The 57,202-nt window shown below is 63.2% G+C and carries 51 protein-coding genes, 1 tRNA gene and 1 riboswitch (1 of these 53 only partly in view); of the genes, 26 read left to right on the top strand and 26 right to left on the bottom strand.

The window, feature by feature from the left end; all coding sequences use genetic code 11:
• Together O7B34_RS02390 and O7B34_RS02385 are read right to left on the bottom strand one after the other, a co-directional pair.
• Nucleotides 1-27, bottom strand: the start of a protein-coding gene (locus tag O7B34_RS02390; RefSeq protein WP_027141986.1) for a sulfite exporter TauE/SafE family protein. The gene continues 897 nt to the left of window position 1, outside the view; 27 of the gene's 924 nt are visible here — the first part of the coding sequence; it begins with the start codon at nt 25-27; its stop codon lies beyond the left edge, outside the window.
• A 193-nt stretch (nt 28-220) separates the two neighbouring features.
• Entirely contained in the window at nt 221-4,300 is a 4,080-nt protein-coding gene (locus O7B34_RS02385; RefSeq protein ID WP_337144723.1) for a peptidoglycan-binding protein, read from the bottom strand.
• 454 nt (nt 4,301-4,754) lie between these two features.
• On the opposite strand from O7B34_RS02385, the gene O7B34_RS02380 reads away from it, so the two are divergent.
• From O7B34_RS02380 to O7B34_RS02355, 6 genes are all read left to right on the top strand, one after another.
• Nucleotides 4,755-5,216, top strand: a complete 462-nt coding sequence (locus O7B34_RS02380; protein ID WP_084636389.1) for a MerR family transcriptional regulator — start codon at nt 4,755-4,757, stop codon at nt 5,214-5,216.
• Nucleotides 5,217-5,479: 263 nt separating this feature from the next.
• The gene (locus O7B34_RS02375; protein ID WP_337144722.1) at nt 5,480-7,270 is read left to right on the top strand and encodes an acyl-CoA dehydrogenase; all 1,791 of its coding nucleotides are present in this window, start codon (nt 5,480-5,482) and stop codon (nt 7,268-7,270) included.
• A gap of 46 nt (nt 7,271-7,316) precedes the next feature.
• The gene (locus O7B34_RS02370) at nt 7,317-8,489 is read left to right on the top strand and encodes an acyl-CoA dehydrogenase family protein (protein ID WP_337144721.1); all 1,173 of its coding nucleotides are present in this window, start codon (nt 7,317-7,319) and stop codon (nt 8,487-8,489) included.
• 34 nt (nt 8,490-8,523) lie between these two features.
• A complete protein-coding gene (locus O7B34_RS02365) occupies nt 8,524-9,732 on the top strand; it encodes an acetyl-CoA C-acetyltransferase (RefSeq protein ID WP_337144720.1) in 1,209 nt (402 codons plus the stop codon).
• 13 nt (nt 9,733-9,745) lie between these two features.
• Nucleotides 9,746-11,965 carry a 3-hydroxyacyl-CoA dehydrogenase NAD-binding domain-containing protein gene (locus O7B34_RS02360; RefSeq protein ID WP_337144719.1) on the top strand — a complete coding sequence of 740 codons (2,220 nt, stop codon included), beginning with the start codon at nt 9,746-9,748 and terminating at the stop codon, nt 11,963-11,965.
• 9 nt (nt 11,966-11,974) lie between these two features.
• Nucleotides 11,975-12,517, top strand: coding sequence for a thioesterase family protein (locus O7B34_RS02355; RefSeq protein ID WP_337144718.1), 543 nt, complete (start codon nt 11,975-11,977; stop codon nt 12,515-12,517).
• Nucleotides 12,518-12,541: 24 nt separating this feature from the next.
• On the opposite strand, the gene O7B34_RS02350 is transcribed toward O7B34_RS02355, so the two are convergent.
• Together O7B34_RS02350 and O7B34_RS02345 are read right to left on the bottom strand one after the other, a co-directional pair.
• Nucleotides 12,542-13,828: an ankyrin repeat domain-containing protein gene (locus tag O7B34_RS02350; RefSeq protein ID WP_337144717.1), complete on the bottom strand. Its 1,287-nt coding sequence runs from the start codon at nt 13,826-13,828 to the stop codon at nt 12,542-12,544.
• A 54-nt stretch (nt 13,829-13,882) separates the two neighbouring features.
• The gene (locus tag O7B34_RS02345; protein ID WP_337144716.1) at nt 13,883-14,188 is read right to left on the bottom strand and encodes a hypothetical protein; all 306 of its coding nucleotides are present in this window, start codon (nt 14,186-14,188) and stop codon (nt 13,883-13,885) included.
• A 282-nt stretch (nt 14,189-14,470) separates the two neighbouring features.
• Between O7B34_RS02345 and O7B34_RS02340 the strand changes: the two genes are divergently transcribed.
• Complete coding sequence (locus O7B34_RS02340; RefSeq protein WP_023772997.1) at nt 14,471-15,106, top strand: S24 family peptidase; 636 nt, start codon at nt 14,471-14,473, stop codon at nt 15,104-15,106.
• A 9-nt stretch (nt 15,107-15,115) separates the two neighbouring features.
• A complete protein-coding gene (locus O7B34_RS02335; protein ID WP_442920933.1) occupies nt 15,116-15,967 on the top strand; it encodes a thermonuclease family protein in 852 nt (283 codons plus the stop codon).
• On the opposite strand, the gene O7B34_RS02330 is transcribed toward O7B34_RS02335, so the two are convergent.
• Nucleotides 15,933-17,579, bottom strand: a complete 1,647-nt coding sequence (locus O7B34_RS02330; RefSeq protein WP_337131835.1) for a lysine--tRNA ligase — start codon at nt 17,577-17,579, stop codon at nt 15,933-15,935. The two genes, O7B34_RS02335 and O7B34_RS02330, sit on opposite strands and share 35 nt — an antisense overlap.
• A 159-nt stretch (nt 17,580-17,738) precedes the next feature.
• On the opposite strand from O7B34_RS02330, the gene O7B34_RS02325 reads away from it, so the two are divergent.
• On the top strand, nt 17,739-18,152 hold the full coding sequence (locus O7B34_RS02325; RefSeq protein ID WP_027141975.1) for a tellurite resistance TerB family protein: 414 nt from the start codon (nt 17,739-17,741) through the stop codon (nt 18,150-18,152).
• Between the two features lie 124 nt (nt 18,153-18,276).
• Here O7B34_RS02325 and O7B34_RS02320 read toward each other — a convergent pair whose 3' ends face one another.
• Entirely contained in the window at nt 18,277-19,128 is an 852-nt protein-coding gene (locus tag O7B34_RS02320; RefSeq protein ID WP_442920932.1) for a transporter substrate-binding domain-containing protein, read from the bottom strand.
• Between the two features lie 258 nt (nt 19,129-19,386).
• Here O7B34_RS02320 and O7B34_RS02315 point away from each other — a divergent pair, with 258 nt between their 5' ends.
• From O7B34_RS02315 to O7B34_RS02305, 3 genes are all read left to right on the top strand, one after another.
• Nucleotides 19,387-20,118: a helix-turn-helix transcriptional regulator gene (locus O7B34_RS02315; RefSeq protein ID WP_027141973.1), complete on the top strand. Its 732-nt coding sequence runs from the start codon at nt 19,387-19,389 to the stop codon at nt 20,116-20,118.
• A gap of 98 nt (nt 20,119-20,216) precedes the next feature.
• Nucleotides 20,217-20,855 carry an acyl-homoserine-lactone synthase gene (locus O7B34_RS02310; RefSeq protein ID WP_337144715.1) on the top strand — a complete coding sequence of 213 codons (639 nt, stop codon included), beginning with the start codon at nt 20,217-20,219 and terminating at the stop codon, nt 20,853-20,855.
• The gene (locus tag O7B34_RS02305; protein WP_337144714.1) at nt 20,852-21,601 is read left to right on the top strand and encodes an enoyl-CoA hydratase-related protein; all 750 of its coding nucleotides are present in this window, start codon (nt 20,852-20,854) and stop codon (nt 21,599-21,601) included. Before O7B34_RS02310 ends, O7B34_RS02305 begins: the two co-directional genes overlap by 4 nt.
• A 167-nt stretch (nt 21,602-21,768) precedes the next feature.
• Here the strand turns inward: O7B34_RS02305 and ppk2 are convergent, their stop codons facing one another.
• On the bottom strand, nt 21,769-22,677 hold the full coding sequence (gene ppk2 / locus O7B34_RS02300; protein ID WP_337144713.1) for a polyphosphate kinase 2: 909 nt from the start codon (nt 22,675-22,677) through the stop codon (nt 21,769-21,771).
• A 156-nt stretch (nt 22,678-22,833) separates the two neighbouring features.
• Between ppk2 and O7B34_RS02295 the strand changes: the two genes are divergently transcribed.
• From O7B34_RS02295 to O7B34_RS02285, 3 genes are all read left to right on the top strand, one after another.
• Entirely contained in the window at nt 22,834-24,099 is a 1,266-nt protein-coding gene (locus O7B34_RS02295) for an ATP-binding protein (RefSeq protein WP_337144712.1), read from the top strand.
• Nucleotides 24,100-24,215: 116 nt separating this feature from the next.
• On the top strand, nt 24,216-24,941 hold the full coding sequence (gene phoU / locus O7B34_RS02290; RefSeq protein WP_337139349.1) for a phosphate signaling complex protein PhoU: 726 nt from the start codon (nt 24,216-24,218) through the stop codon (nt 24,939-24,941).
• 97 nt (nt 24,942-25,038) lie between these two features.
• On the top strand, nt 25,039-26,046 hold the full coding sequence (locus tag O7B34_RS02285) for a magnesium and cobalt transport protein CorA (protein ID WP_337144711.1): 1,008 nt from the start codon (nt 25,039-25,041) through the stop codon (nt 26,044-26,046).
• Nucleotides 26,047-26,164: 118 nt separating this feature from the next.
• On the opposite strand, the gene O7B34_RS02280 is transcribed toward O7B34_RS02285, so the two are convergent.
• On the bottom strand, nt 26,165-26,683 hold the full coding sequence (locus O7B34_RS02280) for a GcrA family cell cycle regulator (RefSeq protein ID WP_027141966.1): 519 nt from the start codon (nt 26,681-26,683) through the stop codon (nt 26,165-26,167).
• 356 nt (nt 26,684-27,039) lie between these two features.
• Between O7B34_RS02280 and O7B34_RS02275 the strand changes: the two genes are divergently transcribed.
• The 3 genes from O7B34_RS02275 to O7B34_RS02265 all read left to right on the top strand — a co-directional run bounded on the left by O7B34_RS02275 (nt 27,040) and on the right by O7B34_RS02265 (nt 30,363).
• Nucleotides 27,040-28,239: an aspartate aminotransferase family protein gene (locus O7B34_RS02275; RefSeq protein ID WP_337139351.1), complete on the top strand. Its 1,200-nt coding sequence runs from the start codon at nt 27,040-27,042 to the stop codon at nt 28,237-28,239.
• A gap of 16 nt (nt 28,240-28,255) precedes the next feature.
• Nucleotides 28,256-29,167 carry an ornithine carbamoyltransferase gene (gene argF / locus O7B34_RS02270; RefSeq protein ID WP_337106257.1) on the top strand — a complete coding sequence of 304 codons (912 nt, stop codon included), beginning with the start codon at nt 28,256-28,258 and terminating at the stop codon, nt 29,165-29,167.
• Nucleotides 29,168-29,331: 164 nt separating this feature from the next.
• Complete coding sequence (locus tag O7B34_RS02265) at nt 29,332-30,363, top strand: Hsp33 family molecular chaperone (protein WP_140746621.1); 1,032 nt, start codon at nt 29,332-29,334, stop codon at nt 30,361-30,363.
• A gap of 75 nt (nt 30,364-30,438) precedes the next feature.
• Here the strand turns inward: O7B34_RS02265 and apaG are convergent, their stop codons facing one another.
• Nucleotides 30,439-30,831, bottom strand: a complete 393-nt coding sequence (apaG, locus tag O7B34_RS02260) for a Co2+/Mg2+ efflux protein ApaG (RefSeq protein WP_027146773.1) — start codon at nt 30,829-30,831, stop codon at nt 30,439-30,441.
• A gap of 220 nt (nt 30,832-31,051) precedes the next feature.
• On the opposite strand from apaG, the gene O7B34_RS02255 reads away from it, so the two are divergent.
• The gene (locus O7B34_RS02255) at nt 31,052-32,203 is read left to right on the top strand and encodes a ceramide glucosyltransferase (protein ID WP_337144710.1); all 1,152 of its coding nucleotides are present in this window, start codon (nt 31,052-31,054) and stop codon (nt 32,201-32,203) included.
• A 27-nt stretch (nt 32,204-32,230) separates the two neighbouring features.
• On the opposite strand, the gene O7B34_RS02250 is transcribed toward O7B34_RS02255, so the two are convergent.
• On the bottom strand, nt 32,231-33,421 hold the full coding sequence (locus O7B34_RS02250) for an O-succinylhomoserine sulfhydrylase (RefSeq protein ID WP_337144709.1): 1,191 nt from the start codon (nt 33,419-33,421) through the stop codon (nt 32,231-32,233).
• Nucleotides 33,422-33,478: 57 nt separating this feature from the next.
• A riboswitch (SAM riboswitch) is annotated at nt 33,479-33,556 on the bottom strand.
• 140 nt (nt 33,557-33,696) lie between these two features.
• Here O7B34_RS02250 and O7B34_RS02245 point away from each other — a divergent pair.
• Nucleotides 33,697-34,788, top strand: a complete 1,092-nt coding sequence (locus tag O7B34_RS02245; protein WP_337139681.1) for a 2'-deoxycytidine 5'-triphosphate deaminase — start codon at nt 33,697-33,699, stop codon at nt 34,786-34,788.
• A gap of 77 nt (nt 34,789-34,865) precedes the next feature.
• On the opposite strand, the gene O7B34_RS02240 is transcribed toward O7B34_RS02245, so the two are convergent.
• The 5 genes from O7B34_RS02240 to chvE all read right to left on the bottom strand — a co-directional run bounded on the left by O7B34_RS02240 (nt 34,866) and on the right by chvE (nt 40,556).
• Nucleotides 34,866-35,135 carry a hypothetical protein gene (locus O7B34_RS02240; protein WP_337139355.1) on the bottom strand — a complete coding sequence of 90 codons (270 nt, stop codon included), beginning with the start codon at nt 35,133-35,135 and terminating at the stop codon, nt 34,866-34,868.
• A gap of 234 nt (nt 35,136-35,369) precedes the next feature.
• Nucleotides 35,370-36,362, bottom strand: a complete 993-nt coding sequence (gene araD1, locus O7B34_RS02235) for an AraD1 family protein (RefSeq protein ID WP_140507549.1) — start codon at nt 36,360-36,362, stop codon at nt 35,370-35,372.
• Between the two features lie 202 nt (nt 36,363-36,564).
• Complete coding sequence (gene mmsB, locus O7B34_RS02230; protein ID WP_337144708.1) at nt 36,565-37,857, bottom strand: multiple monosaccharide ABC transporter permease; 1,293 nt, start codon at nt 37,855-37,857, stop codon at nt 36,565-36,567.
• Nucleotides 37,854-39,386, bottom strand: coding sequence for a multiple monosaccharide ABC transporter ATP-binding protein (mmsA, locus tag O7B34_RS02225; RefSeq protein ID WP_027145662.1), 1,533 nt, complete (start codon nt 39,384-39,386; stop codon nt 37,854-37,856). Before mmsA ends, mmsB begins: the two co-directional genes overlap by 4 nt.
• A gap of 99 nt (nt 39,387-39,485) precedes the next feature.
• Complete coding sequence (gene chvE, locus O7B34_RS02220) at nt 39,486-40,556, bottom strand: multiple monosaccharide ABC transporter substrate-binding protein (RefSeq protein ID WP_140507547.1); 1,071 nt, start codon at nt 40,554-40,556, stop codon at nt 39,486-39,488.
• A 292-nt stretch (nt 40,557-40,848) separates the two neighbouring features.
• Here chvE and O7B34_RS02215 point away from each other — a divergent pair, with 292 nt between their 5' ends.
• From O7B34_RS02215 to O7B34_RS02205, 3 genes are all read left to right on the top strand, one after another.
• Nucleotides 40,849-41,838 (top strand): LysR family transcriptional regulator, encoded by a 990-nt coding sequence (locus tag O7B34_RS02215; protein WP_337145183.1) that lies wholly within the window; start codon nt 40,849-40,851, stop codon nt 41,836-41,838.
• Nucleotides 41,839-41,945: 107 nt separating this feature from the next.
• Nucleotides 41,946-42,296, top strand: a complete 351-nt coding sequence (locus O7B34_RS02210; RefSeq protein ID WP_337144707.1) for a protamine-2 (modular protein) — start codon at nt 41,946-41,948, stop codon at nt 42,294-42,296.
• A 553-nt stretch (nt 42,297-42,849) separates the two neighbouring features.
• A complete protein-coding gene (locus O7B34_RS02205; RefSeq protein WP_337144706.1) occupies nt 42,850-43,332 on the top strand; it encodes a Stf0 family sulfotransferase in 483 nt (160 codons plus the stop codon).
• A gap of 64 nt (nt 43,333-43,396) precedes the next feature.
• On the opposite strand, the gene O7B34_RS02200 is transcribed toward O7B34_RS02205, so the two are convergent.
• The 8 genes from O7B34_RS02200 to O7B34_RS02165 form a co-directional block, all read right to left on the bottom strand.
• Nucleotides 43,397-43,470, bottom strand: a tRNA-Gly gene (locus tag O7B34_RS02200).
• Nucleotides 43,471-43,522: 52 nt separating this feature from the next.
• A complete protein-coding gene (locus O7B34_RS02195) occupies nt 43,523-45,454 on the bottom strand; it encodes an acyltransferase family protein (RefSeq protein ID WP_337144705.1) in 1,932 nt (643 codons plus the stop codon).
• A gap of 210 nt (nt 45,455-45,664) precedes the next feature.
• Entirely contained in the window at nt 45,665-47,155 is a 1,491-nt protein-coding gene (locus O7B34_RS02190; protein WP_337144704.1) for a hypothetical protein, read from the bottom strand.
• Nucleotides 47,156-47,218: 63 nt separating this feature from the next.
• Nucleotides 47,219-48,247: a glycosyltransferase family 2 protein gene (locus tag O7B34_RS02185; protein ID WP_337144703.1), complete on the bottom strand. Its 1,029-nt coding sequence runs from the start codon at nt 48,245-48,247 to the stop codon at nt 47,219-47,221.
• A gap of 120 nt (nt 48,248-48,367) precedes the next feature.
• Nucleotides 48,368-49,798 (bottom strand): sensor histidine kinase, encoded by a 1,431-nt coding sequence (locus O7B34_RS02180; protein ID WP_337144702.1) that lies wholly within the window; start codon nt 49,796-49,798, stop codon nt 48,368-48,370.
• Nucleotides 49,795-50,469 (bottom strand): response regulator transcription factor, encoded by a 675-nt coding sequence (locus O7B34_RS02175; protein WP_337144701.1) that lies wholly within the window; start codon nt 50,467-50,469, stop codon nt 49,795-49,797. Before O7B34_RS02175 ends, O7B34_RS02180 begins: the two co-directional genes overlap by 4 nt.
• A gap of 46 nt (nt 50,470-50,515) precedes the next feature.
• The gene (locus O7B34_RS02170) at nt 50,516-50,902 is read right to left on the bottom strand and encodes a hypothetical protein (protein WP_337144700.1); all 387 of its coding nucleotides are present in this window, start codon (nt 50,900-50,902) and stop codon (nt 50,516-50,518) included.
• 189 nt (nt 50,903-51,091) lie between these two features.
• A complete protein-coding gene (locus O7B34_RS02165; RefSeq protein WP_337144699.1) occupies nt 51,092-51,709 on the bottom strand; it encodes an outer membrane protein in 618 nt (205 codons plus the stop codon).
• 471 nt (nt 51,710-52,180) lie between these two features.
• Between O7B34_RS02165 and O7B34_RS02160 the strand changes: the two genes are divergently transcribed.
• Complete coding sequence (locus tag O7B34_RS02160) at nt 52,181-52,444, top strand: DUF6460 domain-containing protein (protein ID WP_027145674.1); 264 nt, start codon at nt 52,181-52,183, stop codon at nt 52,442-52,444.
• A 3-nt stretch (nt 52,445-52,447) separates the two neighbouring features.
• Here O7B34_RS02160 and O7B34_RS02155 read toward each other — a convergent pair whose 3' ends face one another.
• Nucleotides 52,448-53,350, bottom strand: a complete 903-nt coding sequence (locus tag O7B34_RS02155) for a histone deacetylase family protein (RefSeq protein WP_337144698.1) — start codon at nt 53,348-53,350, stop codon at nt 52,448-52,450.
• 132 nt (nt 53,351-53,482) lie between these two features.
• Between O7B34_RS02155 and O7B34_RS02150 the strand changes: the two genes are divergently transcribed.
• On the top strand, nt 53,483-54,820 hold the full coding sequence (locus tag O7B34_RS02150) for an MATE family efflux transporter (protein WP_337144697.1): 1,338 nt from the start codon (nt 53,483-53,485) through the stop codon (nt 54,818-54,820).
• Nucleotides 54,821-54,942: 122 nt separating this feature from the next.
• Nucleotides 54,943-55,704, top strand: coding sequence for an isocitrate lyase/PEP mutase family protein (locus tag O7B34_RS02145; RefSeq protein ID WP_337144696.1), 762 nt, complete (start codon nt 54,943-54,945; stop codon nt 55,702-55,704).
• Between the two features lie 48 nt (nt 55,705-55,752).
• On the opposite strand, the gene O7B34_RS02140 is transcribed toward O7B34_RS02145, so the two are convergent.
• Together O7B34_RS02140 and O7B34_RS02135 are read right to left on the bottom strand one after the other, a co-directional pair.
• The gene (locus tag O7B34_RS02140) at nt 55,753-56,829 is read right to left on the bottom strand and encodes a quinone-dependent dihydroorotate dehydrogenase (RefSeq protein WP_337144695.1); all 1,077 of its coding nucleotides are present in this window, start codon (nt 56,827-56,829) and stop codon (nt 55,753-55,755) included.
• Nucleotides 56,826-57,176: a DUF952 domain-containing protein gene (locus tag O7B34_RS02135; RefSeq protein ID WP_337144694.1), complete on the bottom strand. Its 351-nt coding sequence runs from the start codon at nt 57,174-57,176 to the stop codon at nt 56,826-56,828. Before O7B34_RS02135 ends, O7B34_RS02140 begins: the two co-directional genes overlap by 4 nt.
• Nucleotides 57,177-57,202 lie beyond the last annotated feature (26 nt).

Genomic DNA, 57,202 nt, shown 5'->3' with positions numbered 1-57,202 from the left:
TTCCGCGATCGGGAGATAGATGCCCACCCGTCAGTCTCGATCAGTTTGCCTGTCGGCGAATAAAGCCGTTGCGGACAGTATCGCATCGAAAAGCCAATTTTCTCTTGCGACGACGCGGCAGCGGGGTCAAATCCCGCCACCGCGCCGAAACAAAAAGACAACTCAATCAGTTAACAGGCAAATATATGGCAAGGGCGTCGTGGAAACGACGCTTCTGCCGTTATTTGCGCGCCAGCAATGCCTTGACCAGTTTCTCGTCGACCGCGCCGGTCGCCGGCAGCTTGTTGGCGGTCTGGAAAGCGATGATCGCGTTCTTGGTCTTCCCGCCCATCACGCCGTCGGCACCGCCGGCGTCATAGCCGTTCTTGTTGAGGATGAGCTGGATGTTCTTGACCGCCTTCTTCATGTCGATGCCGGCGGTCGTCTGCGGCGTGCCTTCCTGCCAGGATTCAGGAATGTCCACCGAATTGGCCGCCGCGTTGAGCGGCTTGGCCTTCCACAATTCGGTCGCTGCGCGCGCCCGCTCGAGCTGCTCGGGCCGCAGCGCATTGGCGATCTCGTCGCGCTTGGCCGCGGCATCCTTGTCACCGGTCTTGGCGACCAGCGCGAACCATTTGTAGGATTCCTCCAGGTTCTGCTTCATGCCGACGCCCTTGGCGGCGAGGATGCCGAGATTGAACTGGCTGTCCTTGACGCCGAGGTCGGCGGCCTCCTGGAACCAGTGCGCTGCCGATTGATTGTCGGTCGCGCCATCGGCGGCCATGGCGAACAGCACCGCCAGATTGTGCATGGCGCTGGCGTTGCCCTGCGCGGCGGCGAGCTGGTACCAGGTCTTCGACTTCTTGATGTCGCGCGCGACGCCGATGCCCTTCTCGTAGAAATTGCCAATGCGGTATTCGGCCGGCGCGAAGCCGAGTTCCGCCGACTTCTCATACCATCTGGCGGCCACCGCCATGTCTTCCTTGACGCCGCGCGACTCGGCGTAGCGCGTGCCGACCTCGAACAATGCCTTGGCGTCGCCACCGGCGGCGGCGTCACGCAAAGCGGCCGGGCCGGCATCTGCCGGGATGTCGAACTTGGTCGCGGCTGTCGCCGCCTCCTTGTCCACGGGCGCAACGGTGCCAGTCGTGTCGTTGGCCGTTGCCTCGGTCGCGACTGGCGCGGCAGGGGCCGGTTGGGCATCGGCATCCGCCTGCGTACCGCCAGCGATGGCGGCCGGTGCCGGATCCGTCATGGTAGGAGCAGCGGTCATCGGGGCAACCGGCGCCGGCGCGGCCGAAGCCATCGCGTCGGGAGCGGCTGTGCTCGGGCCGGAAGCCACGGCCGGCGCAACCGGCGCCGGAGCGGGCCTGGCGGCGGATGCGGTATCCGGCATCGCGTCCGTATCGGACGGCATGGCCATGACGGTCTGAGCCGTCATGTCGTCCTTGCTTGCCGGCGCGGATTGTTCGGCCTGCCTGACGGCAGGGGCCGGCGCGATGTCTGTCGCCGCCGGCTGGACTTCGGTCTTCGGCTGGCTGGCGGCATCGACAGATGCCGTCTTCACCGGCTGCGAGGCGACGATAGGGGCCGTGTCGTTATTTGCCACCTGGGCGGGATCCGAAAGAAACGCCTTGCCGAGCTGCAGGCCGGCAAGCGCCAGCATGATCGCTGCCGCAGCCATCAGGATCGGCTTGCGCCGCGCCTTGAGCAGATCGCCTATCCTGAGCGCCTTGACCGGGCCTTTCATCGTCGACTGGCGCTTCAGGGCGTCGGCTTCGGCCGCGGCCGCCTGCGCCGCTCGCCGGGCAGCGGCGATGAAATCCGACTTCGCCGCGTCGCTGTCGCCGGGCTTTGCCGGTTGTCCGCGCTCGTCGCGCACGCGCTTCATGATGGCATTGAGGTCGGGCGCGCCGGAGCCGGGCTCCAGCGGGCGGTTGGCGACTCTCGGGTCGAGCGGCTCGTCGAGATCGACACTCGGGATATCGACGCTCGGCGCCGAGCCGGCCAGCGGCGGAACATCCGCCGCCTTCTTGCCCTTAAAGGCGCGCGCCAGCCCGCCGAACATCGACCTGCGGCCAGCAGGCTGGTCCTTTCCAGCGGTGGCGTCGGAACCGAGTGCGGCCATCGCGGCGGCGGCTGCTGCTTCCGCGGGTGAGCGCGCGCCCGGCCGGGCAGACAAGCCCGTTTCAACGTGCAGCGCCGGCTCGCCGGGCTCGGCGCGCAATATGGCCGCGGCATGCGCGTCCAGATCGGCCATGCCGGTCAGCGGCTGCGGCTCGTCCATGGTCATCGACGGCGCGTTCACGGCCATCTTGGGCCGCCGTGCGCCACGCCAGCCGCTCGGTTCGGTCGGAGCCGCGTCGAGGAGTTCGCTTACCGCTTCGGACGGGTCGCTGGTTTCCAGCGAACCCAGCCTGTCGACGATCTTGAGCAATGTATCGTGAATCGCCTCGAAGGTGCGCGAATTGCGCTCGTCGGAACGCCGCGTCAATGTCTCCAGCGTCTTCAGGTCCTGGGCGAGGCCAGATACCGCGGCTGTATTGGTGCTCGTTCCGGCCAGCGAGCGCACCGCGTTCTCAGCCGCCTCGCGTGCGGCGCCGAGGATGGAATCGCGGGTCCCGGCCAGCGCTTTTTCGATTTCGTTGAGGCGCGGGCTGATGTCCTCGAAATCCGGCAGCGGCGTGCTGGGCTTGGAAAGATGCGCCGACAGGCCGGCGACCTGCGCCTCCAGGCTGCGGATCAGCGCCGGATCGATGCCGGCGACTTGGGCCGCCGAAGCGTCCAGCCGGCTTGAAATATCCTCGAGCCGGCTTTCCAGCCCGCGGATCGCCGCCTCGCCGGCGGGATCGGGAGCGCGCGTTTCCATGCGCTTGGCCAGTGCGGTGAAGCGGGCGTCGATGGCGTCCATGATGCCGGCGCTGTCGACCTGCGCCATGCTGCGATGGTCCAGCCGGTCGGCAACCTCGTCCAGCCGGCGCTCGAGATCGCGAAACAGCATGTTGCCCTGTTCGATGGCGTCGCCCTGGCGACGCTCCATCATGCCGGACAGCACGTCGAAGCGCTGCTCAAGCCCGTGGAAGATGTAGTCGGCGTCGGGCATGGCCGGCGCCTGATCGATCTTGTCTGCGATCAGCGCGATCTGCTTGGCGAGCCGTTCCATCGCCTGCTCCGGCAGGTTGGCGCGGCCGGCGAGGTCATCGACCCGGCTCGACAGCGTGTTCAGCCGGTCGATCACGATATTGCCGGGACGGTCCTGCGCCACTTCCTCGATCTGCTGGGCGAGCGAGTCGATTCGCTTCTCGATGCGCTCGAAGGCTTCGTGGTCGATTGAATTGGCCTGTGCGGCGACTGTCGAGGCTACGATGGCGCGGGAAATCTCGTCCAGGCGCTCGTCGATCATGGCCAGCGTGCCGCCGCCGCGATTGTCCTGCTGGTTGGCGAAATGGTCGACCGCCCCAGCCAGTGTGCGGACCTTTTCCTCCAGCGAACGCAGCGACAGCGATTCCGGCAGGTTGTTGACGGCGTTGCTGATCTGCTCCAGCCGATCGGTCAGGGCCGCAAGGGCGGGATCGTCGGAGCGCTTGCGCTGGTCGGCGTCGACGCGGTCCTCGAAAGCCGTCCAGCGGCGATCGAAATCGTCCCAGCGGCGGTCGACCTTCTGCACGCTCTCCTCACGCGCCAGCGTCTCGAGCGCGGCCTTGACCTGCTCGAGCTCCAGTCGCAGCAGGTTGACGCTCCTGTCGTCACTCTTCTCCGACAGCGACTTGATGGCACCGGACAGCCGCTCGAATTCCACGCCGAGTTCGGCGCTGCCCTTGCCTGTCGCGCCGGGCTTGGCGTTCGCCTGGAAGGCGCGGTCGATGTCCTTGCGCAGCGCGTCGAATTCGCGCTGCAGGCCTGAAGTCACCTGGTGGCGCAGTTCCTCGCGCATGCCGCGCAGCTCGCCCGCGATCTTGCCGACCATCGCGACGCTGTCTTCCTGGCCGCGCACGCGGTCGATGTCGCGCGCGATTGCCTGGTAATTCTGGTCGAAGGCAGGCGAGGGCGCCGGGTTGTGCGCACGCGGTGCCGGCTGCGGATCCTCATACCAGCGCTGCTGGGCCGTCGGCTGCGCGGCGGGATAACGCGGTTCGGCGGCGGGGTAACGCGGGTCGGCGCCATATTGGCGAGGAACGGGCCGTGCCGTTGCGTCCTCACGCGTCTGCCCCAGGCGCTGTTCCAGGGTCTCCAGCGAGCGGTTCAGCTGCTCGAGCGTTGTCCGCGGCTTGCGCTGCCTGCCGGCATTGAGTGTATCGAGGTAGGACCGCTTGCTGTTCATCGGTGCGTCCGTCTTTCAGATTGGCCGGCTTGCGACCAGCTCCCCAAGTCCCTGCCGGAACGAGGCGACCGCGCTTCCATGCCACGGTGGAAGACAAGCTTCCCGGGTTTCACCCGCGCTCCGAAAAACCGTGAAAATTCGATACAGGATAACCACGGATAGCCGACACGCGCACATTTCGCCCAACGTGGTAAACAACGCGTTAACCAAGCTTAAGAAGTTGCAAGGAAGTTGGCTGTCGCGATTTCCGGTGCGGCATAAAGCACCGTTCTCAGAACGCCCTTGCGTCATGAGGCGGCTATCGGTATAGAATTGACGTAAACGTAAATGGCGCATCAACTGTGCTGTTTTGCGATTTGTTTGTTGAAACCACGGCTGGAAGCACGCCCCCGCTTCCAGTCAGGCGACGCATGGTCCGGGACCGCGACGCCACCAGACGGGGAAGCCAGTGACCATGAAACTTATCTCGGCCGGCGAGACCGCGGCCAATACCAATAATGCATCCGTCGAAGTCGGCGAGGATCTCTCCCGCATCGGCGAAATGGCCAAAAAGTACGGCGTGACGCTGCGCACGCTGCGCTTCTACGAAGACAAAGGCCTGCTCCACCCGCAGCGCGACGGTTCGACCCGTCTCTATACGCGCCGCGACAAGGCCAGGCTGAAGCTGATCCTGCTCGGCCGCAAGGTTGGGTTCTCGCTGCGCGACGTCAAGCAGATGATGGACCTCTACGATCCGAAAGGTTCCAACACCAAGCAGTTGCGGCTGGCGCTGGACAAGTCGGAGAAGCAGCTCGCTCGCCTGCAGAAGCAGCGGGCACTGATCGACGACGCCATCAATGAGCTCGGCGGCTCAATGTCGGCGGTGCGCCAGATGTTGGCCGAGCGTTCGACGCCGCAGGCGAGCGTCGCGAGCTAAGCCACTCTCCGACACTGTCGGACCTTCACCATCAAAGCCGCGTGGCCATGCCGCGCGGCTTTTCGCTGTCATGGCCTGCTGTTTCGCGCTGGCTTGCGCAATGCCGCAACGCTAGGCTCCGCGCGCGTGGCGGCGGAATCTTGTCGCATCGAAAATATTGACGTTTACGCAAACGTCAATATTTGCTATTGCCACTTCGACATTGGCCCGCTTGCCGCGCACGGCTTGATTTCAGGGCCTTTATCCGCATGGTGGAGGAAAGCATGCCGATCTACAGGGCCCCGGTCCAGGACACGCTGTTCGTGCTCAACGAAGTGCTGGGCTATCGGCGCTATTCGAACCTTCCCGGATTTGCCGACGCAACGCCCGACGTGCTGGAGGCAATTCTCGCCGAAGGGGCCAAGCTCGCCGAGAACGTCATGCATCCGCTCAACCGTGTCGGCGACATGGAAGGCTGCGTGCGCCACGACGACGGCTCGGTGACCACGCCCAAGGGCTTCAAGGAAGCGTTCTACCAGTATCGCGAAGGTGGCTGGATGGGTCTGGCGGCTCCGGTCGAGTTCGGCGGCCAGGGCCTGCCTTATGCCGTGCACACGGCGGTGGCCGAATACATGGTGTCGGCCAACATGTCGCTGATGATGTATCCCGGGCTTACCCAGGGTGCGATCGCGGCCATCATCACCCACGGCACCGACGAGCAGAAGGCGACCTGGCTGCCCAGGATGGTCGAGGGCACCTGGACCGGCACCATGAACCTGACCGAGCCGCATTGCGGCACTGATCTCGGCCTGCTGCGCACCAAGGCGGTGCCGAACGGCGATGGCACCTACAAGATTTCGGGCCAGAAGATTTTCATCTCGGCCGGTGAGCATGACATGTCGGACAACATCGTCCATCTGGTGCTGGCCCGTATCGAAGGTGCCCCGGAAGGCGTCAAGGGCATCTCGCTGTTCATCGTGCCGAAGCTCAAGCTCGACGCGTCGGGCAATCCGGGGACAAGGAACACCGTTTCCTGCGGTTCCATCGAGGAGAAGATGGGCATCCACGGCAATTCGACCTGCGTCATGAACTATGACGAGGCTGAAGGCACGCTGCTGGGCGAGGCCAATGGCGGCCTCAAGGCGATGTTCACGATGATGAACGAGGCGCGGCTCGGCGTCGGCCTGCAGGGCCTGTCGCTGTCGGAGATCGCCTACCAGAACGCCGTCGCCTACGCCAAGGACCGTTTGCAGGGCCGCTCGCTGTCGGGCCCTAAGGCGCCGGAGAAGAAGGCCGACCCGATCATCGTCCATCCCGACATCCGCCGCTCGCTGATGACCATGAAGGCTTTCAACGAGGCCGGCCGCGCGCTGGCGCTGTGGACGGCGATCAAGTCCGACATCGCGCACCGCTCCGCCGACGACAAGGACCGCCAGGCGGCCGACGACTACACCGGCCTGATGACGCCGGTGGTCAAGGGCGTGCTGACCGACAAGGGGTTCGACCACGCCGTGATGGCGCAGCAGGTGTTCGGCGGCCATGGCTACATCGAAGAGCACGGCATGAGCCAGTTCGTGCGCGATGCCCGCATTGCCATGATCTATGAGGGCGCCAACGGCATCCAGGCGCTCGACCTCGTCGGCCGCAAGCTCGGCTTGAACGGCGGCCGTGCCATACAGGCCTTCTTCAAGGAGGTCGGCGAATTCTGCGAGGAAAACCGCGCGGACGAAAAGATGGCGCCGTTCACCAAGGGTCTGAAGAAGGGCCTCAACGATTTGCAGGCGGCGACCATGTGGCTGCTGCAGAACGGCATGGCCAAGCCCGACAATGCCGGTGCGGCCTCGACCGACTACATGCATCTCTTCGGCCTCGTGGCGCTGGGCTACATGTGGGCGCAAATGGCCAAGGCGGCGCAGGGCAAGACCGGCGCCAACGGTTCCCAATCCTTTTATGACAACAAGGTCGTGACGGGGCGCTTCTTCATGGAACGGATCATGCCGGAAACCTCGGCGCACCTCGCCCGGATTTCAAGCGGCGCCGATACGCTGATGGCCCTGCCGGCGGAAGCGTTCTAAACTCGGTCTCGCTAGCCTTTCTGTCTGTCGATACGCGGAGGAAATCGTGGCGACAAATCCCGCCGAAGTGCTCTCTTTGCCGAAGCCAGCCTGGGCGGCCGACGAGGTCGGCATGCTCTACGACATGGCTATCCGTTTCATGTCGGAGGAGATCGCACCGCGCTACGACGAGTTCGAGAAGAACGAGATGGTCGACCGCGAAAGCTGGCTGAAGGCAGGTTCCGCCGGCCTGCTCTGCGCGTCCATGCCGGAGGAATATGGCGGCTCGGGCGGCACCTTCGCGCATGAGAGCGCCATCATCGAGGCGATCGGCCATGTCGGCGTCGATGGTTTCGGCATCGGCCTGCACAATTCGATCGTCGCCCCTTACATCCTCCATTACGGTTCGGAGGAGCAGAAGAAGAAATGGCTGCCCAAGCTCGCCACCGGCGAACTGATCGGCGCCATTGCCATGACCGAGCCTGGCGCTGGTTCCGACCTGCAGGGTGTCAAGACCCGTGCCGAGAAGGACGGCAACCAATACAAGATCAACGGCTCCAAGACCTTCATCACCAACGGCCAGCTGGCGAACTTCATCATCGTCGTCACCAAGACCGATCCGGAGAAGGGCGCCAAGGGCACCTCGCTGATCGTTATCGAGACCGATGAAGTCGAGGGATTCGAACGCGGCCGCAACCTCGACAAGATCGGGCTGAAGGCCAACGACACATCGGAGCTGTTCTTCAACGACGTGCGTGTGCCGACCTCCAACCTGCTCGGCCATGAAGAGGGACAGGGCTTCGTCCAGCTGATGCAGCAATTGCCGCAGGAGCGGCTGCAGATCGGCACCGGGGCGATCGCCATGATCGAGCGGGCGCTGGCGCTGACCATCGACTACGTCAAGGAGCGCAAGGCTTTCGGCAAGGCGATCATCGACTTCCAGAACACCCAGTTCAAGCTGGCTGAATTGAAGACAGAGGCCACCATCGGCCGCGTGTTCTACAATGACTGCGTCACTCGCCACATCAATGGCGGGCTGGATCCGGTAACGGCCTCGATGGCCAAGTACTGGCTCTCCGACCTGCAGGGCAAAGTCGTCGATGAATGCCTTCAATTGCACGGCGGCTATGGCTACATGAATGAATATCCGATCGCCCGCATGTTCCGCGACGCCCGCGTCCAGCGCATCTACGGCGGCACCAACGAGATCATGAAATTGCTGATCGGACGCTCGCTCTGAGCAGCTCTCTTCAGCGAACCCAAGGAGCATGAAAATGGCCGAAGCTTATGTCTATGACGCCGTTCGCACGCCGCGCGGCAAGGGCAAGAAGGACGGATCGCTGCACGAGGTGCCGGCGGTGCGGCTCGCCGCCAGGACGCTCGAAGCACTGCGCGACCGCAACGGACTGGACACCGGCACGGTCGACGACATCATCTTCGGCTGCGTCGACCCGGTCGGCGAGGCGGGCTCCGTCATTCCGCGTGCCGCCGCTTTCGAGGCCGGCTACGACACCAAGGCACCCGGCATGCAGATCTCGCGCTTCTGCGCCTCCGGATTGGACGCCATCAATTTCGGCGCCGCCAAGATCGCGCAGGGCGCCGATGAAATCGTCGTCGCCGGCGGCGTCGAATCGATGTCGCGCGTCGGCATGGGCATGTCCGGCGGCGCCTGGTTCATGGATCCTTCGGTCGGCCTGCCCGGCTGGTTCGTGCCGCAAGGCATTTCGGCCGACCTGATAGCCACCAAATACGGCTTCTCGCGCGACGACGTCGACGCCTACGCGGTCGAGAGCCAGAAGCGCGCCGCAAGATCCTGGGCCGATGGCCGCTTCAAGAACTCGGTCATCCCGATCAAGGACCAGAATGGTCTCACCATTCTCGACCATGACGAGCATATGCGGCCGTCGACCGACATGCAGTCGCTCGCCTCGCTCAACCCGTCCTTTGTCATGCCCGGCGAAATGGGCGGCTTCGACGCGGTGGCGGTGCAGAAGCATCCGGAGGTCGAGGAGGTCAATCACGTCCATCACGCCGGCAACTCGTCCGGCATTGTCGATGGCGCGGCGGCCGTGCTGCTTGGCTCGAAGAAGGCCGGTAAGGCGATGGGCCTCAAGCCCCGCGCCCGCATCCGCACCTTCGCCAACATCGGCTCCGAGCCGGTGCTGATGCTGACCGGCCCGGTCGACGTCACCGAGAAACTGTTGAAGCGCGCCAAGATGAAGCTGTCGGACATCGACCTGTTCGAGCTCAACGAGGCCTTCGCCTCGGTGGTGCTGCGCTACATGCAGGCTTTCGAGATCCCGCACGACAAGATCAACGTCAATGGCGGCGCCATCGCCATGGGCCATCCGCTCGGGGCCACCGGCGCGATGATCTTCGGCACGGTGCTGGACGAACTCGAGCGCCGCGACTTGAACACCGCGCTGGTGACACTGTGCATCGGTGCCGGCATGGGTACCGCAACCATCATCGAACGCGTCTGACGGGGAGAGAACGATGAGCTACACCAATTTCACCCTCGACATCGACGCCGATGGCATCGCGCTGGTCACCTGGAACAGCCCGGACCGCTCGATGAACGTCTTCACCGAAGAGGTGATGCGCGAGTTGAACGCCATCGTGGACAAGGTGGCCGGCGATGCCGCCATCAAAGGCGCGGTGATCACCTCCGGCAAGGACACTTTTTCCGGTGGCGCCGACATCACCTTGCTGCAGAGGATGCTGACCAACTTCGCCACGGACAAGGTCAGGGATGTCGAAAAGGCGACCAGGGCGCTGTTCGACAATGCCGGCATCATGACCGGCCTGTTCCGCAAGCTGGAAACCTGCGGCAAGCCATGGGTCTCGGCGATCAACGGCACCTGCATGGGCGGCGCCTTCGAAATGTCGCTCGCCTGCCATGGCCGCGTCGCCGCGGACTCCGACAAGGTGAAGATGGCGCTCCCCGAGGTCAAGATCGGCATCTTTCCCGGTGCCGGCGGCACCCAGCGCGTGCCGCGGCTGACCGACCAGCAACAGGCGTTGCAGATGCTGACCTCCGGCCAGACCCTGTCGCCGCAGAAGGCGAAGGCGATGGGCCTGATCCATGAGATCGCCGAACCGGCGAAGCTGGTCGAGACCGCGAAGGCGATGATCAGGAACGGCCTCAAGCCGGTGGCGCCGTGGGACGAGAAGGGTTTCAAGCTGCCCGGCGGGCCGATCTATTCGGCGGCCGGCGCCAATCTGTGGCCGCCGGCCATCGCCATCCTGCGCCGCGAGACCCATGGCAATTACCCGGCCGCCGCTGCGATCCTGAAATGCGTCTATGAGGGCCTGCTGGTGCCCTTCGACACCGCGCTCAGGATCGAGCAGCGCTATTTCACCGAGATCATGCAGAGCAAGGAAGCGGCGGCGATGATCCGCTCGCTGTTCGTGTCGCTGCAGGAGCTGAACAAGGGCGCGCGCCGCCCGGCCGGCGTGCCGGATACCAAGTTCAAGAAGATCGGCATCCTCGGCGCCGGCTTCATGGGCGCGGGCATCGCCTATGTCACCGCCAAGGCCGGCATTCCGGTGGTGCTGCTCGACCGGGATATGGAGGCGGCCGCAAAGGGCAAGGCGCATTCCGACAGCCTGATCTCGGATCAGGTCAAGAAGGGCCGCGCCAAGCCCGAGGAGAAGGACAAGCTCCTGTCGCTGATCACGCCGACGGCGGACTATGCCGACCTCGCCGGCTGCGATCTCGTGGTGGAAGCCGTGTTCGAGGATTCCGCCGTCAAGAAGAACGCCACCGAACAGGCGGAGGCCGTGCTGAAGGCGTCGGCGATCTTTGCCTCCAACACCTCGACCATTCCGATCACCGGCCTGGCCAAGAATTCGGCGCGGCCGAAGAATTTCATCGGCATCCACTTCTTCTCACCGGTCGACAAGATGATGCTGGTCGAGATCATCCTCGGCAAGAAGACCGGCGACAAGGCGCTGGCGACCGCGATCGACTTCGTGCGCGCCATCAAGAAGACGCCGATCGTCGTCAACGACACGCGCGGCTTCTATGTCAACCGCTGCGTGCTGCGCTACATGTGGGAAGCCTACAAGATGCTAATCGAAGGTGTGCCCGCGCCGATGATCGAGAATGCGGCGAAGGCCGCCGGCATGCCGGTCGGTCCCTTGGCGCTGACCGACGAGACGGCCATCGACCTCGCCCAGAAGATCATGAAGCAGACCATCAGGGATCTCGGCGACAAGGCCGTCGACCCCAGGCAGATGGCGCTGATCAACATCATGGTCGACGACCACGGCCGCTTCGGCCGTAAGAACGGCAAGGGTTTTTACGACTATCCGGCCAAGCCCGCGAAGAAGAAGCTGTGGCCGGGGTTGAAGGACCTCTATCCGCAGCTCGCGGCCGAGAAGGTCGACTATGAGGAGCTGCAGCAGCGCCTGCTGGTCACCATCGCGCTCGAAGCGGCACGCGTGATGGAAGAGGGTATCGTCACCGACCCGCGCGAGGCCGATGTCGGGTCGATCCTGGCCTTCGGCTTCGCGCCCTATACCGGTGGCGCGCTGTCCTACATTGACGGGATCGGCACCAAGCAATTCGTCAAGATCGCCAAGGGCCTGCAGAAGAAGTATGGCGCCGAGTTCAAGGCGCCCAAGCTGCTGATCGACATGGCCGAGAAAGGTGAGACCTTCTACGAACGCTTCAATCCCCATGCCAAGGGCGATGTGAAGCAGGCAGCCTGACACAGCGTCATGTACGTCTGGGCGCGCATGGCGCGCATGCTGGCCACGGCGCGCAGGCGTGGTCCCTATCTGATGGGCGGCGAAGGCCGGCTGGCCTTTCGCTGCCTGCAGACCGACATCGACTTCAACATCCATCTCAACAATGCGCGCTACATGATGCTGGCCGACCTTGGCCGCATCGACCTGTTCGTCCGCGCCGGCCTCATCACGCTGGCCAGGAAGAATGGCTGGGCGCCGATGATGGGCGGGCTGCAGGCCGTCTACGCCCGCGAGATCCGGCTGTGGCGCCGCTTCGAAGTGGTGTCCTCGATCGAGACCTGGGAAGGCACCCAGGTCATCGGCAAGCACCGCTTCGTCCTCGACAATGGCGAGACCGCCGCCCTGATCCTGACGACGGCCGGCGTCTATGACCGCAAGGCGCGCCGCTTCCTCGACATTGACGAGGTTGTCGCCGCACTTGGCCGTGCGGTGAACCCGCGGCCACCGACAGAGGCGGAACGGATTTTCATGACGTCGCACCAGGGACTGCGCGGCCTGGCCAAACGGACCTGATCGCGCTCCGAAGTCCGGTATTCGTCACGCCGCCGCACTGAACAGGAAATCTGTCACCTCGTCCGAAAAGACCATCGTACGATCCTCGAAGACGACATTCCGCGTGCCATTCGGGTCCGGCCGTCCGCTCGGCATCCCATGCGCCACGAGCGCCTCGGCGCAACCAAGCCAGTCGCCGTTCGCCTCCGGTTCATTGACCGAACCCCATCCGAGCGTTCCGCGCACGTCGCCGCCGAAACCATGCTGTTCGTTCCAGTTGGCGCCGTTTTCGAGCAGGAAGCGGGTGAGATCGGCGTGGCCGCGAAACACGGCGTGGTTCAGCGCGGAGGCATCCCAATCGCCGCCGCGCACGGCGATCGGCCAACCCAGATCGACCATGGCTCTCACCGCCTCGGTGCAGCCTTGCGCGGCAAGCTCCGGCAGCAGGCGCAACTGCGTGTCCGACAGCGAGTGGGGCAAGTCCGGGTGCTGGGCCTTTATCCGCCGAGCCGTCGCCTCGTCGCCCACGGCACACGCGGCGATGAACTGCTCGTCATCGGGAAGCGGTCCATTGTCTGCCCATCGCCGCAGCAGCGCGGCGACATCGGTCAGCCCAAAATGCAGGGCGACCAGATAGGCACTCGCCCCGTCGGGCGTGCGAACCGCAGCATCGGCACCGGCGGCAAGCAGCGCTTCGATGTGGGCGGCAGAGCGCCGCCGCCGGAGCGCCCACAAAAGCGGCCTGCCCCAGTCGGATGTCGGCTGGCTTGTGGCGCCTTCGTTCGGATTGGCATCGGGTGCCGCGAGCAGGAGGCGCAGCGCCTCGATGCTGTCGAGGTCAAGAACGCGATAGAGCGCATTGGAGCCGGTGACGCGCGCGCCCGCGGCAAGCAGCAGCCGGGTGCAGTCCGGATTTTCGAGCGAGTGATAAAGCGACTCGCCGTCGTTCGGATTGGCGCCGGCGTCGAGCAGCAGCTTTGTCAGCACGGGATCGTAGTTCTGGCCGGCAGCGCCGTAGAGCGCGGACAGCGGGAACTGTTCCGAGGGCTTTTCCACGGACGCCGGCGGCCAACGGCTGCCGACGGCCTGGTCTGGTTCGGCACCTGCTTCGAGCAGCAGCTCGGCACAGGCATGAAGCGGTTCGCGAAAGCGTGGCAGCCGGAGAAGACTGGAATGCGCCACCGCCACCAGCGGCGGCAATTTGAGCGGACCGCCCGGGCGATTGATCCATCCTGTGTCCCGCTCCGTGAAGCCGCGCAGGATGGCTTCATTGCCAACAGCGCAGGCGAGATAAGGATCGCCTGCAATGAGATCCGGATGCTCCTCGACCATCCGCGCGGCGGCGGCCGGGCTTGCCCGGTTCGTACCGCCGCTGATGTCGCCGGCTTAGACGAGGCCCACCCAATTGCGGATCGAGCCGGCACGGTCGGTTCGGTAAGCGCGCTGCGCCGCGACGAAGCTGCTCATGTCCGACCAGGACGGGAACCCATAGTCCCGCGCAAGGCAGGACTGGGCATCATGAAGACGCAAGGCGAGGCTCTTGATCGCCTGGTCGGACTTGCCCATGGCTGCCGGCAGGACATTTCGAAGGCGCTCGAGCGCATCCGGATCGCCGCGTTTGTAGTCCGCGAGCAATTCCTTTGCTTGCTTCTTCAACAGATCGAGATTGGGCCGGTTGGGGAGCTGTTTCATAAAAACCTCCGTGCGTGAAGTGCCGAAGGTCCGCAAATCGGCAGCACAAAGGTTTGGCTACAAGCTCATCAAGACAAGTGGGTTCAACCCTTCCCGCGGACCCGGATACGGCTTGCACCGCAGGCTGAACATAGGGCTATCCTCCCGCGGCGGTCAATAAGGAGACGACCTTTGTCACGAGCGGCCGCACTGCCGGCGATCCGTCATCGAAACGGTGGACAACCAACTGGTCGCGGGTTAGACAGGCAAGGCATTTTTTCCTGTTTCGAAGGAGAGCACGTCATGCTCTCGCACGACCGCGTCTGGGCTGCCATCGATGCTCTTGCCGAGCGCTATTCGCTTTCGGCTTCGGGTCTGGCAAGGCGCGCGGGACTTGATTCGACCGCCTTCAACAAATCGAAACGCCTCTCGTCCGACGGGCGGCCGCGCTGGCCTTCGACCGAATCGCTGGCCAAGATCATCGAGGCCACGGGCGCTTCGCTGGACGAATTCACGGGACTGATCGAAGGCCGGGGCGCATCGCCCGCCAGCCGGCGCGCCGTGCCGTTGCTCGGCTTTGCCCAGGCAGGCGCCGGCGGCTTCTTCGACGATGCCGGCTTTCCCGCTGGGCAGGGCTGGGATCTCGTCGAATTGCCTGCGCAATCGACCGAGAGTTCCTATGCGCTACAGGTGCAGGGGGATTCCATGCTGCCGCTCTACCGCAACGGCGACGTGCTCATCGTCGAGCCGGGCGCCGCCACCCGCAAGGGCGATCGCGTCGTCGTCAAGACCACATCAGGCGAGGTGATGGCCAAGGTGCTCGAACGCCAGACCGTCAAGTCGATCGCGCTGGTCTCGCTCAATCCGGAGCATCCGGATCGCGACATCCCCATGCGCGAGGTCGAATGGGTGGCGCGGATCGTCTGGGCAAGCCAATAGGTGCAGCGGGTGCGACTTTCTCATCTCGTCCTGGCGGTTCTGATGCTTCCGGTGATGGCGGCGCTGGTCGTTGCCGGAGGACGCACGCTGAAAGGCAGCGCAAGCACTGTTGCGGTGGATCAGATCGATCCCGGCGCCGATACGATCCCGCGGGCTGACACCGGGACGCTACCAGAAGAACCAGCCACCTCAGCCATACCTGCTCCGCAGCCGCCAAAATCGGCGGCGCATTCGCGGGCGATCGATCCGCAGGTCGTCGCGCCGCCGGAACTGCCCGCCGGAGAGCTCGAGCGGGTCGAGCCGCGCGAGCCGTTGAGCAAGCTGGCGCTCGCCGTGCCGCCCAAGCCGAAGATGCCCGGCGACTGGAACGGCACAAAGCTGTTCCAGCCGGTCGCCCCGGCCGCCGGCCTGATCGAGGCGAAAGGCTATTCGATCGCCGTTTCCGGCATCGATGTCGTCGGGCAGGACGAGATCTGCACCACCGATGGCAAATCCTGGCCGTGCGGTGTCCGTGCCCGCACGGCGTTCCGCGCCTTCCTGCGCGGTCGCGCCGTGGTCTGCACGGTGCCGCCGGAAGGTGGTCGCGACCGGATCGCGGCGGGGTGCCGGATCGGCAAGCAGGATGTCGGTCAATGGCTGGTCGAAAACGGCTGGGGGCGCGCTGCCAAGGGCGGGCCCTATGTGGAAGCGGGTGACAAAGCACAAAGCGCGAAGAAGGGCATTTTCGGATCGGCCCCGAACCTTGCCGGCATCTCGGCGGCGCCGGCCGCACCCGCCCCGGCGCCTCAGGCGCCGGGCTCGATCCTGGAAGAGGACGGCGGCGTCCTCAAGCCAGCTGACCAGCCAACGCCTTCTGAATGAGCGAGCGGGTCTCGGTGACGCCGTAGAGGGCGGCGAAGGATCCGAAGCGTGGGCCGCGTTCCTGGCCGATCAGCACCTGATAGATCATCTGGAAGAAGGCGCCTGAAACGCCGGGTCCGCCTTCCGGGCTCTGCTTGGAATGGTCCTGGTAGCGTTCGATCTTGCGCGCCACGTTGAGCGAAGCGTTCTGGATCGCCTCGCCGCTGGCGCCCGCCGGCAAGTCGCCAAGCGCCTTTTCGAGAGCCAGCAGCGCTTCGCGCTCGACCTCGTCGGCCGGTCGAAAGGTCTTCGTCGGCTTCACGAAATCGTCGAAATAGCGGATCGCATAGCCCGTCAGCCGGTCGAGCTCGGGATGGGTGGCAGGCGTCACGCCCTGCACGTGGCGCGAGATGAAGCCCCACAGCACGTCCTTGTTCTGCGCATTGGAGGCGCTGACCAGGTTGAGCAGCAACGAGAACGGCACCGGCATGTCGATGGCGGGCGGATTGCCGTCATGCATATGCCAGACCGGGTTGCCCAAGCGCTCCTTCCAGTCCTGACGCGGGTATGCGGCGAGGAAGGTGTAATATTCGTCCACCGCCCGCGGGATGACGTCGAAATAGAGCTTCTTGGCCTGCCGCGGCCGCTGGTACATGTAGAGCCCCAGGCTCTCGGTCGGCGCATAGGTCAGCCATTCGTCGATGGTCAGGCCATTGCCCTTCGACTTGGAGATCTTCTGGCCGTTCTCGTCGAGGAACAGCTCGTAGACGAAATGCTCCGGCGCCCGCCCGCCCAGGATGTTGCAGATGCGGTCATAGACCACCGCATTGGTCTGGTGATCCTTGCCGAACATCTCGAAGTCGACGCCGAGTGCCGCCCAGCGCATGCCGAAATCCGGCTTCCACTGCAGCTTCACCCTGCCGCCGGTGACCGGCAGCGTGGTTTCGGTGCCTTCATCGTCGAAGGTGATGGTGCCGGCCTTGGCGTCCACATGCTTCATGGGAACGTAAAGCACGCGCCCGCTCTTCGGCGAGATCGGCAGGAAGGGGCTGTAGGTCGCCTGCCGCTCCGGCCCGAGCGTCGGCAGCATGACCGCCATGATCTGGTCGTAGCGTTCGGCGGCGCGCAACAGCATCGCATCGAAACGGCCGGCCTTGTAGTACTGCGTCGCGCTGGCGAATTCATAGTCGAAGCCGAACGTGTCGAGGAAGCGGCAGAGCATCGCATTGTTGTGGTCGGCGAAGCTCGCATAGTCGCCGTCAAACGGATTGGGCACCGACGACAGCGGCTTGTGCAGATACGGCTCGAGCGCTGCCCGATCCGGCACGCTGTCGGGTATCTTGCGCATGCCGTCCATGTCGTCCGAAAAACACAGCAGCTTGGTCGCGACCTTGTCCTGCGTCAGCACGCGGAACGCATGACGCACCATTGATGTGCGCGCCACTTCGCCGAACGTGCCGATATGCGGCAGGCCCGACGGTCCATAGCCGGTTTCGAACAGGATCGATTCTGGAAAATTGGCGCCCTTGTAGCGTTCGATGATCTTTTTGGCTTCCTCGAACGGCCATGCCTTGCTCTCGACCGCGGCCGTCAGCAGTTCGGGATTGAGATCGATGATGTTTGATCCCGCCATGGTCCTGTTTTCCAAAATTATTCGCCGCTCTGGCTGCAAGTGTCGATTTTCAACCGGTCTCTAGGCGCGCGTGGCCGGAGCGTCAACGCGTGGGGCGCTTTTTCCTTGCGGCCTCGGGCTCACCTTCCTACCTTCGAAGCCCGTTCAAGGAGCAAAAGAATGCCGTCGCCCACCCCGCACGAAGCCCTGATCTATCTGATGGTCATCACTTCGGCCTCCGACCGGGACATGACCGACGTCGAACTGGCCAGGATCGGCGATGTCGTCCGCTCGTGGCCGGTGTTCGAGGATTTCAGGCAGGACCGGCTGGTTGCCGTGGCCCAGGCCTGCCAGAAGATGCTGCATGAGAAGGATGGGCTGGAAGGTGTCCTGACCCAGGTTGCGGAGGCGCTGCCGGAGCGGTTGCGCGACACTGCCTACGCAGCCGCCTTCGAGGTCGCCGCTGTCGATCTGGAGATGCGGCTGGAAGAGGTGCGCGTGCTGCAGCTGATCCGCCGTCAGCTCGATCTCGACACGCTGACCGTCGCGGCGATCGGCCGTGCGGCGAAGGCAAGGCTTCGCACGCTCACCTGACATCGGCCTCAACGAGGGCTGTTGGGGTTCAGGTCACCTGAATATCGGCTGTGCTTAGAAGAAACCGGACCGGATCAGAAGAAACTGACCGGACCGGATCAGAAAAAACTGACCGGGAACCGGATCAGAAAAAACTGACCGGGAAATAGCGCAGATAGAATTCGGCGAAGGTGCCTTTCATCGAAATCTCCTGTAGCGCGTAGTCGAGCGCCGCGGCCAGTGCCGGATTGTCCGCTCGCGTGGCGATGGCCATGCCGGTGCCCAGATATTCGGGGGCCAGGTAGGGGCCGCCGGCAAAGCGGCAGCAGCCGGCGGCATCGGAGCCGCCCAGCCAGAAGGCGAATCGCATGCCGTCGCCGAAGGCGGCGTCGATCTTGCCGGCCTTGAGGTCGCCGTAGAGGGCTTCCGGTCTGTCGAAGGGGACGATCTGGACCGTGCCGAAATAGTCGCGCAGCATGCGTTCATGCGCCGAACCTGATATCACGCCGACGCGCTTGCCGTGCAATTTGTCGAAGATCGGTTCCGCCAGCGCCTTGTTTTTCGGCATGATGAAGCGCGCCGGGAATTGCAGGTAGGCGCGCGAGAAGGCGTATGTCTGTCGCGACTGCGGCGTTGCGGCAATGCCGGCGATGATCGCTTCCCCTTCGCCTTTCTCGAGCGCGCCTTGAAGCTCCGCCCAGGGCAGCGCCTGGATCTGGCACTTGTCGACGATATCGAGTTCCGCGCAGATGGCGCGCGCCAAGTCGATATGGAAACCGGACAGCTTTCCCGAACCGTCGAGGAAATTGAAAGGTGGAAAATCCGTGGTCGTCAGGAACCGCAGCCGCGGCAGTGCCGAAAGGTCTGGCTTGGGCAGCCGCTCCTTGGCGTCCCATAGCACCGGTACCTGCGGCTCCGCCGCGCGCGCTCCGGGAACCAAAACCAGTGCCGCGATGAGCGCCGCTGCCAGGACCTGGAACCTCCATTGGAACGCCACGATAGAACTCCCCGCACCGTGCTCGTGCCGGTTTTGGTATGAAAATGGTACAGGCACAATGCTTTTTGATTTCAACGCTTCGATTTCGGGATATGATTTGGTGGGTTTGCAAACAGCGGTGGCTGCCCTGGTGGGGGTACCAGGGTCGAGAACCACAACCGGAAGCGGGCGCTTTGCAATTCCTGGTCGGTGGCGAAGTGCCGGCATGGCGTGGACCATGGACTTCAATGCATAAGGCAACATGGGGTTGATGTTGCGATGAGTCAGTTCGATCGGACGCTGGAATACATGGACCAGCTGCAGCACGCCGCAACGGCGGCCGCGGTCTGCGAGAAACTGTTAGGCGTAACATCGGAGTTCGGCCTGACCGCGCTGATGGCCGGAACCGTTCCGCGGCCGGGCACGCCGACGGGGCAGCAAAAGCAGCATGTGCTGCTTTGCGATTGGCCGGTCGAATGGCTCGAGCGCTATGTGACGCGCAACTATGTCGATCACGATCCCGTCGTCAGTCACATGAAACAGCTGCAGGCGCCGTTCCAATGGCGGGAAGCCGCCCAGGGCGTTCGCATCGACAAGAGCAGTGGCGAAGTAATGGGCGACGCCGGCGCCTTCAAGCTGCGCGACGGGCTGGCCTTCCCGCTGATCACGCTCGATGGCGAAATCGTCATGGTGTCGCTGGGTGGCGAGGCCGTGGAACTGTCGGCGGCCGAGTTCGGCCTGGTCTCGCTGGTCTCGACCTATGCCATTGGCCGCGCCATGCAACTTCACACCATGGCGGCCACGACCATCGATCATATCGAACTGACGCCGCGCGAACGCGAGTGCCTGCAATGGGCCGCGGTCGGCAAGTCCGAATGGGAGATTTCGCAAATCCTCGGCATCTCCGAACACACGTCGGAGAAACATCTTCTTAACGCCAAAAGCAAACTCGGTGCCGTCAACCGGGTGCAGGCAGTCGCCGAGGCGATAAGGCGCGGATACATTAGCTAGGTCGGCCGTGCAGGCCTAGAACTTCTTGCCTACGTGATCACGCAATTTTCGCATCGAAGCACGGCCGTATCTTCCCCTGAACCACAGGAGACTACGGAATGCTTTTTTGTCTTTCGACCAAGGAATTGATGGAACGCCCCGACCTCTGGGAGGCCGTCCATCGGCTGCGCTACCGGATATTCGTCGAGGAAATGGGATGGGAGGACCTGCGGCGCCCCGACGGTTTTGAGGTCGACCAGTTCGATCATGACGAGGCGGTGCATCAGATCGTCATCAGGGGCGATGAAGTCGCGGGCTATCAGAGGATGTTGCCGACCACACGGCCGCATCTGCTGACCGAGGTGTTGACCGATCTCTCCGAAGGAACGCCGCCGGCGGGCCCCAGCATCTGGGAATTGACCCGCTATGCGGTGGCTCCGGGTTTTCGCGATGGCCGGCGCGGCGTCTCGACGGTCGGCACGGAGTTGATAGCCGGTTTCGTCGAGTGGGGTCTCAAGCGCGGCGTCGACAAGGTCATCATCGAGTTCGAGCCGATGTGGGTGCTGCGCGCATTGCAGCTGCACTTCCTGGCGACGCCGCTGGGCTATCAGCGCACCTATGGCAACCAGCAGGTCGTGGCGACGCTGCTCACCTTCAACGAGCACACGCTGGACGTGGTCCGTTCGCGCCGCAATCATCATGCACCCGTCCTGGCCAGGGGATATCCCGACATGTTCGGCCAAAGGAGGGCGTCATGAACGCGCACCCGCAACCCGAACTGCGCAACCATGCGCTGATCGTCACCGTGTCGTCGAATGACGGCCGGCCGGTGCTCGACAGGAGGGCCTATGAGAGCCTTGCCAGGACGTTTCATGAAGCCGCGGGGAACGACGAGGTGCGGGTCGTCGTGCTGCGCGGCCTGGCGGGCTGCTTCTGTCTTGGCGGCGACTTTTCCGAATTCCTGGACGCCACCAAGCATCAGAAGCTGATCGCCGCCGTCACCGACATGTTCCGCATGCTGGCAACGTTTCCAAAGCCCATCCTGGCCTGTGTCGACGGCGATGCCGTCGGCGTCGGCTGCACCATCCTGTTCCATTGCGACATGGTAATCGCGTCAGAAAAAAGCACGTTCCGGGTGCCATTCGTCGATTTCGGCCTGGTGCCCGACGCGGCGACCAGCATCCTGGCGCCGCAGAAGCTCGGCTATGCCGGTGCCTTCCGCTTCTTCTGCCTCGGCGACACGCTTCGTGCCGAAGATGCCAGGGCGCTCGGCCTGGTCGCCGAGATCGTCCCGGAAGGCAGCGTCGAGGAGGCGACGCTCGGCCGGGCCAGGCAGCTCGCCAAAAAGCCGGTTGCGGCGTTGCTGCAGACGCGCGGCCTGCTCAAGGGCAACACCACCGCGCTTTGCGAGCGCATCGATGAGGAGATATCGCTGTTCCAGCAGGCGCTGCAGGACGACGCCACGCTGCGACGGTTGCAGCGGATCGCGCGCCTGGCGGCCTAATGCATGTCGCCCGGAAGTGTCCTCGGTTCCGGGATAACGACATGCATAAAATCAGAAGCTTACAGCAGGTCGGGCGAATCCCATTCGCCGCGACATGCTGTAGAGCCGGATCAAGGGCGCTCATCAATGGCGCCGTGCCGCCTTTGGCTGCGCGGCGCCAAAAAGCGTCAGTCCTGCTTGCCCAGGAATGACGGCCCTTCGCCGATGATCTTCCTGTCTTCCTTGCCGATGATATCGAGATCGCGCCCCTCATAGGGCAGCGACAGGAGGATGCGACGCATCACTGCCAGCCGCGCGCGTCGCTTGTCGTTGGCCCGCACGATGATCCATGGCGCGAACTCCTTGTGGGTGCGCTCGAACATGCTGTCGCGCGCCTTGGTGTAGTCGTCCCACTTGGTGATGCCGGCAATGTCGATCGGCGAGAACTTCCAGCTCTTGAGGGGGCTGTAGCGGCGATCGTGAAAGCGCTCGAGCTGCGTCTCCTGGCCGATGTTCAGCCAGAATTTGAAGAAATGGATGCCGTCATTGACGATCATTCGTTCGAAATGCGGCGTCTCGTCGAGAAACTTCTCGTGCTGTTCGGGGGTGCAAAAACCCATCACCGGCTCGACGCCGGCGCGGTTGTACCAGGAGCGGTCGAAGGTGACGAATTCGCCCGACGTCGCGAAATGGTCGGCATAGCGCTGATAATACCATTGCCCCAGCTCCGTCGGGGTTGGCTTGGTCAGCGCGACGTTGCGCGCCGTGCGCGGGTTGAGGTACTGGCGCAGCACGAAGATCGTGCCGCCCTTGCCGGCGGCGTCACGCCCCTCGAACAGCGCCATCGCCCGCTTGCCGGTCGCCTGCAGCCATGCTTGCGCCTTGACCAGCTCGATCTGCAATTGCTCGAGCGTCTCGTCGTACTCCTCGGCTTTCATCTTCTTGTCGTAGGGATACCCGCCCGCGGTCAGCTTGTTCTCCTCGACCCAGTCCGGAAGCTCGGGATTCTCGATATCGAACTCCCGTTCCTTGCCGCCGATCCGGATTTTCAGCGGACCTGAAGTTGGCGTGGCGGAATTTTCCTTGGCCTTATTCATGCAGACGAACCCTTTTAAGTGTCTGGACTCATGCTATTGGGAGCCACTACAGCGCCGCGTGTCCATTTGGGCGCGCAAAGGACGCTGTAGCACTTTTGATTTGCGGTCCAGCGGAAGTTTTCGCCGCCGTGTGACCGGTGGAGGCTGGGCGCGCGAATGACTGACCTGGGCGCGGAGCAGAAAGGCATGGGGCAAGCGATCGCCGCCCGGCTGTGGACCAGCCGCTGGCTGCTCGCGGCCGGTGTCGTGGCGGTCCTGATCGCCTATGGCTTCGCGGGTATTTCCGCCTACGTGCTGGTACCGGCGCTGCTCCTGCTGCTGACGGCGGCACTATTGCCGGTTACAGCTGCGCGCCATTCCGCCGAGAGCGCCGGGGCAATCGAAGCGATGGGCTTGCAGCGCCTGTCCGGCGAATATCTCGCGGCCGCCGTCGCTGATCCGCTCATCATCTTCGACCAGGCCGCCACCATCGTCCACGCCAACGCCGCCGCTTTTGCCGCCTTTGGCGGCATCGCGCCGGGCATATCGCTGCCGCTGAAATTCCGGGCGCCGGAAATGCAGGCGCTGCTGGACAGTGTTCTGTCGGGCACCGTCGCCTCGGATGTTGTCGACTATACCGAGAGACTTCCCGTCGAACGGGCCTATCGGGTCAGCGCGTCCTCGGTCGGGCATGGCACCGACCTCTATGTGCTGGTCTTCAAGGACCAGAGCGAGGCACGGCGCATAGACCGCATGCGCGCCGACTTCATCGCCAATGCCAGTCACGAGTTGCGCACCCCGCTGGCCTCGATCGCTGGCTTCATCGAAACGCTGCGCGGACCGGCCCGCAACGATCCGGCGGCGCGCGAGCAGTTCCTCCAGATCATGCAGAATCAGACCGGCCGCATGGCGCGACTGATCGATGATCTCCTGTCGCTGTCGCGGCTCGAGATGAAGCCCTATCTGAAGCCGGGAACCGAAGTCGATCTGCGCCAGACCGTCGACAGCGTCATCGATTCGCTCGGACCGCTCGCCCGGGAAAACAATGTCGCCATCGAACGCGATTTCGCCGAGGGGTCGCTCGATGTGCCGGGTGATCGCGACGAGTTGTTCCAGGTCTTCGAGAACCTTTTGGAAAATGCCTGCAAATACGGCCGGTCGGGCGGCCGCGTCGTGGTGTCGATCGCGCGTGGCGATGATGGTTCCGAACCAGGCATCGACGTGACGATCAGGGATTTTGGCCCCGGCATTCCCGAGGAGCATATCCCGCGCGTCACCGAGCGCTTCTATCGCATCGATGTCGAGACCAGCCGGACCCAGAAAGGCACGGGACTTGGCTTGTCGATCGTCAAGCACATCCTGACGCGTCACAATGCCAGGCTGACGATCAAGTCCGAGGTCGGCAAGGGCGCCGCCTTCTCGGTCCATTTGCCGGCGCACTGATACTGCCCTAGTTTTCCACGGGACCGTTTCTTTTTTCTGTCATCCGGTTAGCGTATCAGCGGGGATTCGAGGAAACGACTCAAGATCAAGACACCCCGTGGGAAGGCATTTCGTCCATGCAGTCCGTTCACACAATGAGCGCCTTTGACGAGGAACTTAAATATCTCTCCAAGCGCATCGCCGCGATGGGCGGCCATGCCGAGCGCATGGTCGAGCAGGCGGTCGCCGCCTTGGTCAATGCCGATCCGGGATTGGCCCAGAAGGTCATTCGCGACGACGTCGTGCTGGATGAGGGGCAGCGTGAGATCGACGACAAGGCGATCATCATCATCGCCAAGCGCCAGCCGATGGCGACGGACCTGCGCGAGATCGTCGGCGCCATCCGCATTTCGGCCGACCTCGAGCGGGTCGGCGACCTCGGAAAGAACGTCGCCAAGCGGGTGGTCGCCGTCACCGACGGCCGTCAGCCGACCAGCCTTTTCCGCGGCCTGGAGGCGTTGGCCAACCTGGCGCTGACCCAGCTGAAGGAAGTCCTCGACGTCTATGCGTCGCGTTCGGTCGACAAGATCGGCTTCGTGCGCGACCGTGACGACCAGATCGATGCCATGTACACGTCGCTGTTTCGCGAATTGCTGACCTACATGATGGAAGATCCGCGCAACATCACGCCCTGTACGCATCTGCTGTTCTGCGCCAAGAACATCGAGCGTATCGGCGATCACGCCACCAACATCGCCGAGACCATCTACTACATCGTCACCGGCGACCAGATGCCGGCCGAGCGGCCGAAGAGCGACAAGACGGACAAGATCGGCCTCCCCGCGGCGCTGCCGGTGAAGTGAACGCACGTCCTCTCGAACCCTTGATCATATTGCGCTAAACTATCCCGAGATAAGCTTGCCGGTTCCCTAGGGAAGGCAACGCTTTCGGGAGGCCGCGATGGAATATGTCCGGGAGTTCAAGCCCTCGCCGCCGACATCGGGCATCATCGCCTGTGGTGTCTACACCGCCGGGCACCGTATAGCCGATATTCCCATCGAGGAAGCCGGCGAGTGGGCCAAGAAGTCGGGACATGTCGTCTGGATCGGGCTGCTTGAACCCGACCGCGAACTTCTGTTGCGCGTCAAGGCGCAGTTTCATCTGCATGAGCTGGCGATCGAGGATGCCGAGCACCCGCACCAGCGGCCAAAGATCGAGCAATATGGCGATGCGCTGTTCATCGTCGCCCGCACGGCGCAATTGATCGAAGGGCGCGTCACCTTCGGCGAGACGCATCTGTTTGTCGGCTCAGGCTACATCGTCAGCGTCAGGCACGGCCCTTCCACATCCTATGCCGCTGTGCGCCAGCACTGGGAAAGCTGCCCGCATTCGCTGGCCAAGGGCGAGGATTTCGTCCTCTACGCCATTCTGGACTTCATCGTTGACAACTACATGCCCGTGCTCGAGCAGATCGAGGACGAGGTCGAGGCGATCGAGGACAAGGTCCTGCTGAAGCCCATGACCGGCCCCGATATCGAGCGGCTTTACATGCTGCGCCGTGACCTCCTGCGCCTGCGCAACGCGGCATTGCCCCTGGTGGAAGTCTGTCGCCGGCTGACCAGCGCTGAGCTGCCACAGATCCATTCGGCCATGCACCCGCTGTTCCGCGACGTGACGGATCATATCCGTACCGTCCAGGAGAAGATCGACAGCCTGCGCGAGGTGCTGGCCTTCGCCTTCGAGGCCAGTCTTCTGGTCGGTCAAAGCCAGGAAACGGCGATCTCCAAGAAACTCGCCTCCTGGGCGGCCATCCTGGCGGTGCCAACCGCATTCGCGGGCATCTACGGCATGAACTTTACCGACATGCCGGAGCTGAAGATGGAATATGGCTACCCGATGGTGCTGGCCATGATCGCGCTGATCTGCTGCTTCCTGTACTGGCGGTTCAGGAAGAATGGTTGGCTGTAAAAGAGCGAATAGCGAATAGGGAGTAGCGAATAGGGGAAAAACTGCATTGCTCCCTCGCGGAAGCTCAATCAGTGTCTATTCGCTATTCGCTATTCGCTATTCGCTATTCGCTATTCGCTCAGCGGTTCCGCCGCCGCTCCGCCGCTGGCTGGAACGCCACGCGGGCATGGTATTTGCAGTAGGGACCGGTTTCGGCGGCTTCGTTGCCGCAGAAATTGAAGTCCTCCGAAAGCGGATCGCCGTTCGGCCATTTGCAGGTGCGCTCGGTCAGTTCGACGAGCTGCAGATGCCGTGAGATCGGTACCACGACGTTCTCGACCGGGCGGATGTAGTGCCTTGCCACGGGTTCGGCGTCGAATTGCGTCTGAAGGGCCGTCGCGCCGATCGAAGTCGTGACATGGCGTGCCGTGCTCGCGGCGCGCGCCACCGACTTCTGGACGGAGGAACCTTGCGATGCCTTTTTCTGGCGTGCCGGCGTGGCCGTTGCGCGGCCACGGCCCGACAGCTTCAGCCGGTGCACCTTGCCGATGACCGCGTTGCGGCTGACCCCTCCAAGCTGCGCAGCAATCTGGCTTGCGCTCAGACCCTCCGACCACAGTTTTCTCAAGAGTTCTACCCGCTCGTCAGTCCAGTTCATGACCGCGCTCCTCATAAGCGTGCGGCAATCAGAATCCGTTCCCGACCCAGCACAACTGCTGGGGCAGACACCACATATATCTGGTGATTAGGTCCGCCGCACGAAATCTAGTTATTTCTCGACTACAACTACTCTATGCGCTGACTCGGTGACAAGAGTCCCAAGTGCAACACGAATCGGTTTTTTCGGTTTTCCCCAACTTGCCCGGTCGCTCATGAGCCGGCGTTGCGTCAGGGGGCTTGCCGCGCGCCACTACGCGACGTTTTCGTTGACTTCATGGCCGAAAAACACGATAAGCCGCAGAAGGCCGCCGCTTTGGCGGCTTTTTTGATTTTCCGGTACCGGAGACGCATATAATGAGCGGTTCGGCGCTTTACGAGACCTTTGCTCGCGCACCCCTGGCCTTCGACCATGGGGAAGGCACCTGGCTGGTTACCGACAAGGGCGAGCGATATCTCGATTTCGCCGGCGGTATCGCGGTCAATTCGCTTGGCCACGGTCATCCGCATCTGGTCGCGGCCCTCACCGAACAGGCGGCGAAACTCTGGCACGTCTCCAATCTCTATGAAATCCCGGGGCAGAGCAGGCTTGGCGAGCGGCTGGCTGATGCCACCTTCGCCGACAAGGTGTTCTTCACCAATTCCGGCGCCGAGGCGCTGGAATGCGCGATCAAGACGGCGCGGCGCTACCACTTCGTCAAGGGCCATCCCGAGCGCTTCCGCGTCATCACCTTCGAAGGCGCCTTCCATGGCCGCACCCTGGCGACCATCGCGGCTGGCGGCCAGTACAAATACCTCGAAGGCTTCGGACCCAAGGTCGAGGGCTTCGACCAGGTCGGTTTCGACGACATCGACGCCGCTGAAAAGGCGATCACGCCGGAGACCGCCGCGATCCTGATCGAGCCGGTGCAAGGCGAGGGCGGTATCCGTCCGGTGCCGACACAGTCGCTGAAGCGGCTGCGGCAGCTCTGCGAACAGCACGGCCTGTTGTTGATCTATGACGAGGTCCAGTGCGGCATCGGCCGTACCGGCAAGCTGTTCGCGCATGAGTGGTCGGGTGTGACGCCCGACATCATGGCAATCGCCAAGGGCATTGGCGGCGGCTTCCCGATGGGCGCCTGCCTTGCCACCGACGAGGCGGCCGTCGGCATGACCGCCGGCGTGCACGGCACCACATTCGGCGGCAATCCGCTGGCAATGGCGGTCGGCAACGCCGTGCTCGACGTGGTGCTGGAAGATGGCTTTCTCGAGGATGTCCAGCGCAAGGCGCTGCTGATGAAGCAGGGGCTTGCGTCAATAGCTGACGAATTCCCCGAAATTGTCGAGGATATCAGGGGCACCGGGCTGATGCTCGGCCTCAAATGCGCGATGCCCAACGGCAAGGTGAACATGGCGCTGCGCGACCAGCATTTGCTGGCCGTTCCGGCCGGCGACAACGTCATTCGCCTGCTGCCACCGCTCACCGTCACCGATGCCGAGATTCACGAAGCGCTCAACCGCATCCGCGCTGGCGCCAAGGGCCTGTCGGAGGCCATGGCCTCCGCCGCCGCGAAGTAATCCGGAACCATTCCTGATGTCAGTCCGCCATTTCACTGATCTTTCCACCGTTTCCGAAGGCGATTTGCGCTTCATGCTGGATGACGCGGTGACGCGAAAGGCGCGTCTCAAGGCCGGTGAGCGGACCAAGCCGCTCGAAGGCAAGGTGCTGGCGATGATCTTCGACAAACCATCGACGCGCACCCGCGTTTCTTTCGACGTCGGCATGCGCCAGCTTGGCGGCGAGACCATCATGTTGACCGGCACCGAGATGCAGCTAGGCCGCTCCGAGACCATCGCCGATACCGCCAAGGTGCTGTCGCGCTACGTCGATGCGATCATGATCCGCACCACCTCGCATGAGCGGCTGCTGGAGCTGACCGAGAACGCAACCGTCCCGGTGATCAACGGCCTGACCGACGACACCCATCCCTGCCAGCTGATGGCCGACATCATGACTTTCGAGGAGCATCGCGGGCCGGTGGCTGGAAAGACGATCGCCTGGACCGGCGACGGCAACAATGTGCTGCACTCGCTGCTCGAGGCCTCGGCACGGTTCCGCTTCAATCTCAACGTCGCCGTGCCCGAAGGCAGCGAACCGGCGCAGAAGCATATCGACTGGTCCAGGGCGCATGGCGGCAAGCTGCATTTCACCCGCTCGCCCGAGGAAGCCGTCGACCAGGCCGACTGCATCGTCACCGACTGCTGGGTGTCGATGGGCCAGGAACACCGCGCTCGCGGCCACAATGTCTTCTCACCCTATCAGGTCAACGCAGCGCTGATGGCCAGGGCAAAGCCCGATGCCCTGTTCATGCATTGCCTGCCGGCCCATCGCGGCGAGGAGGTGACCGACGAGGTCATCGACGGGCCGCATTCGGTGGTGTTCGACGAGGCCGAGAACCGGCTCCACGCCCAGAAGGCCGTGCTCGCCTGGTGCCTCGGTGCTTGAAGTCTCTTGGGTGCCTGAAATGACTGATGCCCTGAAATGCCTGGGCGCCTGAAGTGCCTGGGCGCCCGAAATGTCTGGGCGCTTGATCTGCGGGGGCGCGATGCCTATCTGCGCCGCATCACGCAAATCAAGCGCGTTTGGACGCATGTGCCCACCAGGGCCGCATGGCCGCGCCCTGGAGCTTTGTCATGTTGGAAAGCCATCAAGTGACTGAACATCACCCCAAACTCGGCGAGTTCGGCTACGCCGGCGACGATCACGTCGTTCCCTTCGAAGTCGGTCCGCTCGACGTGCGTGGCCGCACGGTCCAGCTCGGGCCGATGCTCGACGCCATCCTTGGCCGCCACGACTATCCCGAGCCGGTCGCCCGCCTGCTGGCGGAAGCCTGTGTGCTGACGGTGCTGCTCGGCACCTCGCTCAAGTTCGAAGGCAAGTTCATCCTGCAGACCCGTACCGATGGGCCTGTCGACATGCTGGTCGCGGACTTTTCCACGCCCTCGGCGCTGCGCGCCTATGCGCGTTTCGACGCCGACCGGCTGGAGGCACTGATCGCGGCCGGCGAGACCTCGCAGCAAACGCTGCTTGGCAGCGGCGTGCTGGCGCTGACCATCGACCAGGGCGCCCATACGCAGCGCTATCAGGGCATCGTCCAGCTCGACGGCGAGACGCTGGAAGAGGCGGCGCGCACGTATTTCCGCCAGTCGGAACAGATCCCGACCGACCTCAGGCTCTCGGTCGCCAAGCTGCTGACGCCCGGTGTCGGCGGTGCGCGCGAGCAGTGGCGCGCCGGCGGTATCCTGGCGCAGTTCCTGCCGCAATCGCCCGAGCGCATGCGCATTCCGGACCTGCCGGGTGGGGATGGTGATCCGCGCGAGGAGATCCATGATCCCACAGACAATTCCTGGCAGGAGTTGCTGGCCTTGCTCGGCACCATCGAGCCGACCGAATTGATCGACCCGACCATCGGCGCCGAGCGGCTGCTCTACCGCTTGTTCCACGAGCATGGCGTGCGCGTCTTCGGCGGCGTTCCAGTCGCCGATCAGTGCTCATGCTCCAGGGACAAGATCCGCGGCATTCTCGAAGGCTTCTCCGCGCAGGAGATCAAGGACAGTACCGAGGATGGCGGCATCCACGTCGCCTGCGAGTTCTGCTCGACGCGGTACGACTTCGATCCGGCGGAATTTGCGGCTCAGTGAGCTATCTTTCCTTCTCCCCGTTCACGGGGAGAAGGTGCCCGACGGGCGGATGAGGGGCAGCGCGACCGCCGGTGCTCAGTTCACCGTGCGCCTTGTCCCCGGCAGATCGAGCGAGAAGGCGGGGATAGCGATGTCGAACGTCTCGCCGCGCTTGTTGCGCATCGTGTAGCGTCCGACCATGATCCCGGACGGTGTCGAGAGCGGGCAGCCGGACGTATATTGATAGCTGTCGCCGGGATTGAGCTCCGGCTGGTCGCCGACAACGCCCGGCCCGCGCACTTCCTCGACCCTGCCGGCACCATCGGTGATGTGCCAGTAGCGCGACAACAACTGCACGAACTCGTCCGACTGGTTGTCGATCGTTATCTGATAGCCCCAGACATAGCGGTTCTCCGAGGGGTCCGAACGGTCCTCGAGATAGAACGGCCTGACCTGCACTTCGATGTTGCGCGTCACGGCGCGGTACATGAGCGGCTCCAAAACAATCCGACGATTTTCGACGCTCCCGGTGAGCAGGTCAACGTGCGCGTCTTGTCGCGCCTAGCCTTGAACCGCAGGTGCCGGCAAAGAATGTCATTTAAGTGACACAGGACAATGGTGGTGTGCACGAACCGGGCGACTCGGCGCTCTGTCGAACTGTTGAAAACGGCCACGATGCGGGCCGCCTTTCCGGAGTGACCAGATCTCGATGGAACTCACCTTCATAGCCGCCTCGCTTTCGACCGCACTCATCCTTTCAAACGCCGCCAGCATTTCGCTCGCCGCCTCACGGCTGAAACGGCGCGGTACGATCGCCCCGCCCGCCGGCAAGTCGCAACCGGTATCGATCGTCGTCCCGTCGCGTGGCGTCGAGGCGTTCACGCATGAAACGCTGGAACGCGCCTTCGCGCTCGACTGGCCGCGTTATGAGCTGATCTTCTGCGTCGCCCATGCCGACGACCCGGTGGTCAAACTGATAAACAGGGCGATTGCCCGGTTTTCCAAGGTGCCGGCCCGGCTGCTGATCGGTGACGACCGTGTCAGCGCCAATCCAAAGCTCAACAATTGCGTCAAGGGCTGGGAAGCGGCGCGCCACAACTGGGTCATTCTCGCCGATTCCAACGTCTTGATGCCGAGGGACTATGTCGAGCACATGATGGCGGCATGGCGATCCGACACCGGCCTTGTCTGCTCGACACCGATCGGCTCGCGACCCGAGGGTTTCTGGGCCGATGTCGAATGCGCCTTCCTCAACACATTGCAGGCCCGCTGGCAGTATGCCGGCGAGGCGCTCGGCCTCGGCTTTGCCCAGGGCAAGAGCATGCTGTGGAACAAGCCGATGCTGGACGCCAATGGCGGCATTCGCGCGCTGGCCGCCGAGATAGCCGAGGACGCCGCCGCCACCAAGCTGGTCAACGGCCTCGGCCTGCGCGTCAATCTCGTCGCGGCGCCCTTCGAGCAGCCGCTCGGCCAGCGTACCGTTGGCGAGATCTGGTCGCGCCAGGCCCGCTGGGCGCGCCTGCGCCGCGTCACCTTTCCGCTGTTCTTCGCGCCGGAAATCCTGACCGGCGCAGCGGTGCCTCTCGCGCTAACGCTGGTTGCGGCGGCGAGCGCGGGCGTCAGCCTCTGGGCAACCGCGATTGCCGTGTTGGCGGCCTTCTACCTTCCGGAATGCGCGCTGGCCTTGTCCAAGGGCTGGCATCTGTCGCCGCGCATGGTCGCGGCGATGATCGCGCGCGACTTGATGCTCCCGTCCATCTGGGCGCGCGGCTGGCTCGGCGGCGCCGTCGACTGGCGCGGCAATGCCATGACCATCCGCACCAAGGCGGCCGAATTGGAAGAGACGCCGTCGCGCGCCTGATCGCCGCGGACGACACTCCTAAGCAGCTTATCTAGCTGCCTGCAACGCCTGCGCGATGTCTTCCAGCAGGTCGTCGGCGTCCTCCAGGCCAACAGACAGCCTGAGCGTGCCAGGCCCGATGCCGAGTTCGGCGCGGGCCTCGTCGCTCAAATTCTTGTGCGTCGTCGTCGCCGGATGGGTGATCAGGCTCTTGGCATCGCCGAGATTGTTTGAGATCAGCACGATGTCGAGGGCGTTCTGCAGGGCGAACGCCGCCGGCTTGCCACCCTTGACGTCGAGGCAGATCAGAGTCGAACCGCCCGACATCTGCTTCTTGACGATATCAGCCTGCGGGTGGTCGGCGCGGCCGGGATAGATGACGCGAGCGATCTGCGGCTGCTCGGCCAGGAAGTCGGCGATCCTGCCGGCGCTTTCCGTCTGCTGGCGCACGCGCAGCGGCAGCGTCTCGAGGCCCTTCAGCAAGGTCCAGGCATTAAACGGCGACAGGCTGGGGCCGGTGTGGCGGAAATAGTCGTGCAGGTTTTCGTCGATCCACTTCTTGTCCGACAGGATGACACCGCCCAGACAGCGGCCCTGGCCGTCAATGTGCTTGGTGGCCGAGTAGACGACGATGTGCGCGCCAAGCTGCAACGGCTTCTGCTGCAGCGGCGTGGCGAAGACATTGTCGACGACAAGCCGCGCGCCGATCGAGTTGGCAAGCGAGGCGACGGCCGCGATGTCGACGACTTCCAGCGTCGGATTGGTCGGGCTTTCCAGAAAGAACAGCTTGGTGTTCGGCCTGACCGCCTTTTCCCAATTGGCAATGTCGGTGCCGTCGACCAAAGTCGCCTCGATGCCATAGCGTGGCGCCAGCGTCTCGACCACCCAGCGGCAGGAGCCGAACAGCGCGCGCGCCGCCACGATATGGTCGCCGGCCTTGACGCTGCACAGCAGCGCCGCTGTCACCGCCGCCATGCCCGACGCCGTGGCGCGCGCGTCCTCGGCGCCTTCCAGCGCGCACATGCGTTTTTCGAACATGTCGACGGTCGGGTTGGCGTAACGCGAATAGATGAAGCCAGGCTCTTCGCCCTTGAAGCGGGCTTCCGCCGCCTGGGCGGTCTTGTAGACATAGCCCTGGGTCAGATACATCGCCTCGGAGGTTTCGCCGAAGCCGGAACGCAGGGTTCCGCCATGCACGAGTGCCGTCTGAGATTTCCAGTTGCGCGTCTTGCTCGTCATCGTCCTATCCAAACACAAAAAAACCGGCCGCGAAAAAGTCGCAACCGGTCCATACGGCCTTGCGGCCCGACGGTCCTTTAGCGACTTGTTTAACGTGGCTGCAAGCCGACCGGCCAAATCACCACGGGATAACGACCCTTTAGACCCGCGCCACGCTTGCGTCAATTGCCGGCTTCATTAAGAGGTTTGTACCAAGGCAGGTTCCGCAAAGTGCCCCGCGGTTTTGCGGCAAGAACCTGCAACAAAGGAGACCGGTCTTGGGGCGGAGCCAGACTTTGCGGCAGACAGGCATTCTTCCCGATCAGGACATTTCGGCGCTGTTCCAGTCCGGCGCGCTGAAGTCGCCGCGTGCGCTCGATGCCGACCAGATCCAGCCGGCTAGTCTTGATCTCAGATTGGGCGAAAAGGCCTGGCGGGTGCGGGCCTCGTTCTTGCCCGGTCCCAACCACAAGGTCTCGGAAAAACTTGATCGGCTGCAACTGCACGAGATCAATCTGGCCGAAGGCGCGGTTCTCGAAACCGGCTGCGTCTATATTGTGCCGCTGCTCGAAAGCCTGGCCCTGCCGGCTGACATTTCGGCCTCGGCCAATCCAAAGAGCTCGACCGGTCGCCTCGACATCTTCACCCGCGTCATGACCGACCGTGGCCACGAGTTCGACAAGATCGCCGCCGGCTACAACGGTCCGCTCTATCTCGAAGTCAGCCCGCGCACCTTCCCGATCGTTGCGCGCACCGGTTCGCGCCTGTCTCAAATCCGCTTTCGCACCGGCAACGCGCTGCTTTCGGAAGCCGAACTGCATGAATTGCACCGCGCCGAGATGCTGGTCGCCACCGAGCCGCCGAACATTTCTGGCGGCGGCATCGCGCTGTCGATCGATCTCAATGGCGACAAGGATGGGCTGGTCGGCTATCGCGGCAAGCACCACACTGGCCTCATCGATGTCGACAAGCGTGCCGCCCAGGATGTCCTCGACTTCTGGGAGCCGATCCACAAGAGCGGCGCCGGCGAACTGGTGCTCGATCCTGACGAGTTCTACATCCTCGTCAGCCAGGAGGCGGTGCATGTGCCGCCGCTCTACGCCGCCGAGATGACGCCCTTCGATCCGCTTGTCGGCGAGTTCCGTGTCCACTATGCCGGGTTTTTCGATCCGGGGTTCGGCCATTCGGCGGCCGGCGGCACCGGCAGCCGCGCGGTGCTCGAAGTACGTAGCCACGAAGTGCCGTTCATCCTCGATCATGGCCAGATCGTCGGCCGGCTGGTCTACGAACACATGCTAAAGCGCCCGCAGGCGCTTTACGGGACCGACCTGGGCTCGAACTACCAGGCACAAGGCCTGAAGCTGTCCAAGCATTTCCGCCCGCGCTGATCCTGGCGCCATGAGGCCATGCAGAACGTTAGCCGACCCCGTAGGCTCGACGACTTCAGCATCCGTTTGACGTTCGACTAGCCGTGAAACATGCGCTTTTTCGCAATGCCGAGACACGCATTGAAGCTGCCGATGAACAGCAGTTCGCGCCGTGCGAGTTGCGTTTTACCCCAGCTGCGTGTCTGCCTTGCAGCGTCAAGCGAAGCCTTTGATCCTTGCAAGGGGAACAGGACTTTGTCCAGGCAGCCGAGGACATGGGCTCGGGCTGAGTCTATCCCGCATGGTTTGGCCGCTTCGTTCAGTTTCGCACCGCCAAGCGTGGACATTCGCCGGTCGGCGTTTTGCATCAGAAATTCGACCTGAGGGCTTGCGTACCCGGACGTTAGAAGCCGGTTCTTCATAAGTCCGAGTGCTTCGCCATAGGATTTGGGACTGCACTGCGCGGCTCCATAAGCCACGGAGGACGCGTGCGCGAGCAAGAGCGCGAAGCCAAAGGTTCGTACGGCGCCTGGCAAATAACTTGGGACCATATGTCAAAGCCTGTCATAGGACCATCGATGACGTCCTTTACTTCTGGCGCTTCACAGCGCCTTCACCGCCACCTTCACCGGCTTTTCGATTTCCAGCGGGTTGCGCAGCGGCAGGCCGAAATCCCCGGCTTCGATCTCGAACACGTCGCCGGCTTCGGTCGTGACGCCGTCGGCGAAGGACAGCGTGGCCGTTCCAAACATATGCACATGCACATCGCCCGGCTGGCGGAACGCCGAATATTTGAAATGGTGGTGCTCGAGATTGGCGATGGTGTGCGACATGTTCGCTTCGCCCGACAGGAACGGCTTCTCCCACATTGTCCTGCCGTCGCGCACGATGCGTGACGTGCCGCGGATGTCCGAAGGCAGATCGCCGATCAGAATTTCGGGCCCGAACGAGGCATTGCGCAGCTTGGAGTGGGCGAGGAACAGATAGTTCACGCGCTCGGTCACATGGTCCGAGAATTCGTTCGACAGCGTGAAGCCGACGCGGAATGGCGCGCCGTCATCGCCGATGACATAGATCCCGGCGATCTCTGGTTCTTCGCCGGCATCCTTGGCAAAGGCCGGTGACATGAGTGCCGCTCCAGGCGCGACCGCCATGGTACCGTTGCCCTTGTAGAACCATTCCGGCTGCACGCCGACCTGGCCTTTCGCGGGCTTGCCGCCTTCCAGCCCCATGCGGAACATCTTCATGGAATCGGTGAGTTGCTCCTCGCCGTCGGTGCTGAGCTTCTTGTGCATGGAATCGCGCGTCGCGGCCGAACCGAGATGCGTCAATCCCGTGCCGGTCAGATGCAGATGCGCCGGGTCGGGGTGATTGATCGGCGACAGGAGGCGGCCCCGCTTGTAGGCGGCGTCGAGATCGACCGTCTCGCCAAGTCCCTTGCGTTCGATCAGGGCCGTCAGGCCGACGCCGGTGCGGGCGGCCTCCATCGCCAGCGAATAGACGCTGCGCGCGCCGTTGATGATCCGGGTCTTCCCGCCGCTGCGGGCAACGACACGGATCGTCTCGGCGTCGTCGAGAATCTGCGAGATCAGCATGATCAGTCCTCTCTCATTTATCTGTATCCGGCTGCCAATGGGCAAACTCTGACCGGCGCGGCGCGGGAACGCGCCACGGTTGAAACGTTTCGTCCGGATTGCGTTCGCGAACCCGGTCCTTCCCCGGACTTCTTGGTGCCGACGGGCCGCCGGCAGCTTCGCGATCTAGAACCCGTATGCCTCCTAGTCCTCGCCCCAGCCCTTAAGCCTTGTTCTTGTTGTAGACGTCGAAGATGACGGCCCCGAGCAGGACCAGTCCCTTGACCACCTGCTGCCAGTCGACATTGACGCCCATGATCGACATGCCGTTGTTCATCACGCCCATGATGAAGCCGCCGACCACGGCGCCGATGACCTGGCCGACGCCGCCCATCGCCGAGGCGCCGCCGATGAAGACGGCCGCGATGACGTCGAGCTCGCTGCCGAGGCCCGCGGCCGGCACGGCCTGACCGAGACGCGCGGCGATGATGAGGCCGCCGAGAGCCGACAGCACGCCCATATTGACGAACACCAGGAGCGTCAGCCGTTCGGTGTTGATGCCCGACAGTTGCGCCGCCTTGGCGTTGCCGCCCATGGCGTAGATGCGGCGGCCGATGGTCATGCGCTTGGTGACGAAGACGAACAATGAAATCAGCACGCCCATCACCAGGAGCACGATCGGCAGGCCCCGATAGGTCGCGAACTGGAAGACCAGGAACAGCGCCAGCGCGCTGCCTACCAGGATCTTGACGACGAACAGCGCGAAAGGCTCGGCCTCATAGCCGTGGCGTTCGCGCTTGCGCCGCGCCCTGAAGCCGAAATAGGCGTAGGCGAGCACCGCGATCACGCCCAGCACGATCGTCGTCATGTGCAGCGTGAGCCCGCTACCCAAAATGGTCTTGCCGGCGGCATTCACCGTAGGTGGGATCAGCGTCAGCGGGCCGATCACGTCCGGGATGAAGCCGGAACTCAGTGCCTTGAAACTGTCGGGAAGCGGACCGACCGAGGAGCCGCCGCCAAGCAGCGCCTGGCAGATGCCGCGAAAGATCAGCATGCCGGCGAGCGTCACGATGAAACTCGGTATGCGGTGATAGGCGATCCAGTAGCCTTGCGCCCCACCGATCAACCCACCGACGATCAGGCAGACGATCGAGACCACGAGCGGGTTGCTGAACATGCCAAGCGGCCAGATCACCATCATCATGGCGGCAAGTGCGCCGATGAAGCCGGCGACCGATCCTACGCTGAGATCGATATAGCCGGCGACGATGACCAGCAGCATGCCGAGCGCCATCACGATGATGAACGAGTTCTGCTGCACCAGGTTGCTGAGGTTGACCGGTTTGAACAGCGTTCCCGACGTCGTGTACTGGAAGAACAGCATGATGACGATCAGCGCGATGATCAGGCCGTATTCGCGCAGGTTCGTCGTCAGCGCCGAGACGGCGATGCGAGGACCCTGCTTGACGTCCTCGGCGGTGCCGCTTTGCGGCGCGGGAGCGCTGTCTGTGCTCATGATGCTTTTCCTTCTCCGCGAACAATAGCGCGCATGATTTTTTCCTGGCTGGCGTCGCTTGCCGCCATCTCGCCGACGATGCGCCCTTCGTTCATGACATATATTCTGTCCGAGATGCCGAGCAGTTCCGGCATTTCCGATGAGATGACGATGATCGCCTTGCCCTCGGCGGCGAGGCGAGCGATGATTGTATAGATTTCGTACTTGGCACCGACGTCAATGCCGCGCGTCGGCTCGTCGAGGATCAGAACTTCCGGGTCGGCGAACAGCCATTTCGATAGCACCACCTTCTGCTGGTTGCCGCCCGAGAGATTGCCGGTCAGCTGATAGACGCTGGATGCGCGGATATTGGTCTTTTTGCGATAATCGTTGGCGACGCTCATTTCGCGCATATCGTCGATGACGCCGCCATTGGAAACGCCGGCGAGGTTGGCCAACGTCACATTGTGCTTGATGTGGTCAATGAGGTTCAGCCCATAGGTTTTGCGGTCTTCGGTGACGTAGGCGATGCCGTTCTGCACCGCCTTGCCCACTGTCGAAAGGTCCACGGGCTTGCCGTTGAGCAGCACCTCGCCGCTGATGCGCCGGCCATAGGAGCGACCGAACAGGCTCATGGCGAATTCGGTGCGGCCGGCGCCCATCAGCCCGGCGATGCCGACAACTTCGCCCTTGCGCACCTTGAGGTCGATGCTCTTGATCACTTGCCGTTCGGCATGGATCGGGTGGTAGACGGACCAGTCCTTGACCTCGAAAATGACGTCGCCGATATGAGGCTCGCGCGGCGGGTAGCGATCGTCGAGGGACCGGCCGACCATGGAGGTGATGATCCGGTCCTCGCTGATGTCCTTCCTCGGCAATGTCTCGATCGTGCGTCCGTCGCGGATCACCGTCACCTTGTCGGCGACGCGGTTCACCTCGTTGAGCTTATGGGAGATCAGGATCGAGGTCATGCCCTGCCGCTTGAACTCAAGCAAAAGATCGAGCAGCGCCTGGCTGTCCTTCTCGCTGAGCGATGCCGTCGGCTCATCGAGGATCAGGAGCTTCACTTCCTTGCTGAGTGCCTTGGCGATCTCGACCAGCTGCTGCTTGCCGACGCCGATATGGGTGATCAGCGTCTTGGGGTCTTCCTTGAGCCCGACTTTCTTCAAAAGCCCGGACGTGCGTGCCTCGTTGGCGTCCCAGTCGATGACGCCGTAGCTGGCGTGCTCGTTGCCGAGGAAAATGTTCTCGGCGATCGACAGCATCGGCACCAGCGCAAGTTCCTGGTGGATGATGACAATGCCCTTGTGTTCGCTGTCGTGGATGCCTTTGAAATGGCATTCCTGGCCCTGAAAAATGATCTGGCCATCATAGGTGCCGGAGGGATAGACGCCCGACAGCACCTTCATCAGGGTCGACTTGCCGGCGCCATTCTCGCCGACCACGGCGTGGATCTCGCCTTCCTCTACGCTGAGGTTGACGTTCGAGAGCGCCTTCACGCCGGGGAACGTCTTGGTGATGTCGCGCATCTCCAAAATCGTCGAGGTCATCAGGGCAAGCTCCTAGGAGGCCGGCAGAACCCATACCGGGGTCGCTTTTAACGAAAAGGGGCCCTGCGTCGCGCAGGACCCCTGACTTTATAACCGAAATTACTTCAGGTCTTCGGCCTTGATGTAGCCGGAGTCGACGACCAGCGCCTGGTAGTTCGACTTGTCGACTTCATGCGGCGTCAGCAGGATCGAGGGAACGACCTTGACGTCGTTGTTGTAGGTCTTTTCATCGAGGCCTTCCGGCTTGCCGCCCGAGAGCACCTTGTCGACCAGCTGCACCGTGGCCTTGGCCAGTTCGCGGGTGTCCTTGAACACGGTAGAGTACTGCTCGCCCGAGATGATCAGCTTGACCGAGGCGGTCTCGGCATCCTGGCCGGTCACGATCGGCCAGGGCTGTGCGTCCGTGCCGTAACCGACAGCGCGCAGCGAGGCGGTGATGCCGCGCGACAGGCCGTCATAGGGCGACAGGACGCCATCGACGCGGCTGCCGTCCGAGTAGTTGGCCGACAGGAGGTTATCCATGCGCGCCTGGGCGGTGGCGGCGAGCCAGCGCAGCGTGCCGACCTTGTCCATGCCGGTCTGGCCGGACTTGATCTTGATCGAGCCGTCGTCGATCAGCGGCTGCAGGACGGAGATTGCGCCATTGTAGAAGAAGAAGGCGTTGTTGTCGTCGGGCGAGCCGCCGAACAGTTCGACGTTCCACGGCTTGGTGTTCGGGAAACGCTCCTTGAGGCCCTTGACCAGCGAATTCGCCTGGATCACGCCGACGCCGAAATTGTCGAAAGTGGTGTAATAGTCGACATTGGCGGTCTTCTTGATCAGGCGGTCATAGGCGACGACGACGACGCCCGCGTCGTTGGCCTTCTGCAGCGCATCCGACAGGGTGGTGCCGTCGATCGAGGCGATGATCAGCGCCTTCGGGCCCTTGGTGATTTCATTTTCCAGCTGGCTGAGCTGGTTGGGGATGTCGTCCTGCGCGTACTGCAGGTCGACAGTGTAGCCGAGAGCCTCGAGCTGGGATTTGACGGCGTCGCCGTCATTGATCCAGCGCTGCGAGGTCTTGGTCGGCATCAGCACGCCGACAAGACCCTTGTCGGCCGCGTGCGCCTGATAGCTCATGGCAGCGATGCCAAGGGCCGCGACGGCGGCCAGCGTTTTGATGATCTTCAACTTACTCTCCCTGGTTGATGGACGCGACACCTCGGGGCTTCGCGGGCCGCGCAGCCAGACAGGAGCGCAAACGCGCCGCTGTCGGCTTTATCGATCTCCGGTATCCTCCCAATCGGCTCCGCGATGCAGTTTCAATCGATACGATTTTGGTCGTTACCGCCCTTGCACCCCGGAACGCGCGAAGGGTGGGTCGCTTTGCCATAACTGTCAAATGCGATCTTTGGTGGTTGCTATACCGAAACCGGTATGATCTAGCATGCGGAAAGGAACCGGGCGGAAGGGCTGGAAGATCATGGCGGCATTGCGCGATCCCGATGCGATTCCCGTAAGTTACGAGAAGCTCCCGGGCAATGGGGAGACACTCCTGCGCAGTGGCTTGAGCTTGCGCCACATGCGCATGATCGCCGCCCTCGACGATCACGGACGGGTGAGCGCCGCGGCCCAGGTCATGAACATCTCCCAGCCGGCCGCCTCGCGCATGATCGCCGAGATGGAGGCGGTGCTCGACGTGAAGCTGTGTGAACGGCTGCCGCGCGGCGTGACCCTCACCCCCTATGGCCAGGCGCTCGCCAGGCGGGCCCGCTCGATCCTGCTCGAGATGCGCGAAGCCGACCGCGAGATTGCCGAGCTCAAGGCCGGCAAGGGCGGTTCGGTGTTCCTCGGCGCCGTGACCGCGCCAGCGATCGAATTGGCCGTGCCGGCGATCCGCGAGATCCGCCGCATCTACCCGCGCATCGAGATCACCATGCAGGTCGAAACCTCCAATGTGCTCGCCCGCGAGTTGATCGCCTCGCGCCACGACTTCATCATCGCCCGCATTCCCGACGACCTCAATCCGCGGCTGTTCGAATCCCGCGTGATCGGCGTCGAGAAAGCCTGCCTGATCGTGCGCCGCGGCCACCCGCTCGCGAGGGGTAGTGTAGTGCGGCTGGAAGACACCGCTGCCTATGACTGGGTCTTCCAGTCAGGCGGTTCGCCATTGCGCCAGGCGATGGAGAGCAATTTCCTGAACCGCAACATCGCGCTGCCGGATCGGATCTTGAATACCAGCTCGCTGCTGCTCACGCTGGTCATGGTCGCGCAATCCGATGCCATAGCGCCGGTCTCGGTGCAGGTCGCGAAGTTCATCCAGAACCCGGACGGACTTGCCGGCGCCATCGACGTCGTCCAGACCGAGTTCGACATCGAGGTCAGGCCCTACAGCCTGATCACGGTCAAGAATCGCGTCCTGTCACCGGCGGCCAAGATGCTGCATGATTTCATCCTGCGTGAAGTGGGGTGATGGAACGAGAACCACCTCCGCGCGTTCAAAACCGATCGGCATGCGCGCTGGAGCCTGTTTCGGGCGAGGGAACGAGGTGTCGGTGGTTAACAACTCGGGAGGTTTTTATGGAACGTCGGTTGTTTCTTACTGGAATGCTTGGCGTTGCGGGGGCGGTTGCGTTTGCAAGCGTGGCCCGACCCGGCCGCGCGCTTGCCGGTGTTCCCCAGGGCAATGGAATTCTCGATGAACTGGACAAACCGGATCCGGCTGTCTTCGACGGGGATGACGAGGTCGAACTGGAGCAGGTCTCCCACCGCCGTTGGCATCGCTGGAGACATCATGGTCCCGATGGCTACCGGCGTCGCCGCCGTGGACGCCGCCGCGGCTGGAGACGAGTTTGCCGCAGCTACTGGCGCCACGGCCGCCGCCGCGTCCGCTGCTGGCGCGAGCGCGTCTGGCTCGGCGTCTGGCTGTAATCGCTTCTGGCTGACGCCAAAGGGCGGCCACCACAGCGTGGCCGGCCTTTGCGCGTATGTTCAGGCCTCTTCGAGCCCAAGGCGCGGCGTTGATTACCCAACTGTAACGTGTTTGGGCCGGCATTTTGCCTTAGCCTAAGGTCGAATCGACGGAACCATATAGGCCTTTGTCCGTTGAGGCGCTGTTTAAGCGGAGCTTTGACCATGGCGGGGGACCATCAAGAAGAACGGCATTCTGCAATCGACATGACGCGGGCCGCGGACCATCGGCACGCATGAAGGGCGTCGCGATACTGACCGAAGCCCGCAGCGGCTCCGAATGGCTTGGCAGCCTCACAAACAGCACGGGATTGTTCGGCAAGTCGGCCGAGTGGCTCGACACGACCAATCTGGGGTGCAAGCCGAAATCCTTCGATGATCTGCTGTCCGCCGTGATCCATCGCGGCGGGACTGCAAACGGCACGTTCGCCGTGAAGCTGTTTCCACGGCATCTTCACTGGTCGCAGGCCAAATACGGAGCGACTTCCTGGCGGAATGTGGCCGGCGCCATGACATGGGTCTGGTCCTGCTGGAGCGACGGGACCGTCTTCGCCAAGCGATTTCCTATTGCCGGGCAAAGGCGTCGGGCCATTGGAAAAGCACGATGGGCGGCGCGGATATGGTTCCGCAATACGACTTCGCAGGTATCTGCCAGGCCTATTTCCTGATCGAGCAGAGCTATGCCTTCTGGGAGGCTTACCTGCGGTTGGCCGATCTGCACTACGATCACTTTTTCTATGAGGATCTGTTGGACGATCCTCGTCCTTACGTCGCGTCGGTGGCCCGGCAGTTGTCGGTGGAAATGCCGGACGGAGAGTTCGAGACGAATTTGCGGCTGCAGCGGGACGACCTCACCGAAGATTGGGCGGAGCGGTTCCGCAACGACGTCAAATCAGAAGACCTGCTGGCGCATCTGCCCAGGAAGGTGGCGCCGCGGAATATCAACAACCTCGCCCGGTTCCTCCTCAAGAAGCAGATGCGAATCGGCCAAGCCTAGGCTCACCGACAGTGCTGCCAAATGGACGGGTTCCGCCTAGGCCAACGGACTCTTGGCTTCAGGGTGGAGCGGGTAGCGGGAATCGAACCCGCGCGTTCAGCTTGGGAAGCTGACAGGCTACCATTACATCATACCCGCGCTGCAGCCTCGTTATCATGACGGCATGGCTTCGGGCAATCGCAAACCGGTCTCACAATGCGGGCTTCGCCAGCTCACCGGTGACGGTCGGCGCCTGCTCCCTGGCCTTTGCGACTTCGCCGCCGGCGGCGAAGCTCGGCCAGTATTTCGAGATGGCCAGCGTCGCGCCGGCGGAAGAGAAATGCCCATAGTCGAAATAGAGAAACTGCTTGCTGGTGGCATCCTCATAGGAACAGCCGATGGCGTCGCACAGATAGGTAAGTGGATCGATGAAGGTCGCGCCCTTGGCGAAGAGCTGCACCTGCTTGTTGATGTCGGGATCCATGGCCATCGGCCAGGATGTGTTCGCGGCGCCTTCGTGTTTAGCAAAGAAAGCGACCTTCTGGACGTCGGCGATGAACTCCGGAGACTGGCCGATGACATAGACCTTGACACCCATGTCGCGCAGCCGGTCGATCGTCGTCTGCAGTCCGTCGAAGCCCCTGGCCTGGTAGTCCGTCCATCGGCCGCTCAGGATCACGGCCTGGATATTGTCATCGCGGATGATCGACAGCGCCCGTTCGTTGAAGCGGGTGCAGGTTGGCCTGGCGTAGGAAAAATAACTGAGGTTGGGTGGACAACCGGCATAGGTATATTGGATGACGTTGGCCTGGATTTTCTGCGCGTTGGCCTCCAGGCCCGAAACGTAGTGAGCCGCGAAGGAATCGCCCCACAGCAGCACATTGGTGGGAAAGCCATGCGTGCGCGTGCAGTCGGCAAGGTTCCAATTCTCGATCCGGCTCGTACCCTCGTTGAAGCAGACGCCATTGCGCCAGTCGTCCACCACGATCCGTTGCGTCGAGAAATCGGGGAACCGCTGCGGAAAGCCCTTGCCGAGCACACCGGCCAGACCGCCGACGCACAGCAGCGCGATCGCCGTCGCCGAAAAGGCGAAGATCGGCAGCGGGGCGGTGAAGGTTCGCTTCTGCCGGAAAGGCTGCTCGACATATTTCCACGAGAAGGTCGCCAGGGTGAAGCTGGCCACCGTCATCGCGACGATCGTCGGCACCGAGATGGCTTTCAGCGAGAGATAATGGACGAAGGAATTGATCGGCCAGTGAACAAGATAGAGCGAATAGGAGATGAGGCCGACCCAGACCATCGGAGCGAATTGAAGCACACGCGTGGCAACAGGCGCGGGGCGGTCCGCGCGATTCTGGCCCGCATAGATGAGCAAGGCCGTTCCGATGCAGGGAAACAGGGCATTGTAGCCGGGAAACGGATCGCTTTCCGAAATCGTCAGGAAACCGAATGCGAGCAGGGCAAAGCCTGCAAGGCCGACCAGTTCCGTTGCCGTCCGGCTGGCAAGTGGCGGCGGCTTTTTCAGCATCAACATAGCACCCAGCGCCAGCTCCCAGGCGCGTGTAGGCAAGAGGTAGAAGCCGGCGGTCGGCGCCAACATGGTCGCCATGACCGCCAGGGCAAAACTGCCGATGGCGATCGGCAGAAGTATCGTCAACCAGCGCTTCGAGGCATACCGGTAGATCAGATACACAAGGATCGGCGCGAAGATGTAATACTGCTCCTCGACCGAAAGCGACCATGTGTGCAGCAGCGGCCGCAGTTCGGCGTCGATCGAAAAATAGTTCGTCGTCTTCCAGAAATAGATGTTCGACCAGAAGGTCGAGGCCGCAATCACGCTGAGGCTGAATTCGTGCAGATCCGACGGCAACAGGATGAACCAGGCCGCAATGCTGGCAAGCAGGATGACGAAGGTCAGTGCGGGCAGGATGCGCCGTGCACGACGCCAGTAGAAGCGTCCGATCGAGAACTGGCCGCGCTCGAGATCATCCAGCAGGCTGCCGCTGATAAGGTAGCCCGATATCACAAAGAAAATATCGACGCCGGTGAAGCCCCCGGGAATGGCGGATACGCCGAAATGGAAAAGCACCACGGGTAGCACTGCGACAGCCCGCAGGCCATCGATGTCGCGCCTGTAATTCATTCGACCGGTCCGTACGCGGTGACCCGCGGTGGCCGTGCGGCGCCGCCTGACATGCCCGTCATAAGGCAATCCCCATTGTGCGAAAAACCTTGGCTCGTAGGCCTCACGGACTGTGCTATGCAGCACAACTTTGCTGCAGTGCAACATCCGTGTCAAGGCGAATAGCAGGCCTTCGAACGCTGGCCACGCCGGTTTTGTGGGATCGGTGATTCAGGTGCCGGGCAGGTAGATCACGGCATAATCGTCCGCATAGGCCCGCTTCCAGCCCAGTTCATTGAAGAAGGGGATTCGGGTGTCATCGGCCGTAAGCAATGCCCAGCCGATGGCGTATTTCTTCAACTGGGCCTCGAGCTGCGGCTTTCCGTCGCTGTGCCCCGTTGCATCATCCGTTTTCGTGAATCCGCCCAGGAACAACTGGTCCGTCCTGCCGTCGATATAAGTCTTGATGTCGTGGAAAATCAGCGTGCCGCCGAAATTGTAGGAATTCAGCACATTGCCGGACAGGTGGTGATCCCGCGCGAAAGCAAGGGCGCCGCTGGCTGACGTCGCCGGGCTCGGCGCGGCCTGGTAGGCACTGCCGAGGATCGAGACCGAACCGACCAGCAAGACCGCCATCGCGCCGCAGATAACATAGAACCGGCTGGCGAAGAGTTTTTCCAGCCCGTCGCGCTTCTCCGCCAGCCAGGCCGTGGTCGAGAGCGAAGGATATTGCTGTGCGATCTCGACCGCGATGACCAACGGAATCAGCAGGAAGGGCAGATATACAAATCGCAGATGGGCGAGATAGACATGCAAGCTGAAGACGATGAACAACGCCTTGGCCCAGCCGATCCGCGGCCTTGACACCAACAGCCCGAAAATCGCCAGCAACATCGCCGCTTCCTGGAAGAGTTGCTCCTGGGCATTGAACGGGTTCCATTCCAGGATGAGTGGAACAGCCTCATTGCCATAGGCCACGGTGAGCGTGGCCAGGATGGCTTTCACGCCATAGGGATGCAGCAGGCTGACCAACGGACAGAGCAGGCCGAAAGCGACCCATTTTGCCAGGAGGGAGGGTTTAGACAGACCAGCGCGCGCCAGCAGATCGAGCCCGGCAAAGGCCGCGATGATGAAGCTCAGGGTGAACGTGGCATGCAGGTTCGCCCACAATACGACTAGCACGAGCAGCCACGGCGGTGGGGCTCTCTCTTCTCGCGCGGCACGAAACAGCATTGCCGTCCAGACGACGATGATCGGCAAGGTGAAGACATGGGGGCGCGCGGTATAGATAGGGGCGATCAGGAGGGCCGCGGCGAGGGCCAGCGCTATCGCCAATATCGGCTTCAGCCATGCGCTGAGGAACCATCCCATCAGGAAGACCGTCAGGCCGATCGTGGCGATGATCAGTATGACGACGCCATTCCAGCCACCCGCGCGGTAGGCAAGGGCCAGCAAGACCTGCCCCAGCCATTCCTTGGCGATCCAGGGCTGGCCGGCAAAAGTGTGGGAATAGGGGTCGACGGTTGGAAATGTCCGGTTTTCCAGGAAATCCAGCCCGACCTTCACTTGCCACCAATTGTCGGGATCCTGCAGGATCGCGCCGGCAAAGGCCGTGAGCAGATAGGCCACGGCGCAAGCGCAGAGAAGGCAGAATATCAGCCTGATGCGTTGCGCGTCCCCGAGCGACGGCGTGGCGGTCGCGATGGCGGCGGCCTGGTTCACGTCAAGGCTCCGGGCGAGCACATCCTGCCCATGCCGTTCCGTTGCATCCGGTCGACCTTCGCCTCAGCCACGCGCGGCCTTTTTCGCCATCTCCTGGAGGCGGTGGACAGGCAAATCCTGGCCTTCAGCCGCCGCCTGGCTTCGTGAGACGATCTCGTTGACGAAATAGAGCGGCCGCCGCTTCGTTTCCATGTACATACGGCCGAGATATTCGCCGAAGATGCCCAGCACCAGAAGCTGGACGCTGCCCAGGATAAGCATGATCGCGGCAAGGCTCGTCCAGCCGGGCAGAACATTGCCGACAGACCATTCCAACAGCGTATAGCCAAGCACGACCAGACCGAGCAGGCCGAACATCATTCCCAGCAGCGAGGCAAAGCGCAAAGGCACGATCGAAAAACTGGTCATCGCGTCGACCGCCAGAAGAACCATTTTCTTCAGCGGGTAGTGGGTGGTGCCGGCAAAGCGCCGTTGCCGTTCATAAGGGAAGGCGACCTGCCTCAGCCCGATCCAGCTCACCATGCCGCGAATGAACCTGTAGCGTTCGGGCATTGCAATCAGATGGTCGAGCGCACGGCGGCTCATCAACCGGAAATCTCCGGAGTCCGACGCGATCTCGACATCGACCATCCTGCCGAGCAGACGGTAGAACATCGATGCGGAGGCCAGCTTGAACCAGCTCTCGCCGTCCCGTTTCACCCTTTGGCCGTAGACGACGTCGAAGCCTTCATCCATCTTCGCCATCATCGCACCCAGCAGTTCGGGCGGATCCTGGAGATCGGCGTCGAGAATGAGAATGCGCTGGCCGCGGCAGAATTCCAGCCCCGCGCTCAAGGCGATCTGGTGGCCGTAGTTGCGTGCAAGATCGATGGCGACCACATGGTCGTCCTTTTCGGCCAGTTCGAAAATGGCCTCGCGGGTGCCGTCGGTCGCCCCGTCGATGACGAGCACGACCTCGTAGGGGAGGCCTTGCTCGAGGCATACCGCGCTGACGCGTCGATGAAGCTCCGCCACGCCGTCGCGTTCATTGTAGCAAGGCACGACGACCGACAACATGGGTGCGCGGTGCGCGCCGATTTTTCCCGTTCCCACCAAAGCCTGGCTCCCGCTTTGGAAATGGCAATAGCGGCAATTGGTTAGAAAACAGATAAGTTAGGGATCGGCGCGGCTACTTGCTGGCGGCCGCCACGCGTTTTGCGTCAACGGCCTGGGTCACGACCGAACCGGCAGTTCCATGCGGATGCGGGCACCGCGCCATGAGCCCGCCAGGATCCGGATCGTTCCCTCGTGCAGCAGCGCGATCTGTCGGGCGAGGTTCAGCCCCAACCCCGCCCCGCGCGACTGCGGCTGCAGGCGATAGAAGGGCTCGAAGACATTCTCGCGCTCTTCCACGGGAATGCCCGGACCTTCGTCGCGCACTTCGATGCCACCCGTCCTGTCGATCGCAATCGTGATGGTACCGCCGCCGCCGCCATGCTCGATGGCGTTGCGCACGAGGTTGGCGAGCGCCCGCTCGATCTGCAGCACGTTGACTTCGACGCGTGTCTTGTCGGGCGAAGGCTCGAAGGCAAGGTCGTAGCCGGCCTCGATGGCGAGCGGCGCGAAGTCGGCCGCCACCCGGCTGACGAGATCGTCGAGATCGACGATCTCGCGCTGGTCGGATGGGCGGTCGAGCAATTGATGGTCGAGCAGTTGTTGTGCGAGGTGCGACAGGCGCTCGATATCATGCAGCAGCCGCGTGCTTTGCGGCTCCTGCCGCAGCAACTCGGCGCGTGTGCGCAGGATGGCGATCGGCGTGCGCAATTCGTGCGCCGCGTCGGTGAGGAAACGGTTGTGTCGGTCGTATCCCTGCGCGAGGCGGGCCAAAGCCTCGTTAAAAGCATGCACCAGCGGCGCGATTTCCTGCGGCACGTGTTTGACCGGCAACTGCATCGCACGGGTACCGATATCGATGCGGGCAGCCTGGCGGACGGTTTCGACAAGGCCGGCAAAGGAGCGGCGGACCACGGCCGGCGTCGTCACCAGCGTGGTGGCGCCCATGACGAGGACAATGGGCAGCAGCAGGATCGCGATGACGAGCGCAAGCGCCGGCAGGGCGCGCTCCCAATTCCTGCTGCCGTCCGGATAGCGGGCGACCTCCACCGTGGCCGAAATGTTGATCTCGAGCCCGTCGGTCTCCTGGCGCGACGACTGTGTCGCGGCAATGACCTGTACCGCGCCGGCTTTGGTCGAAGCGTTCTCGATATAGGCTTCCGGCCGCATGTCCTTGTCCGAGAATCCGATCGTGGCGTGGTCTGCCTGGCCGAGCAGGCCACCGATCTCTTTGGTGTAGACATCCGGTATCGTGCCGGAACGGACGCTCTGCCCGCTGTCGTCGCGCACGATGTACCAGACATTGGGGAAGCTCTGGCGAAACGCGGCGAGGTCTTCCGTTTCACGGACAATCAGCCTGCCGTCCCTGTCGCGGTCGACGGCGTCCTTGACGGCCGCGACGGCAGCCTCGTTGTCGATAAGCAGCCTCGGATTGGCGATCCAAAGGGCTGCCGCGCACAGCACGATGAAGAGGAGCAGCGTCGCCGCCTGCAGCAGGATCAGCCGGCGGACCAGGATCCATTGCAGCGAGCGCGCGCGCACCTTCTTCACGAGGCTGCCCGCAGGAGATAGCCAAGATTGCGGATCGCCCGTATCTCGATGCCGGCGGCGACATCGTCGAGTTTGCGGCGCAGCCGCGAGACATGCGCGTCGAGCGCATTCGAGCCGATCTCGTCGTCCAGGGCGTAGACGGCCTCCTCGAGAGCGCTGCGCATGATGGTCCGGCCCGGCCGGCGGATGAGTGTTTCAAGCACCAGCCTTTCACGCCGCGGCAAATCGAGCGCCTGATCCTCGACCAGCGCCTCGCGATGGCGGAAATCATAGGTGAGGCGACCGACCATCGTCTGGTTGGCGCGCGAGGTGAACGAGCGGCGGTGCAGGGCGTGGAGCCGCGCGACGAGTTCCACCGTGGCGAAAGGCTTGACCATGTAATCGTCGGCGCCGGCATCGAGCCCGGCAACCCGGTCCTCCAACCCGCTCATCGCCGTCAGCGCGATCACCGGCACATCCAGATGCAAGGCGCGCAGGCGAGGGATCAGGCTAAGACCGTCGCCATCCGGCAGTCGGCGGTCCAGCACCACGGCGTCGTGATGGCCCAGGCGGGCCACCGCCTCCGCGTCGGCCAGGGTCGCGGCGTGGTCGACGATGATATCCAGGCGCTCCAGGGCGGCCTTCAGCACGGAGGCCATTTCCGGTTCGTCCTCGATCAGCAGGACGCGCATTGGCGTTCTCCTTCACGCGCCGCCGCAGGATTTGCGGCGCGGCGGTTCATTCGCATTCCAGCTTTGGCCGGCGGAAATTGGTGATGAACCAGCGGCCGCCGGAAGCTCGGGCATAAAAAGTGTAGAAGCATTCCTGACGCTCGATATAGCCGGGCGTTTCGGTCTCTTCATAGACAGTTCCGTGTTTTGTTTGGCGGACCTCGCCACTCGATGTCCCGGAAACCGCTGACGTGGATATCTTGCGCCACTGATAGGCGCGCTCTCCCTGGCCGAGGTCGACGATCGCCGTTGGCGGACCGTAATCCAGAACGACCGATTCGACCGGTTGTCCGACATAGTTCTTCATGATGTCGGAGGCGCAGCCCGCCAATGCGACTGCGATCGCAATGAACAATAGCTTGGACGACGGTCGGCCGGGACGATGCGTGGACATTGCTGATTCCCTTGGTGAAAATTCACGCCGGGGACCTAGATTGCGAAGATTACATCGACATTGCGAAAGCATGGAATGTTCCTTGCCTCGAGGGGACGTCCGTGTCCGGCATCGACGCATCAACAACAAGATCGCGCGATGCCGTTGCGGCATCGCGCGATCAAGCTCGGCCACTTGCTGTTCTGGAATCTAGAACCGGTAGTTGAGGCCAGCCTTCAGCTCATGACTGCCGATCGTCTCCTTGGACCTGCCAAGGGCCGATGTCGTTTCAACGCCGGGGGTGCGGACATAGTCGTACTCGACCTTGGCCGACAGGCCGCCGGCGAAGCCCTGCTCGATGCCGGCGCCGACGAGGTAGCCGACCTTCCATCCGTCGCTGCTCCTCACGCCCTCGCTCTTGTCGAACCTGGTCATGGCGACGCCACCGGTTCCGAACAGCAACGTCTGGTCGAAGCTCACGCCGGCCTTCGCCTTGGCCGCGCCGCGCCATTTTTCCTTGATCTTGCCGCCCCGGACATCGTGTTCGGCGCCGCCCAGATAGGAACCTTCGATCTCGGCGCCGAGGACCGCCGGGCCCATCTGCTGGTTGTAGCCGGCCTGGACGCCGCCGCTGAAGCCGTTTCGGCCGGCGAACGGGTTCGGCATCCCCGTGAACGCCGTGCCACCGTGGACGCCGACATAGGCGCCGCTCCACTGGAAGGCGGGGGGATCGTTGTAGGCAGGCGAGAGGTCGGCGGCCATCGCCGGCCCGAGAAGGCACAGGGCGAGGGCACTCGCCGTCAGGACGATCTTTGCTTGAGGGGACACTGCATTACTCCAACACAAACGCGCATCCGGCACCCGATACGCTGGTTAATTGCTGAGGACCCTGGCCGTTGAGGCGGCAGGCTCCGATCGGTGTCTTTCAGGGATGGCCGCGCGGTTCTGGGGACCGGCTTTCGCCGGCTGTGGTAGGGGCAGAGCGCCGCGCGGTCCGTCACCTGAAAGACGCCTGGTATCTCGCAAGTGAAAATTGCACGCACATTGCGCAAAATTGGAAAATGACGATTTTGTGCTTTACTTTCAATAAATTAAAATGAATTGTTTACTGATATTTAAGACTTGCGGGCTTTCGGAAGCCGCTCTGTCAGTTGCTCGAGCGGGCTTTCGATGGCGCTCAACATCTGGCTGCGGCTTATCAGTTTCCCCGTACAGACCGTGCTGGCTTGATGGATGGCCGCCAAGCACGTATCTCTGGGCCGTGCCCATGAGTCCGGGCATCTCAATCGGGAGACGGCCTTGTCCGCACTGACGCGCTTTCTCGGCGACTCGCCGCTCAGGGTTGTCCTGAAGCTGCTGGTGGTATCCTTTCTCGTCGGCCTGGTCATGAACGCCTTCGGCTGGTCGCCCATGGATGTGTTCTACGGCATCCGGAAATTCTTCATCGATCTCTGGAATCTCGGCTTCCACGCCATCGACCGCTTCCTCGGCTATATCCTGCTTGGCGCCGCGATCGTCGTGCCGGCCTTCATCCTGCTCAGGATCGCCAACTACCGGAAGTGACGTTCAGGCGTAGCCCGAAGCGGCCTCGAACAGGATGGCGTGGCGCGCGGCAAGTGCCGGCACATCGGTGGAATAGCCGCCGCCGATGACACCGCAGACAGGAATGCCGAGCGCCCGAAAATGGCCGATGACCATCTCGTCGCGGGCGCGCAGCCCATTGTCGGAAAGCGCCAGCCTGCCGAGCCGGTCCCCGGCATGGACGTCGACGCCGGCATTGTAGAAGACGATGTCCCAATGGGCGCGGGTGGAGAGCTCCGGCAGGATGGTATCAAGCCTTTCGACATAAGCGGCGTCGCCCGTGCCGTCGGGCAGTGCGACGTCGAGGTCCGAGGCGATCTTGCGTGTGGGGTAGTTCCGCTCGCCATGCATGGAGAAGGTGAACACGCGTGGCTCATCGCCTAGAATATCCGCCGTGCCGTTGCCCTGATGCACGTCGAGATCGACGACCAGGACCTTCTGCACCGCACCCTCTTCCAGCAGAACCAGCGAGGCGACGGCGACGTCGTTGAAGGTGCAGAAGCCGGCGCCTTGCGCGCGTCGCGCATGATGGCTGCCGCCGGCGGTGTTGCAGGCAATGCCGTGACGCAAGGCGAGCCGGGCTGCCAGCACCGTGCCGCCGGTGGCAAGCTGCGCGCGCAGCGAGACGCGAGGGCCTACCGGAAAGCCGATCTCGCGTTCGATTTTTTCCGGCACGGAGCAGGAGACGACCTGGTCGACATAGGTGGCCGCATGGGCAAGCTTCAGCCACGGCGCCGGCGCGGGTTCGGCTGTGTTGAGCGCGCCGGGTCCGGCCAGGCCGCGTGCGCGCAAGGCCTCCATCAGCAGCGGATACTTGCTCATCGGAAAGCGATGGTTGGTCGCGAAGCCGGCGTCGTAGTCGGGATGATGGACAATCTGCAGGGGCATGAGAGTGGTCCGGCGGCTTCGCGCCAGACCGGGATTTCGGTTGGCCGTCGCGGGAAGAATGATTGCGCGGTGGACCGAAAATGGGGCACATCGGCTCTCCGATCAAGCCGCAATCAGCGAGGCAGGAATCCTTTGGACAAGGGTGCAATCCTAACCGACGCCAGAGCCTTTTCCGTCACCAACCGCTCCGTGCTTGCCATCGCCGTGCCGATGACGCTCGCCTATCTGACGACGCCGCTGCTCGGCCTGGTCGATACGGCTGTTGTCGGCCAGTTCGGCGATGCCGCCTTGCTTGGCGGCCTGGCGGCCGGTGCGCTGGCTTTCGACGTCGTTTTCACCACCTTCAATTTTCTGCGTTCGGGCACGACCGGCCTCGTCGCCCAGGCTTTCGGGCGTGGAGACGCCCTCGAGGAACAGGCGGTGTTCTGGCGCGCCGTGCTGATCGCGGTCGTAGCCGGCGTCGTGCTGGCGGCGCTTTCGCCGCTCATCGCCATCGGCGGCCAGTGGTTCATGGACGCCGGACCACGCGTCAGCGAGGCGATGGCCGTTTATATCAGGATCAGGCTGCTCGCCGCCCCGTTCTCGCTGATCAACTACGCCATCCTTGGCTATGTCCTGGGGCGCGGCGAGGGCGGGCTCGGGCTTGTCCTGCAACTGGTGCTCAATGGCATCAACATCGCGCTCTGCTTCCTGCTCGGCCTTGAACTTGGCTGGGGCGTTTCCGGCGTCGCCTGGGCAACCGTCACCGGCGAATTCCTCGCCATGCTGCTTGGCCTCGCGATCGTGGTGCGCCGGTTCCGATCCAGTCCGCCCTTGCCTCGCAACCGCCTGCTCGACATGAGCGCCTTCCTGCGCATGCTGTCGCTCAACCGCGACATCATGATCCGTTCGTTCTCGCTGCTCGCCGCCTTCGCGCTGTTCACCCGCCAAGGCGCGCAGTTCGGAACGGTGACGCTCGCCGCCAATGCGGTGCTGATGAATTTCTTCCTCGTCGCCGGCTATTTCCTCGACGGGTTCGCCACCGCCGCCGAGCAACTCGCCGGCCGCGCCGTCGGCGCGCGTGCCGAGCAGCCCTTCAGGCAGGCGGTGCGGCTGACCCTGCTCTGGGGCCTTGGTCTGGCCGGTGCCGCGACGCTGGTGCTGCTCATGGCCGGCACCAACCTGGTCGCCGTCGTGACGACGTCGCAGGATGTCCGCGCCGTAGCCGATACCTACCTGCCCTGGGCGGCGTTCACCGCGCTGAGCGGCGTCCTTGCCTTCCAGATGGACGGGGTCTTCATCGGCGCGACATGGTCGCGCGACATGCGCAACATGATGCTCCTGTCGTTCCTCGTCTTTGCCGCCGCGCTGATCACGCTGGCGCCCGCCTTCGGCAATCACGGCCTGTGGGCGGCCTTGCACGTCTTCTTGCTGGTGCGGGGATTGAGCCTGCTGACGATCTTGCGGGTCAGGGTGCGAACGGCATTTTGATTTGAGCAACGGGGTTGGCATACACCAGTGGCAGTTTGTACCATCTGTGTCTAACTGCATAACTAGTCGTCCAATTCGAGGGTATTGTGATTTCCCGGTCCGAGAAGGTTGAGCAATTTCGTATGCTTCACAAATCGGGCTGTTTCCTGGTTCCTAATCCCTGGGACGTAGCCGGCGCCCAGATGATGGTAGGTCTGGGCTTTGGCGCGCTGGCGACAACCTCGTCAGGCTATGCCTTTTCGAGAGGGAAGAGGGATGGGGCAAAGGAGGTCAGCCGCGACGAAAGTTTGGCATATGCCGCCGAGATAGCGGCGGCGAGCCATGTCCCGGTCACCGCCGATTTTGAGGATTGCTATGAAGACACCCCGGACGGAATCGCTGAGACTGTTCGGCTCGCGGCCGAGGCGGGATTGGCGGGACTCTCGATCGAAGACAGACGGCCGGATCCCGCCCAGCCGATCCGCGAATTTGACGATGCGGTTGCGCGTGTTGCTGTAGCGGCGAAAGCTGCGCGAAAGTACGACATTGTACTTACTGCTCGCGCCGATGGAATCGGCAAGGCAGTTTATGATGTCGAAGAGGCAATTCGGCGCCTAAGGGCGTTCGAGGCACTTGGTGCTGAGGTTCTGTACGTGCCCGGTGTGCCGGATTTAGTATCCCTCGAGAGGATATGCCGGTCAGTCAGTTCTCCGGTGAATCATGTCCTCGGGCAAGGCGTGTCCGGGTTGAGGTTCGATCAGATTTCCAATGCTGGTGTGCGGAGGATAAGCCTTGGCGGTTCGCTTGCGCGCGGCAGGCGGCGCACTTTTGGGGATTTGCCAAGAGATCGCCAGGGGAGACTTTACTGCTTTGGAGACTGCTCCAGGCTGGGACAGTCTTCGTAATCCTGATTCCGCCAAGTAAGTTGGCACGGAATCCCCTATTGAGCCGCCTCAGAGTGCCTTAACGGCCCAATAATCGAGACGGCTGTCACGGAGGTCACCGATCGACTTCAGCTCGTACTTGTCGGTGAAGCGCACCATTCCTGAAATTATCCGTCCCGGCAGCGCCGGCCCAGCATAGATCATGCCGGTGTAGAGCTGCACCAGATCCGCGCCGGCGCGGATCTTTTCCAGCGCAGTCTCCGCTGAATCGACACCGCCGACACCGATGATGGCCATTTCGGGCCCGAGCAGCTTGCGCATCTTGGCCAGCACGATGGTCGAGCGCTCGAACAGTGGTTTTCCCGAAAGCCCGCCTGTCTCCCGCGCGACGTCCCCGCTGCGCAGACCCGGTCGTGAAATGGTGGTGTTGGAGACGATGACGCCGTCGATCCGCTTTTCCATGACTTCGGCGGCGATATCCTCCAACTCGGCCTCGACCAGGTCTGGCGCGATCTTGAGAAAGATCGGCGGCTGCGCGGTTGCCGCCGCACGCGCGGCCATGACGCGCGACAGGAGCTCGCCGAGTTGCTCGCGCGCCTGCATGGTGCGCAGGCCAGGCGTGTTGGGTGAGGAAATGTTGACGGTGAGATAGCTGGCGTGGGGCGCGAAGCGGGCGACGCCGCGTTCATAATCGCCGGCGCGGTCGGCGCTGTCCTTGTTCGCGCCGATGTTGACGCCGACGATGCCGCCGCGCCCCTTGCGCGCGGCAAGGCGTTTTTCGGCCGCCGCGTGGCCTTCATTGTTGAAGCCCAGCCGGTTGATGACGGCTTCATCCGATGTCAGGCGGAAGATGCGTGGCTTCGGGTTGCCGGATTGCGGCAGGGGCGTGATGGTACCGACCTCGGCGAAGCCGAAACCGAGGCCAAGCAGCGCATCGGGTACTTCGGCGTTCTTGTCGTAGCCAGCCGCCATGCCAAGTGGGTTCGGGAAATCGAGACCGCAAAGGCTGACCTTCAGCCTTGTATCGCGTACCGTCCGCGCGCCAACCGGCAGGCCGCAGCGCAGCGCCGCGATCGACAGGCCGTGCGCGGTTTCCGGATCAAAGCTGAACAGCAGCTTCTGGCCGAGCCGGTCGAGCACGCTCATTGGCCCTCCAGGGGCGGGAATTGGTGAGTACCGTCGGCACCGAGCGGCAGAGGCTTGATCCACAGCACGGCTTTCAGGTCGAGCACGCCGTAGAGATGCGGAAACAGCGCGCCGCCGCGCGAGACTTCGTATTTCAGCGCATCGCCCAGGCCGATCCCGTCGATGGCGACCAGCAGAAGGTCGGTCTGGCCGGAAAAATGCTTTGCCGCGGTTTCCGCAACCTGCGCTACCGTCGAAAAATGGATGAAGCCGTCGGCGACGTCGATTGGCGCTCCGGTGAAGCGGCCATTGGCTTCGGCCTCGCGCCAAAGCGCTTGCGGAGTTATCTTGTAGATAATCTGTGACATGGTTGCGCTATAATCCGAACCAGTCG

Origin of the sequence: Mesorhizobium sp. Cs1299R1N3 (genome assembly GCF_037179625.1) — a bacterium.
Lineage (GTDB): Bacteria > Pseudomonadota > Alphaproteobacteria > Rhizobiales > Rhizobiaceae > Mesorhizobium > Mesorhizobium salmacidum.
Note: the sequence above shows the minus strand (reverse complement) of the source record. Positions and strands in the feature narration are given on the sequence as shown.

Bases quoted from the DNA above. Each gene is read 5' to 3' on its own strand.
- O7B34_RS02155 (WP_337144698.1), bottom strand. From the start codon at position 53,350: ATGCCCCTGCAGATTGTCCATCATCCCGACTACGACGCCGGCTTCGCG.
- O7B34_RS02310 (WP_337144715.1), top strand. From the start codon at position 20,217: ATGCTTTTTTGTCTTTCGACCAAGGAATTGATGGAACGCCCCGACCTC.
- O7B34_RS02330 (WP_337131835.1), bottom strand. From the start codon at position 17,579: ATGGCGGGATCAAACATCATCGATCTCAATCCCGAACTGCTGACGGCC.
- O7B34_RS02145 (WP_337144696.1), top strand. From the start codon at position 54,943: ATGCTTCACAAATCGGGCTGTTTCCTGGTTCCTAATCCCTGGGACGTA.
- araD1 (WP_140507549.1), bottom strand. From the start codon at position 36,362: ATGCTGATCTCGCAGATTCTCGACGACGCCGAGACGATCCGTGTCGTT.
- O7B34_RS02280 (WP_027141966.1), bottom strand. From the start codon at position 26,683: ATGAACTGGACTGACGAGCGGGTAGAACTCTTGAGAAAACTGTGGTCG.
- O7B34_RS02365 (WP_337144720.1), top strand. From the start codon at position 8,524: ATGGCCGAAGCTTATGTCTATGACGCCGTTCGCACGCCGCGCGGCAAG.
- O7B34_RS02275 (WP_337139351.1), top strand. From the start codon at position 27,040: ATGAGCGGTTCGGCGCTTTACGAGACCTTTGCTCGCGCACCCCTGGCC.
- O7B34_RS02360 (WP_337144719.1), top strand. From the start codon at position 9,746: ATGAGCTACACCAATTTCACCCTCGACATCGACGCCGATGGCATCGCG.
- O7B34_RS02215 (WP_337145183.1), top strand. From the start codon at position 40,849: ATGGCGGCATTGCGCGATCCCGATGCGATTCCCGTAAGTTACGAGAAG.
- O7B34_RS02355 (WP_337144718.1), top strand. From the start codon at position 11,975: ATGTACGTCTGGGCGCGCATGGCGCGCATGCTGGCCACGGCGCGCAGG.
- mmsA (WP_027145662.1), bottom strand. From the start codon at position 39,386: ATGACCTCGACGATTTTGGAGATGCGCGACATCACCAAGACGTTCCCC.
- O7B34_RS02350 (WP_337144717.1), bottom strand. From the start codon at position 13,828: ATGGTCGAGGAGCATCCGGATCTCATTGCAGGCGATCCTTATCTCGCC.
- apaG (WP_027146773.1), bottom strand. From the start codon at position 30,831: ATGTACCGCGCCGTGACGCGCAACATCGAAGTGCAGGTCAGGCCGTTC.
- O7B34_RS02175 (WP_337144701.1), bottom strand. From the start codon at position 50,469: ATGCGCGTCCTGCTGATCGAGGACGAACCGGAAATGGCCTCCGTGCTG.
- O7B34_RS02345 (WP_337144716.1), bottom strand. From the start codon at position 14,188: ATGAAACAGCTCCCCAACCGGCCCAATCTCGATCTGTTGAAGAAGCAA.
- O7B34_RS02170 (WP_337144700.1), bottom strand. From the start codon at position 50,902: ATGTCCACGCATCGTCCCGGCCGACCGTCGTCCAAGCTATTGTTCATT.
- O7B34_RS02205 (WP_337144706.1), top strand. From the start codon at position 42,850: ATGGGTCTGGTCCTGCTGGAGCGACGGGACCGTCTTCGCCAAGCGATT.
- O7B34_RS02385 (WP_337144723.1), bottom strand. From the start codon at position 4,300: ATGAACAGCAAGCGGTCCTACCTCGATACACTCAATGCCGGCAGGCAG.
- O7B34_RS02285 (WP_337144711.1), top strand. From the start codon at position 25,039: ATGGAATATGTCCGGGAGTTCAAGCCCTCGCCGCCGACATCGGGCATC.
- O7B34_RS02315 (WP_027141973.1), top strand. From the start codon at position 19,387: ATGAGTCAGTTCGATCGGACGCTGGAATACATGGACCAGCTGCAGCAC.
- O7B34_RS02195 (WP_337144705.1), bottom strand. From the start codon at position 45,454: ATGAATTACAGGCGCGACATCGATGGCCTGCGGGCTGTCGCAGTGCTA.
- O7B34_RS02210 (WP_337144707.1), top strand. From the start codon at position 41,946: ATGGAACGTCGGTTGTTTCTTACTGGAATGCTTGGCGTTGCGGGGGCG.
- O7B34_RS02295 (WP_337144712.1), top strand. From the start codon at position 22,834: ATGACTGACCTGGGCGCGGAGCAGAAAGGCATGGGGCAAGCGATCGCC.
- O7B34_RS02380 (WP_084636389.1), top strand. From the start codon at position 4,755: ATGAAACTTATCTCGGCCGGCGAGACCGCGGCCAATACCAATAATGCA.
- O7B34_RS02325 (WP_027141975.1), top strand. From the start codon at position 17,739: ATGCCGTCGCCCACCCCGCACGAAGCCCTGATCTATCTGATGGTCATC.
- O7B34_RS02135 (WP_337144694.1), bottom strand. From the start codon at position 57,176: ATGTCACAGATTATCTACAAGATAACTCCGCAAGCGCTTTGGCGCGAG.
- O7B34_RS02305 (WP_337144714.1), top strand. From the start codon at position 20,852: ATGAACGCGCACCCGCAACCCGAACTGCGCAACCATGCGCTGATCGTC.
- mmsB (WP_337144708.1), bottom strand. From the start codon at position 37,857: ATGAGCACAGACAGCGCTCCCGCGCCGCAAAGCGGCACCGCCGAGGAC.
- O7B34_RS02140 (WP_337144695.1), bottom strand. From the start codon at position 56,829: ATGAGCGTGCTCGACCGGCTCGGCCAGAAGCTGCTGTTCAGCTTTGAT.
- O7B34_RS02340 (WP_023772997.1), top strand. From the start codon at position 14,471: ATGCTCTCGCACGACCGCGTCTGGGCTGCCATCGATGCTCTTGCCGAG.
- O7B34_RS02265 (WP_140746621.1), top strand. From the start codon at position 29,332: ATGGCCGCGCCCTGGAGCTTTGTCATGTTGGAAAGCCATCAAGTGACT.
- O7B34_RS02255 (WP_337144710.1), top strand. From the start codon at position 31,052: ATGGAACTCACCTTCATAGCCGCCTCGCTTTCGACCGCACTCATCCTT.
- argF (WP_337106257.1), top strand. From the start codon at position 28,256: ATGTCAGTCCGCCATTTCACTGATCTTTCCACCGTTTCCGAAGGCGAT.
- O7B34_RS02240 (WP_337139355.1), bottom strand. From the start codon at position 35,135: ATGCAAAACGCCGACCGGCGAATGTCCACGCTTGGCGGTGCGAAACTG.
- phoU (WP_337139349.1), top strand. From the start codon at position 24,216: ATGCAGTCCGTTCACACAATGAGCGCCTTTGACGAGGAACTTAAATAT.
- O7B34_RS02250 (WP_337144709.1), bottom strand. From the start codon at position 33,421: ATGACGAGCAAGACGCGCAACTGGAAATCTCAGACGGCACTCGTGCAT.
- O7B34_RS02375 (WP_337144722.1), top strand. From the start codon at position 5,480: ATGCCGATCTACAGGGCCCCGGTCCAGGACACGCTGTTCGTGCTCAAC.
- ppk2 (WP_337144713.1), bottom strand. From the start codon at position 22,677: ATGAATAAGGCCAAGGAAAATTCCGCCACGCCAACTTCAGGTCCGCTG.